General features: G+C 42.8%; 41 protein-coding genes. 22 read left to right on the plus strand and 19 right to left on the minus strand.

From position 1 onward, the window contains the following. The first annotated feature begins 141 nt into the window (after positions 1-141). The 11 genes from tenA (at position 142) to yfaE (ending at position 9,607) form a co-directional block, all read left to right on the plus strand. Positions 142-789: a thiaminase II gene (gene tenA / locus B4K26_RS11350; RefSeq protein ID WP_296245608.1), complete on the plus strand. Its 648-nt coding sequence runs from the start codon at positions 142-144 to the stop codon at positions 787-789. A gap of 81 nt (positions 790-870) precedes the next feature. After that, on the plus strand, positions 871-1,569 hold the full coding sequence (locus B4K26_RS11355; protein ID WP_296245610.1) for a class I SAM-dependent DNA methyltransferase: 699 nt from the start codon (positions 871-873) through the stop codon (positions 1,567-1,569). 99 nt (positions 1,570-1,668) lie between these two features. Then, complete coding sequence (locus B4K26_RS11360) at positions 1,669-2,079, plus strand: YbeD family protein (RefSeq protein WP_296245612.1); 411 nt, start codon at positions 1,669-1,671, stop codon at positions 2,077-2,079. A 541-nt stretch (positions 2,080-2,620) separates the two neighbouring features. Further along, positions 2,621-4,897, plus strand: coding sequence for a class 1a ribonucleoside-diphosphate reductase subunit alpha (gene nrdA, locus B4K26_RS11365; RefSeq protein WP_296245614.1), 2,277 nt, complete (start codon positions 2,621-2,623; stop codon positions 4,895-4,897). A gap of 90 nt (positions 4,898-4,987) precedes the next feature. Continuing rightward, complete coding sequence (locus B4K26_RS11370; RefSeq protein WP_296245615.1) at positions 4,988-6,388, plus strand: SIR2 family protein; 1,401 nt, start codon at positions 4,988-4,990, stop codon at positions 6,386-6,388. Next, complete coding sequence (locus tag B4K26_RS11375) at positions 6,388-6,876, plus strand: TIR domain-containing protein (protein ID WP_296245616.1); 489 nt, start codon at positions 6,388-6,390, stop codon at positions 6,874-6,876. Before B4K26_RS11370 ends, B4K26_RS11375 begins: the two co-directional genes overlap by 1 nt. A 184-nt stretch (positions 6,877-7,060) precedes the next feature. Continuing rightward, positions 7,061-7,312, plus strand: coding sequence for a type II toxin-antitoxin system Phd/YefM family antitoxin (locus B4K26_RS11380; RefSeq protein ID WP_296245617.1), 252 nt, complete (start codon positions 7,061-7,063; stop codon positions 7,310-7,312). Then, the gene (locus B4K26_RS11385; protein ID WP_296245618.1) at positions 7,302-7,589 is read left to right on the plus strand and encodes a type II toxin-antitoxin system RelE family toxin; all 288 of its coding nucleotides are present in this window, start codon (positions 7,302-7,304) and stop codon (positions 7,587-7,589) included. Before B4K26_RS11380 ends, B4K26_RS11385 begins: the two co-directional genes overlap by 11 nt. 35 nt (positions 7,590-7,624) lie before the next feature. Beyond that, entirely contained in the window at positions 7,625-7,978 is a 354-nt protein-coding gene (locus B4K26_RS11390; protein WP_296245619.1) for a hypothetical protein, read from the plus strand. A 75-nt stretch (positions 7,979-8,053) separates the two neighbouring features. Beyond that, positions 8,054-9,187 carry a class Ia ribonucleoside-diphosphate reductase subunit beta gene (nrdB, locus tag B4K26_RS11395; protein ID WP_296245620.1) on the plus strand — a complete coding sequence of 378 codons (1,134 nt, stop codon included), beginning with the start codon at positions 8,054-8,056 and terminating at the stop codon, positions 9,185-9,187. 153 nt (positions 9,188-9,340) lie between these two features. Then, positions 9,341-9,607, plus strand: coding sequence for a class I ribonucleotide reductase maintenance protein YfaE (yfaE, locus tag B4K26_RS11400; RefSeq protein ID WP_296245621.1), 267 nt, complete (start codon positions 9,341-9,343; stop codon positions 9,605-9,607). Between the two features lie 149 nt (positions 9,608-9,756). On the opposite strand, the gene B4K26_RS11405 is transcribed toward yfaE, so the two are convergent. Next, positions 9,757-11,085 (minus strand): S1C family serine protease, encoded by a 1,329-nt coding sequence (locus B4K26_RS11405; RefSeq protein ID WP_296245622.1) that lies wholly within the window; start codon positions 11,083-11,085, stop codon positions 9,757-9,759. Positions 11,086-11,492: 407 nt separating this feature from the next. Here B4K26_RS11405 and B4K26_RS11410 point away from each other — a divergent pair, with 407 nt between their 5' ends. Both B4K26_RS11410 and B4K26_RS11415 read left to right on the plus strand, forming a co-directional pair. After that, positions 11,493-12,350, plus strand: a complete 858-nt coding sequence (locus tag B4K26_RS11410; RefSeq protein ID WP_296245623.1) for a Nif3-like dinuclear metal center hexameric protein — start codon at positions 11,493-11,495, stop codon at positions 12,348-12,350. Between the two features lie 1,056 nt (positions 12,351-13,406). Further along, positions 13,407-14,615, plus strand: a complete 1,209-nt coding sequence (locus B4K26_RS11415; RefSeq protein WP_296245624.1) for a transglycosylase SLT domain-containing protein — start codon at positions 13,407-13,409, stop codon at positions 14,613-14,615. Positions 14,616-14,759: 144 nt separating this feature from the next. Here the strand turns inward: B4K26_RS11415 and B4K26_RS11420 are convergent, their stop codons facing one another. The 3 genes from B4K26_RS11420 to B4K26_RS11430 form a co-directional block, all read right to left on the minus strand. Next, on the minus strand, positions 14,760-17,819 hold the full coding sequence (locus B4K26_RS11420) for a LysM peptidoglycan-binding domain-containing protein (RefSeq protein ID WP_296245625.1): 3,060 nt from the start codon (positions 17,817-17,819) through the stop codon (positions 14,760-14,762). 277 nt (positions 17,820-18,096) lie between these two features. Next, on the minus strand, positions 18,097-18,591 hold the full coding sequence (locus tag B4K26_RS11425; protein WP_296245626.1) for a hypothetical protein: 495 nt from the start codon (positions 18,589-18,591) through the stop codon (positions 18,097-18,099). A gap of 284 nt (positions 18,592-18,875) precedes the next feature. After that, entirely contained in the window at positions 18,876-20,036 is a 1,161-nt protein-coding gene (locus B4K26_RS11430; RefSeq protein WP_409521369.1) for a CNNM domain-containing protein, read from the minus strand. A 635-nt stretch (positions 20,037-20,671) separates the two neighbouring features. Here B4K26_RS11430 and yajC point away from each other — a divergent pair. The 6 genes from yajC (at position 20,672) to B4K26_RS11460 (ending at position 27,466) form a co-directional block, all read left to right on the plus strand. Then, positions 20,672-21,001 (plus strand): preprotein translocase subunit YajC, encoded by a 330-nt coding sequence (gene yajC, locus B4K26_RS11435; protein ID WP_296245628.1) that lies wholly within the window; start codon positions 20,672-20,674, stop codon positions 20,999-21,001. A 352-nt stretch (positions 21,002-21,353) separates the two neighbouring features. Further along, positions 21,354-23,231: a protein translocase subunit SecD gene (gene secD / locus B4K26_RS11440; RefSeq protein WP_296245629.1), complete on the plus strand. Its 1,878-nt coding sequence runs from the start codon at positions 21,354-21,356 to the stop codon at positions 23,229-23,231. 9 nt (positions 23,232-23,240) lie between these two features. Continuing rightward, the gene (gene secF, locus B4K26_RS11445; protein ID WP_296245630.1) at positions 23,241-24,494 is read left to right on the plus strand and encodes a protein translocase subunit SecF; all 1,254 of its coding nucleotides are present in this window, start codon (positions 23,241-23,243) and stop codon (positions 24,492-24,494) included. 203 nt (positions 24,495-24,697) lie between these two features. After that, positions 24,698-26,116 carry an MATE family efflux transporter gene (locus B4K26_RS11450; RefSeq protein WP_296245631.1) on the plus strand — a complete coding sequence of 473 codons (1,419 nt, stop codon included), beginning with the start codon at positions 24,698-24,700 and terminating at the stop codon, positions 26,114-26,116. A 257-nt stretch (positions 26,117-26,373) separates the two neighbouring features. Further along, entirely contained in the window at positions 26,374-27,102 is a 729-nt protein-coding gene (locus B4K26_RS11455; protein WP_296245632.1) for an AzlC family ABC transporter permease, read from the plus strand. Next, complete coding sequence (locus tag B4K26_RS11460; RefSeq protein ID WP_296245633.1) at positions 27,095-27,466, plus strand: AzlD domain-containing protein; 372 nt, start codon at positions 27,095-27,097, stop codon at positions 27,464-27,466. Before B4K26_RS11455 ends, B4K26_RS11460 begins: the two co-directional genes overlap by 8 nt. Before the next feature lie 127 nt (positions 27,467-27,593). Here B4K26_RS11460 and purF read toward each other — a convergent pair whose 3' ends face one another. The 11 genes from purF to B4K26_RS11515 all read right to left on the minus strand — a co-directional run bounded on the left by purF (position 27,594) and on the right by B4K26_RS11515 (position 38,386). Further along, positions 27,594-29,129, minus strand: coding sequence for an amidophosphoribosyltransferase (gene purF / locus B4K26_RS11465; protein WP_296245634.1), 1,536 nt, complete (start codon positions 29,127-29,129; stop codon positions 27,594-27,596). Positions 29,130-29,355: 226 nt separating this feature from the next. Continuing rightward, the gene (locus B4K26_RS11470) at positions 29,356-29,853 is read right to left on the minus strand and encodes a CvpA family protein (RefSeq protein ID WP_296245635.1); all 498 of its coding nucleotides are present in this window, start codon (positions 29,851-29,853) and stop codon (positions 29,356-29,358) included. A 70-nt stretch (positions 29,854-29,923) separates the two neighbouring features. After that, positions 29,924-30,958: a quinone-dependent dihydroorotate dehydrogenase gene (locus B4K26_RS11475; RefSeq protein WP_296245636.1), complete on the minus strand. Its 1,035-nt coding sequence runs from the start codon at positions 30,956-30,958 to the stop codon at positions 29,924-29,926. 237 nt (positions 30,959-31,195) lie between these two features. After that, on the minus strand, positions 31,196-31,621 hold the full coding sequence (locus B4K26_RS11480) for a DUF4870 family protein (RefSeq protein WP_296245637.1): 426 nt from the start codon (positions 31,619-31,621) through the stop codon (positions 31,196-31,198). 120 nt (positions 31,622-31,741) lie between these two features. Continuing rightward, positions 31,742-32,305, minus strand: a complete 564-nt coding sequence (gene gspM, locus B4K26_RS11485; RefSeq protein ID WP_296245639.1) for a type II secretion system protein GspM — start codon at positions 32,303-32,305, stop codon at positions 31,742-31,744. Positions 32,306-32,307: 2 nt separating this feature from the next. Continuing rightward, positions 32,308-33,600: a type II secretion system protein GspL gene (gspL, locus tag B4K26_RS11490; protein ID WP_296245640.1), complete on the minus strand. Its 1,293-nt coding sequence runs from the start codon at positions 33,598-33,600 to the stop codon at positions 32,308-32,310. A gap of 157 nt (positions 33,601-33,757) precedes the next feature. Beyond that, complete coding sequence (locus B4K26_RS11495; protein ID WP_296245641.1) at positions 33,758-34,216, minus strand: SixA phosphatase family protein; 459 nt, start codon at positions 34,214-34,216, stop codon at positions 33,758-33,760. A gap of 91 nt (positions 34,217-34,307) precedes the next feature. Continuing rightward, on the minus strand, positions 34,308-35,600 hold the full coding sequence (locus B4K26_RS11500) for an NAD(P)H-dependent glycerol-3-phosphate dehydrogenase (protein ID WP_296245642.1): 1,293 nt from the start codon (positions 35,598-35,600) through the stop codon (positions 34,308-34,310). 212 nt (positions 35,601-35,812) lie between these two features. Then, entirely contained in the window at positions 35,813-36,496 is a 684-nt protein-coding gene (locus tag B4K26_RS11505; protein ID WP_409521370.1) for a nitroreductase family protein, read from the minus strand. Positions 36,497-36,568: 72 nt separating this feature from the next. Beyond that, positions 36,569-37,675 (minus strand): cell division protein ZapE, encoded by a 1,107-nt coding sequence (gene zapE, locus B4K26_RS11510; protein ID WP_296245644.1) that lies wholly within the window; start codon positions 37,673-37,675, stop codon positions 36,569-36,571. 57 nt (positions 37,676-37,732) lie between these two features. After that, a complete protein-coding gene (locus B4K26_RS11515) occupies positions 37,733-38,386 on the minus strand; it encodes an alpha/beta hydrolase (protein WP_296245645.1) in 654 nt (217 codons plus the stop codon). Between the two features lie 183 nt (positions 38,387-38,569). Between B4K26_RS11515 and B4K26_RS11520 the strand changes: the two genes are divergently transcribed. The 3 genes from B4K26_RS11520 (at position 38,570) to xseB (ending at position 41,117) form a co-directional block, all read left to right on the plus strand. Further along, positions 38,570-38,938: a hypothetical protein gene (locus B4K26_RS11520; RefSeq protein ID WP_296245646.1), complete on the plus strand. Its 369-nt coding sequence runs from the start codon at positions 38,570-38,572 to the stop codon at positions 38,936-38,938. 210 nt (positions 38,939-39,148) lie between these two features. Beyond that, the gene (xseA, locus tag B4K26_RS11525) at positions 39,149-40,675 is read left to right on the plus strand and encodes an exodeoxyribonuclease VII large subunit (protein ID WP_296245647.1); all 1,527 of its coding nucleotides are present in this window, start codon (positions 39,149-39,151) and stop codon (positions 40,673-40,675) included. A gap of 196 nt (positions 40,676-40,871) precedes the next feature. After that, the gene (gene xseB / locus B4K26_RS11530) at positions 40,872-41,117 is read left to right on the plus strand and encodes an exodeoxyribonuclease VII small subunit (protein WP_296245648.1); all 246 of its coding nucleotides are present in this window, start codon (positions 40,872-40,874) and stop codon (positions 41,115-41,117) included. 23 nt (positions 41,118-41,140) lie between these two features. Here the strand turns inward: xseB and pncB are convergent, their stop codons facing one another. The 4 genes from pncB to B4K26_RS11550 form a co-directional block, all read right to left on the minus strand. Next, positions 41,141-42,367, minus strand: a complete 1,227-nt coding sequence (gene pncB / locus B4K26_RS11535; protein WP_296245649.1) for a nicotinate phosphoribosyltransferase — start codon at positions 42,365-42,367, stop codon at positions 41,141-41,143. A 243-nt stretch (positions 42,368-42,610) separates the two neighbouring features. Further along, on the minus strand, positions 42,611-44,461 hold the full coding sequence (gene msrAB / locus B4K26_RS11540; RefSeq protein WP_296245650.1) for a bifunctional peptide-methionine (S)-S-oxide reductase MsrA/peptide-methionine (R)-S-oxide reductase MsrB: 1,851 nt from the start codon (positions 44,459-44,461) through the stop codon (positions 42,611-42,613). 435 nt (positions 44,462-44,896) lie between these two features. Then, the gene (locus tag B4K26_RS11545) at positions 44,897-45,808 is read right to left on the minus strand and encodes an ATP-binding cassette domain-containing protein (RefSeq protein WP_296245651.1); all 912 of its coding nucleotides are present in this window, start codon (positions 45,806-45,808) and stop codon (positions 44,897-44,899) included. A 33-nt stretch (positions 45,809-45,841) separates the two neighbouring features. Then, positions 45,842-47,800 carry a glycine betaine ABC transporter substrate-binding protein gene (locus B4K26_RS11550; protein ID WP_296245652.1) on the minus strand — a complete coding sequence of 653 codons (1,959 nt, stop codon included), beginning with the start codon at positions 47,798-47,800 and terminating at the stop codon, positions 45,842-45,844. Positions 47,801-48,106 lie beyond the last annotated feature (306 nt).

A 48,106-nucleotide genomic window follows, 5' to 3' on the forward strand; every position in this document is an offset into this window, starting at 1 on the left:
TAATTGTTGGGATTGGTATAAGTCACAATTATCTCGTATTTTGCCAATATATTTCACTTAGATTGGCAAATTTTTTGTGCCCGCTCACTTTTTGTTTCCCTCTATTTGCTTGCTCACATTTTATAAAAGTAAGTGAAAACTATGGATTACCAAACACTACGCAATAACTGTCCGACTTGGGATGCTTATATTGGACATGATTTTGTCAATCAACTGGCAGCAGGAACGCTCGCCCCTGATAGCTTTCGTCATTATCTAACCCAAGATTATCTGTATCTGCTTCATTATACCCGCGTGATGGCGCTGAGCGTCTACAAAAGCGAGACGTTGGCACAAATGCGCGTTGGTCAAGCGGGTATCAATGCCATGCTTGATTTGGAAATTGGCATGTATTTAGACTTTTGTCAGCAGTGGGGAATCGCGCTTGAGGAAGTCGAAAACACACCTGAATCGCCAGCCACCATTGCCTACAGCCGTTATATCTTAGATGCGGCGATGTCAGGGTCTCTTGCTGAGCTCTATGCAGCGATTGCGCCTTGTCTGATGGGCTATGGTGAAATTGGTAAACGTATTAAAGAACAAGGCTTTGTCGCGGGCAATCCTTATCAACCATGGATAGATGTCTTTGCCAGTGATGAATTCCAAACCATTACTGCACAAAATGAAGCGCATATTAATAAGCTGCTGGCAGACGCTAGCGCTACTCAAGCAGACAAATTTCAACGCTTATTTAACACCGCATCTCGAATGGAAATCAATTTTTGGCAAATGGCCTTAGATTTGTCCTAATCGATCAATCAATTTATCTTTCAAGCAACTTATTCACATACCTATAAACGCCTAACTATAAGCGCCTAAAAGGAGAACATCATGGCAGCATTCGACGAACACGCTAGCGCTTACGACAGCTGGTTTTTTGACAATCAAAACCTGCTCACCAGCGAGCTAAAACTGGTCGCCCATTTTTTGGATAAAGACAGCGAGATTCTGTCTATTGGCTGCGGTAGCGGGCTGTTCGAGTCCTTACTAGCAAAAGATTATGACATTCATATCAAACATGGCATTGAGCCGTCAAAAGACATGGCCGCAGTCGCTGAAAAGCGCGGCATGCAAGTCGATATCAGTCCTGCTGAAACCTGCGAAATTGAACCCAATAAATTTGACATTATTATGTTCAATGGCAGTGTCAGCTATATCAGCGATTTAGATACCTGTATCAAAAAAGCCTTTAATGCCCTAAAATCTGGCGGAAAGCTTATCTTAATCGATGTGCCAAAAGAAAGCGGTTTTGCCAGCTTATATAACCTCGCCAGCTCGCTAAACACCTGGAAGCATACTTTACTTGATCACATCTCACCTGCTGACCCCTATCCCATTGAGTTGGTCAAATCAGCCAACTGGCGCACCTCTGATGAAAAAATCGCTTTAATGCGAGTCAATGGTTTTGTCGATTTTGAATTTGCACAAACCTTGCTGACCCATCCTATGTTTGCCAATGACAACGTCCAAGACGTCATCGAAGGTTATGACCGCGGCGACTATGTGGCAATTTGCGGTTATAAAAAGTAGTTAGCCGTATTGATATGGTAATAAACTCTTGAATAAACAGTTTGCTACCACTATAAATAGTAAATACAAAAACTATTTTTATAAAAGCGAGACAACCATATGAGTGATGATCCAAAAGATAGCAACAATAATAAAGACCAAAACAACCAGGATAACCAAAACAATCAGGCCCCTAAAAAGGCGCTAAATATTGGTGAATTGGTGAACAATAGCGATAACATCAAAGGCAAAAAAACCGATGTTCAAAACCCTGAGCTTTGGGAATTTCCCATGAACTACCCGATGAGCATCATTGGTCATGAAGGCGAGCATGAGAGCCTACTCAATGAAGTTAAGCTCATTCTTGGAAGTCAATTTCCAGAGTTCGATTTGGCCTCAGTAGATGTCAAGCCGTCTAAAACAGGTCGCTTTCATTCGGTTCGTGTCAATTTATACCTGACCGACGTTGAACAAGTGAATAAGCTTTATGAAGCGCTTGATAACGCAAAAACGGTTCGAATGGTCGTCTAACTCTACTTTTAAACATTTAAATTTTAGACATTTAAAAAAGCCAGCGCGTTTTTCGTCCAAATCGTCACTCATATGGGTGGCGATTTTTTGTGGTCTGCGGTACAATCTGCACGCGAAATAGTATCGCCATTTAGACCATTCGCAGGCGTTAAATAACCCAATATTAAAAACAATATGAGTGCCATTTTTTACAAAATTTTTATTATTTCTTGGATTGGCGTCTAACCCTTATCCCATCGTCCTTTGCTCATATTTAATCATGCTGCAACCTCTGAGCAACATAGTTTGCTACTAAAATCAATATAGCATTTTGAAAATTTTCCCGCTATATTGTGTTCACTTACTAATAAATACGCTATATGTTGTGCTCAGTGATTTAAGTCATCACTATGGGTATTGGCAGGTTATTGCCTAAAAAATACTGTCTCAACAAAACCTTATAGCGTCATAAAGAATGTTTGCCCCTCATGTGATGCGTATTGCCGCCTCACTATAAGCAACATTATAAATAACTACCAAGCCATCAACTTACGAGGTCAGCATGACACATATCGATAAAATCCAAGTCACCAAACGTGATGGACGTTTAGAGCCGATTGATTTAGATAAGATCCACAAGGTGATTGAGTGGGCAGCTCACGGTTTAGATAATGTGTCGGTATCGCAAGTTGAGCTAAAGTCGCACATTCAGTTTTATGAAGGCATCAAAACCCGTGATATCCACGAAACCATCATCAAATCTGCCGCTGACCTAATCTCAGAAACCACACCTGACTACCAATATTTGGCCGCGCGATTGGCGATCTTCCATTTACGTAAGATTGCTTATAATAAATTCACCCCGCCGCATCTGTATGATCATGTCAAAACGCTAACTGATGCCGGTAAATATGACGAGCATATTCTAAAAGACTATAGCCGTAGCGAGTTTGATGAACTAGAAGAATACCTCGACCACTGGCGCGATATGAATTTGGCTTATGCTGCTGTTGAGCAAATGGCGGGTAAATACCTCGTGCAAGACCGCGTGACCAAGACCGTTTACGAGAGTCCGCAGTTCTTATATATGCTCGTTGGCATGTGTTTGTTTGCCAATTATGACAAGGGCGAGCGCTTAAGCTATGTCAAACGCTTTTATGATGCAACCTCACAATTTAAAATCTCGCTACCAACGCCTATCATGTCAGGTGTTCGAACGCCGTCACGCCAGTTTAGCTCGTGCGTCCTAATCGAATGTGGTGATAGCCTAGACTCTATCAACGCCACCACCAGTGCCATCGTACGTTATGTGTCGCAGCGCGCTGGCATCGGCATCAACGCGGGACGAATTCGCGCCCTTGGTAGCCCTATCCGTGGCGGCGAAGCGCAGCATACGGGCTGTATTCCATTCTACAAACTGTTCCAAACGGCGGTGAAATGCTGCTCACAAGGCGGCGTACGCGGCGGTGCAGCGACGTTATTTTACCCATTATGGCATTTAGAAGTTGAGTCATTATTGGTACTGAAAAACAACCGCGGCGTTGAAGACAACCGTGTCCGTCATATGGACTATGGCGTCCAGTTAAATAAAACCATGTATACCCGTTTGATTAAAGGTCAAGATATTTCGCTGTTTTCACCGTCTGATGTTCCAGGCTTGTATGATGCCTTCTTTGAAGATCAAGACACCTTTGAAGAACTATATACCAAGTATGAAAACGACCCTAATATCCGTAGCCGTCAAATTCCAGCGACAGAATTGTTTAGCTTGATGATGCAAGAGCGCGCCAGCACCGGTCGTATCTATATCCAAAACGTCGACCATTGCAACACCCATAGTCCGTTTGACGCGACAGTTGCACCGATTCGCCAGTCAAACCTCTGTATGGAAATCGCCCTGCCAACCAAGCCACTTGATAATATCAATGACGAAACTGGCGAGATTGCTCTTTGTACGCTATCAGCAGTCAACTTAGGCAAAGTTGAAAACGTTAGCGATATCGAAGAGCCAGCCGAACTAATCGTCCGCGCGCTTGATGCCCTGCTCGATTATCAAGACTATCCAGTAAAAGCGGCTGAAAACGGCAGCATGCGTCGCCGTACCTTAGGCGTTGGTGTGATTAACTATGCCTATTATTTAGCGAAGAATGGCGTCCGCTATTCAGACGGCAGCGCGCATGGTCTAACCCATCAAACCTTTGAAGCGTTGCAATTTTATCTCTTGAAAGCGTCAAACAAATTGGCAAAAGAGCAAGGCGCGTGCCCTGCTTTTAATGAGACTACCTACTCGCAAGGTATCTTGCCGATTGATACCTATAAAAAAGACTTGGATCAAATCTGCCAAGAACCGTTACATCTCGATTGGGAAACGCTACGCACTGAAATCACTACTCACGGTCTGCGCAACTCTACTCTGACTGCCTTGATGCCGTCTGAGACTTCTAGTCAGATTGCCAACGCGACCAACGGTATCGAGCCACCACGCGGTCTTGTGTCTATCAAAGCGTCAAAAGATGGCATCTTAAAGCAAGTCGTGCCTGAGATTGCTACCCTAAAAGATCAGTACGAGCTACTTTGGCAAATGCCGAACAATGACGGTTACCTAAAGCTGGTCGCTATCATGCAGAAGTTCGTCGATCAAAGTATCTCTGCTAATACCAACTACGACCCCGTTCGTTATGAAGGTGGTCGTGTACCAATGAAGATATTGCTGAAAGATCTGCTAAACGCGTATAAGCTTGGCGTAAAAACTTTGTACTACCATAACACTCGTGATGGAGCGAACGATGCCCAAGCGGATATGGAAGATGATTGTGCTGGCGGTGCATGTAAGATTTAGATTGATGGATGGCGGGTTTGGCTTTTGAGTTGAACCCGCTGTTACTAATTCAATTTTCATCTCACGTACTACAAAAGGATTTGAAAGGCCATGATGAGAAAACAAACTTTAATTAAGAAATTAGTAGAAGAAATAGAAAATAACAATCTAGCTATTTTTGCAGGTGCTGGATTATCTGTTGGTGCTGGATTTGTTGACTGGAAAAACCTATTAAGAGATTTAGCAGATGAAATTGGTTTAGATGTCGATAAAGAATACGATTTAATTTCTCTAGCTCAGTACCATACTAACGAAAAAGGAGGTAATCGTTCTGAAATTAATAAACTTATCCTTAATGAATTCTCTCATAATAAAACCATAACAGAGAATCATGAAATACTTGCTAGATTACCGATAGATACTTATTGGACAACTAATTATGATTCATTGATTGAACAATCATTAAAAGAGTCTGGAAAAGTAGTAGATATAAAACACAACGTAAATCAACTACCTATTTCTATAAGAAATAGAGACGCTGTACTCTATAAAATGCACGGTGATTGCACAGATTCAACCAATGCAGTACTAATAAAAGATGACTATGAGAAGTATCATCTAAATAGAGGGGAGTTCTTCACAGCCCTTAGAGGTGACTTACTTACTAAAAGATTTCTGTTTTTAGGATTAAGCTTTTCTGATCCAAATATTGATTACATCTTAAGCCGTATTCGATCATCTTATAATGAAAATCAACCACAACATTATTGTATTTTAAAGAATACTAATAAACTAAAAAATGAGCAACAAGCAGATTTTGATTATAGAAAGCGAAAACAAGAGTTGTTTATTGGAGACCTTAAACGTGTAGGAATACAAACTGTACTAGTAGATGATTATCAGGAGATCACTGAAATACTATTAGAAGTCGAGAAATCACAAAAACAAAAAACTATTTTTATATCTGGTGCAGCTGAGGATTATGCTCCCTACTCTCAAAAAGAAGTAGAAAGTTTTGTTTCTTCTCTTACTCAGGATATTCTCAAGCTTGGCTACAAGGTAGTAACTGGTTTTGGACTTGGCATTGGTAGCTCTGTTATCTCTGGAGCAGTTAAGTACTTACTAGAAAATCGTTTGAAAATAGACGAAGATCATTTGGTTCTTCGACCTTTTCCTCAAAATGAAGAAGGCAAAGGTCTCTGGACGGCTTGGCGAGAAGACATGATAAGTTACGCTGGAATATCAATTTTTCTATTTGGTAATAAGCTTGATGAGAATGGTGAATTAGTTTTATCGAATGGGATACAGGAAGAGTTTGATATTTCAAATAAGAACGGTAATATTTTATTACCCGTTGGTGGAACTGGATATATTTCAGAAGTTTTGTGGAATCGCTTATCAAAAGAGAATGATGGATTTGCACAAGTAAACATTGATAGCTTAGCACCAGATATTAAAGATTTGAATCTCTTGAAAGAAAGCATATTGACCAAGCTAAAGGAAATAAAATAATGAAAAGGAAAGTCTTTTATAGCTTCCACTATGAGAACGATGTATTTCGTGTACAACAGATTCGAAATATGGGGATATTAGAAGGGAACCCTCCAACCTCACCTAATACATGGGAAGAGCTAAAACAGAAGGGTGATTCTGCTGTCGAAGAATGGATTGATGAGAATTTGAGAGGAAAAAGCTGTCTCATCGTATTGATAGGAGAAAAAACGGCTCTAAGTAAATGGGTTAGGTATGAAATCCAAAGAGCATGGGAAATGGGTAAAGGTGTTCTTGGTATATACGTTCATAATATAAAAGATCCTAAAACGGGTCTGGGTAAAAGGGGACTCAATCCATTTGAACAGTTTACACTTGAAAAAAATAGCAAACCATTATCAAGTGTAGTGACTTGCTATAATCCTAGTCCAAACAACGCTTATCAAAGTATTGCATATAACATTGAAGACTGGATTGAGAAAGCTATTGCTTCAAGACAGATTTCTTAAAATGTATTTTCACTTATTCACTAATTGTAGGGTGCGCCCAGCGAACCGATGGTATGGAAATTGTGTTTAAAGGTGCGCGAGTCGCACCCTACAAATTATGCGTAAATAGATTAACAAATAAGACCTAATTTTCGTGCTAATATTAGACCTATATTTAGAGCGTAATATTAGCGGAGAATGAATCATGCAACCAATATTTGCTACACAGACAGCCAGTATCTCAGAGTTAAAGACCAACCCTTCGGCACTGATTAAGCAGTCGGACGGTGAATCCATTGCTATTTTAAACCACAATAAACCTGTGGCTTACTTGGTTTCCACAGATATGTTTGAGCGCATGATGGAAGCGATGGACGATATGGCATTAAGCCAAATCGTTAGCGCACGGATGAATGACGGGCAAACACCTGTAAAGGTTACATTGGATGACTTATAGTCTTGAATTTCATCCTCTCGCGTTAAAAGAATGGAAAAAGCTATCGCCCCGTATTCAACAGCAGTTTAAGAAAAAGTTACAGCAGCGACTAGTAAATCCGCGTGTGCCTGCGTCAAAACTCTCAGGACATACGGACGCCTACAAAATCAAACTACGCACCATCGGCTATCGTTTGGTGTATACCGTCAAAGATGATGTGGTGGTGGTTTATGTATTGGCAGTAGGCAAAAGAGAAAATAATAAAGTATATGAGGCGCTTGCGACACGCCAGCCATAATTGAAACAAAGAATAAAAATGACGGAGGTCATAGCGTGCAATATACCGCAATCATCAAAGACGGTGGGTTGTTTATCCCTAACGTATTTTCCGACCTAAACGATGGTGGCTCGCATATCGTGCAAGTAACAGTCGATATCGACGAGGTTCGTCAGCAATTAAATAGCAGCGCCATGCTAAAGATGGATGCGCCAAGACCAGCAAAAAAACCCGTTAAAAAGCAGACGAAAAAAGACGTTCAGAAAGCCGCAGACGTAGAATTAAGTACGCTGCGTAAAAGCGCTATCGATGAGCTAGAAGGATTGGACGATAGTGAGCTTAGCGAGATTTTTAAAGCGTATATGAATGATGGTCAAGAACCAGCACAAATATCTTTAGAGAATTTATAACGCCATTTCGACAGTATTTTTAACACCGTATTTAAATGTTTGACTCACAACTGTATCACTTATAAAGGTGGAACTATGACTTACTCAATTTTTTCCCAAACGCCAAACAATGCGCTAACAGAGCCGATGTTTTTTGGTAATCCGGTCAACGTGGCGCGTTACGATCAGCAAAAGCACCCTGTCTTTGAGCAGTTGATTGAAAAGCAGCTGTCGTTCTTTTGGCGTCCAGAAGAAGTCGATGTCTCACGCGACCGTATGGATTATGGCAACCTGTCATCGCATGAGCAGCATATTTTTATTAGTAATCTGAAGTATCAGACCCTTCTCGACTCTATCCAAGGTCGTAGTCCAAACGTGGTGTTATTGCCGCTGGTGTCAATTCCTGAGCTTGAAACATGGATTGAGACTTGGACGTTTTCTGAGACCATTCATTCGCGCAGCTATACTCATATCATTCGTAATATCGTCAATGATCCCGGCATTGTTTTTGATGACATTATGCAAAATGAGCACATCTTAGAACGCGCCTCTGATATCGCCAAGTACTACGATGATTTGTACTACGACTCACAGCTTTATAATATGTATGGAGCAGGCACGCACACCGTCAATGGCAAAGAAGTGACTGTTAGCTTAAAATCACTGAAAAAGCAGCTATATTTGTGCTTGATGGCGGTTAACGTTCTAGAAGCCATTCGCTTTTATGTCTCATTTGCCTGCTCGTTTGCCTTTGCTGAGCGCAAGCTGATGGAAGGTAATGCCAAGATTATTAAATTAATCGCCCGTGATGAGGCACTGCATTTAACCGGTACGCAGCATATCCTAAATTTGATGCGTAATGGTCGTGACGATCCAGAAATGATAGAGATTGCCAATGAGTGCTATGCAGAAAGTATCGAAATCTTTACCAAAGCGGCGCAGCAAGAAAAAGAATGGGCGGGTTATCTGTTTAAAGACGGCTCGATGATTGGTCTCAATAAAGACATCCTTTGCCAATATATCGAATATATCACCAATTTACGAATGGAAGCGGTTGGCTTGCCAGTAGCGTTCCCGAACTCAAAATCAAACCCGATTCCATGGATTAATACTTGGTTGTCGTCTGATAACGTTCAAGTTGCGCCGCAAGAAACGGAAATCAGCTCGTACTTGGTCGGTCAAATTGATTCAGATTTATCAAATAGCGATTTTGACGACTTTGAGCTTTAAACCTTAAAACGTTTAACTTTAAGCACATGAATGTCATGGCTTAATCTTACTATTTTAAGGTTAGGCCACTATCGTTTTAGTAAGATTCTATGATTAAAAAGTACCATTAAAGGCACTTTACAGGCGATGGAAAAATTAAGATAAGGTTGAATTATGACTTGGGTAATGACAAGTAAGAAGCAATTCTACTTGCATGACGATGAAAGTCTGCTCGATGGATTGCTACGCACCGGACATGATATCAATTATCAATGCCGTGAAGGCTACTGTGGCAGTTGCCGAATCAAGCGCATCGCCAGCTCACACGTTATTGATTATCCGTTTGAGCCATTGGCCATGATTGAAGAAGATGAAATCTTGCCCTGCTGCTGTCGCGTGCAAGGCGTGATTTATATTAATCACGAATTGATAGAAAAATAGCTGCCAAATTAATAACGCTATTAATTTATCAGAAAACACGATAAAAAAAGCGCGCTATCTGTAAAATAGCGCGCTTTTTTATGGTTTCTTAAATGTCAAAACGGTATTTATTAACCGTTACTTTAAAAATCTTGGCATTATATTTGGTATTATAACGGCGCGCCGTCTCTTTCAAACAGCTGCAATAGCTCTTCGCGCATACGATCTCGCTCTTCTTCTGACATCATCGGCACGTCTGATCTTTCGTCTTGTAGATGGGGTTGTCCCAAACCGCCAAGCGTTTCATCGTGAATGACGACAGGACGCGCCATCGGCTCTTGCGCTGGACGTTCCTCTAAGAGTATCTTCACTTGTTTATTCTTACCACGACGTAAAATTTGCGCATTAAGGGTGGTATTAGGCGCTTTACGAGCCACGTATTGAATCAAGGTATTGGCATCCGTCATCTCAACCCCATCAATGGTAAGAATAATATCGCCAACCCGTAATCCACTCTTGGCAGCTGGGCTCTTAGGAACGACGTTAAATACCTCCACACCCGTTGAGGTCTCAAGCTGGGTTGGGTCACGTAATTGTGATTGAATTTCAATGCCTAACCAACCACGGCTGACCTTACCATCTTTAATGATGGCATTCATCACTTGCTCAACGATCGCAGTAGGAATAGCAAAACCAATTCCCATCGAGCCACCAGAGCGTGAGTAAATAGCCGTATTGATACCGACCAGCTCGCCGTAAGCGTCAACCAGTGCGCCACCTGAATTACCAGGATTGATCGCCGCATCGGTTTGGATAAAGTCTTCAAACTTATTGACCCCAAGCCCTGTACGTCCTGTCGCCGAGATAATCCCTTGCGTCACCGTTTGACCGACACCGAACGGATTACCAATCGCCAATGCCACATCCCCTACTTGAATAGGTTCTTCACGGAAACCGAGTGGCGTCAAACCTGCCATATCAACTTTAATCACCGCTAAGTCACTGTCTGGATCCGTTCCAATAAGCTTAGCACGGCTCTTGCGACCATCATTCAAGGCCACCGTAATCTCATCCGCCTTTTCGATGACATGGGCGTTGGTGACGATATAGCCATCTTCTGAAACAATGACGCCAGAACCTAAGTTGGTATTGCCATGCTCTTGTGACGGTCCACCATGAAACTCAAAAAACCGGCGCAATACAGGATCATCCATATAAGGATGCTCTGCCATCGTTTGTGTGGTATAGATATTGACCACCGACTGTGAGGCACGAGCAACGCCATTATGATAAGAAGAAATCGGTGCAGGAGTATCGGAAACAGGCGCTGACGCTTGCTGCTCAGCGGGCGTGGTTCTGGGCGGCTCCCACGCTTGCTTTGATGTCGACGTCATACTCGTGAACAACCAAATAAACGCTGCAATCACTATCAGCAACAAAACCCAAGGCAGCCACTTTAGTGAACCCGCCTTGTTATTGGTATTACGAGATGACGACATATAAAAACCTCTATATTTTTAAAAACAATTTTTGTAAAAACTTTTGTGAAAACAATAAATGATGAATACGCACACACAACTTTAACCAGTCTTATGACTAGTGCAAGATTAATCGATATAGGCGCAATCAATTATATAGATTCAGGTATGCAAATTATAACTGGCGACACAGGAAAGTAGTAACGTATTGTGTACCATTTCAGTTATGCGCTTTGTCTACTCTTTTACAGCCTCATGCTAAAATGACAATGATAAAGATTTTGATGATTTATAACCCACATAATTTATAAGTGAGCGTTTCGACTGCTTAATGTGAATACTGGTTAATATGAATACTAGAACTATCAAAGCATCGAAGCAATAAGAAACTGACCAGTGAAAGACTTCAATAATTATAAGGAAATACCATGACCGGACTCAATCCCTTAACCGAACCTTCAATTGACACCTTAAGCCATCTCTCAAGCAACCCGATTAGCGCTAAAGCCTTGACCGAATTTTGTGACGAGTATTTATCGGCAGCGGCGTTTAAAGACTATGCGCCGAATGGCTTACAAGTAGACGGCGGACAACCCATCCAACGCATCATCACTGGAGTCACCGCGTGTGAAGCGTTGATTGATGCCGCGATTGCTGATAATGCCGATGCTATTTTGGTTCATCATGGGTATTTTTGGAAAGGCGAACCTGCTCCACTTACTCGAATGAAGGGACGACGGGTGCGTAAGCTGATGCAACACGGTATTTCTCTGATTGGCTATCATCTACCACTCGATGCCCATCCTATTATCGGTAATAACGCCAAACTTGCTGAGTCACTTGATATGAATATCATTGGTGCACTTTATCCTAATGAGTCACATCCTGTCGGCAATATTGCCACCTGTCAGCCGCAAAGTGCTCAACGTCTTATTACCCAGATTACTGATGCGCTAGGACGGATACCATTACATATTTCCGCTACCTATAACGCCTCGATTAATCCCGAATCTCAGCAAGAGGACAGCAGACTTATAGAACGCGTCGGAATCTGTACAGGCGGCGCGCAAGATATGATTGAGCAAGCGGCGCTGATGGGCTGCGATGCTTATATCTCTGGTGAGATATCAGAGCGCACCACACACATTGCCCGCGAGCTTGGCATCGATTATTTTGCCTGCGGTCACCATGCGACAGAGCGCGGCGGTATTCAAGCATTAGGTGAACTCATTGCTCAGCAATTTGGCTTACCCGTGACTTTCGTCGATATTGACAATCCAGCCTAATAGTTAAGCCCAGTATGATGATTAAGTTGATTTACCGAATTTCCGACTAACTTTTTCTGTATTTTAAGGGTTAATTTTAATTTTTTAAGCCAAATACAGAAAATTTCTCTTAAGGGCAATTTTTGCTTGTAGGGATTTTTGTGAGTAAATTAGCTAAAACGCAAGCATTTTTACCGTTTATAGTGCTATTGTTAAGTTTTATCGCTAATTTATTAACCCTACTTGAATAATATAACAAACATCCGCATATTAGTTCCTGAAGAAAGAATGTCTTGTCATGAGACTTCCCATTTTATAGCCTCCGGTTATGGCGCTAAAATGAATGTTATGGTTTAAAGCTTTATTTTTCGATGAATTAATAAGGTTTTTTACGGTAAGTTTTTAAATACTATCTTTGCATTATTTAGTTTTAATTCTTGCTTACGAGATAGTATTTCCTATTTTTAGCGTCGCGATAAGACTAGAGCAAAACCTATCTCATAGTGATTTTTATTCGCTGTCAGATTTGGTGATTACTCTTCTCTATCGCTGAGCAATACATATTATTAGCCAGCTCCTCTACTACAAACGATTTAAAGAGTAGCTAGTGATTAATATAAACGTAGCAACGATTAAGTGCAGCTGTACGGCGCTTATGCTGCGTATTTGTCTTGATAATTTATTCATGACCTTACCTATGTTTACTATAGTTTTATAGCCAGTCTTTTAGTGACTAACTAGCCTATTAGCGATGAAGGAATCATCCGATTTATAGCCTTCGCGTTGTGGTGCGTCTTTTTTTTAGAATGATGTTTAAAATGCTTGTTTCCTATTCTAAAAAAGCGGCCTGTATTGGCTAAAAGACGGTTGCGCTAACGGTTATTCGCTTTATGTTAGCAGTGCTATATGTAAACAAGATGACATCAACCTTATGATATTTATAAGATCGATTTTATCTAAAATGTAATGACAGTTTATGCCACTTATATAGCAATATGTTCCACATAGATATATAAGCAGTATAAATTGATCAGGCATTTTTATGGTATGCAGGATGGCTAAAATTAGGAGACATCCATGCAGCGTATTACTTACCGTGTGAAAGTATCTGCGCAAGGGGCCAAACGCCGTATCTCATACCTACTGCGTCCATCTAAGCGCTTACTGCACACCAAAAGTAACTTCGTTCCAGCAGTTGCACCTATAAAAGTGACTCGTTTCGCCAAAACTAAGAAATTGGCACAAGTATCAAGCATTGCTCTGCTCTCTTTACCTGCTGAGAGTTTGACGACGATGAGCGCGCCAGTACCCGCCTATGCTCATGTTATGTTGGAAAACTCCTTAACGGTCGCTGCCGTACCAGGTGACAGCACTTACTTTGCAACCGACGGCTTTCAGCACGGTTTCGGCTACGATTTAGTTCGTAGCTATGCAGATGGGCTTGGCGTAAATATCAATCTAAAAGCGTATGCTAGTGAAGAGGCGGCGCTCAGAGCCTTAAAATTAGGCGATGCCGATATGGCATTAACGACTGCTAGTACCCAGCTGAAAAGCCAGTTAGATTTAGCCTCTGTCAATGTCAGCTGTGGTTATGATGCCAGCTTAACTAAAAATGGCTTACACCCTAAAGTCAGTTGGACATTTAATTCAGCCAATGACCCCTTATCACAAAAAGCCAGTTACTTTTTATGTGATAGTATGAAGCTTAAGCACACGCAAAAATTGGCAGCGTTTTATAATCAGAACTTGTTAAAAGATGCTTATAGCCAAGATCATTTTAAAAAGACTTTGACAGAAAAGCTGCCCGACTATCAATCATCGTTCCAAGAACAAGCGCGCAACTACAATCACGATTGGGAGCTGCTCGTTGCGATGGGCTATCAAGAATCGCATCTAAATGCCAACGCTGTGTCTCCAACTGGTGTGCGCGGGATTATGATGCTGACCAATAACACCGCTAAAGCCATGGGCGTTTCTGACCGCGTCGATCCTTATCAAAGTATCGGCGGAGGCGCTCGTTACTTGGAGCAAATGAAAGCAGATTTTGCTGACGTACCAAAGACTGATCGCATCTGGTTTGCCCTCGCCGCTTATAATATGGGCCCAAATGCCGTAAAAGCTATCCAGCGTAAATTGAGTGCCAATGGCATCGACGATAAAAGCTGGGCAAATATATATGCTTATTTGTCAGAAAACAGAGCATCAAATAGCCGTTATGGTCAGGCAATGCATTATGTTAGTAACATTAGAAGTTATCTTGAAACCATTAAAACGCAAACGGTTTAATAAGGTTTTTGATAAAAGCTTCTTAAGAAACGCTTATCGCTAAAAGCTCTTAAATAAAACTTATAGAATATTCTGTTAATAAAAAAGCTGCTCTTATATAAGAGCAGCTTTTTTGTTTATAGCCTTTATCTACCTATAACCAGATTAGCGATTAGGCACTGTGAGACGTTGACCACGTTGCAGCATAGCATCGACAGCGATATTGTTCATATCAGCAAGTTCTTTGGTTGATATACCATATTTACGTGCCAATCCAATTAAGCTATCTCCTGAACCAACGGTATAGCTGACGGTCGCTTTTGGCACTTTGATGGTTTGACCACGTTGTAACTGAGCGTTGGTTGCCAAATCATTAGTCGCCGCTAAATCTTCTACCGAGATGCCAAACTGACGCGCTAAGGCAATCAGACCATCGCCAGCTTTCACTTTATAGCTTTCGGTATTACCAAGTTTTTTACCGCTGCTGCTTGCCGTGCTGGCAGTACTGGCTGTTTCTGTACTTGTAGTGCTGCTCTTACTACTAGTGTTACCAGTAGCAGTACTGTTAGTCGTGCTAGCAGCACTGACCGTACCGTTTGCGGGAATGGTAATCGTCCGACCCAATATCAGGTTGGAATTGGTTTTCAAATTATTCGCGGCTGCCAAATCGCTCAATCCAATATTGTAGCGCTGCGCTACACCCGTTAACGTATCGCCTGATTTCACTTTATAACTGACCGCTTTGTCATTAAGCTGACGATCGACCAAATCTTTTGTAACAGGCACTTTGATTGTCTGACCACGCTGCAAGCGCGCTTTAGCATCAAAGTTAGGGTTAACAGCTGCCAACTCTTCAGGACTGATACCAACACTATTTGCAATCCCAATCAAAGTATCGCCTGATTTGACTTTATAATTGGTGGTTGCCACCGAGCTTGCAGTGCGGGTATTAGCGGTATTATTAGCGCTGCTGCTAGAGGTAGTACTTGCCACAGTAAAGTCTACATTAGCAGGCACTTTTAATGTTTGACCGACGTATAGGGAGTCTGTCGTACTCATATTATTTAGATTTGCTAATGTTGTGGTAGGTATATTAAATTGACGAGATAAGGCAATCAAACCATCACCTGGTTTGACTTTATAATTTTTGGTTGCCGTGTTTGATTTACTGGGTTTGGTAGATGGTGCGGCAGGCGTACTGACAGGTGCAGTCACTTTACCAGGGACAAGCCATAACTTTTGACCGCGTAGTAAATCTGCTCGGCTGCTCAAATTATTGTAGCTTGCTAGCTGAGTGACCGATAAACCAAAACGATTGGCTGTACCGATTAGTGTATCGCCACCTTGAACGATATAGCTTTCAGGCTGGCTTGCTGCAGTATTACTGGCGCTACTTAATGGTTCAATAGTTTTGGCATTATATAGATACAGGGTACTGCCAGCTAATAACTTGGCACTAGCGTCTATTTGGTTCCATTCAGCGATATCACGCCAGCTAACACCAGCACGACTGGCGATATTTGCTAAGGTATCGCCACGCTTTACGGTATAAGTGCTACGCTCGCCTGTAGGTTTTGGCTTATCGACTGATTTTTTCGGGAAACTGAGTTTTTTCTCTTTTCCAGTCGCCTCTAAAATAGACTGCTGCGTCTGAACTGCCGATAAGTTGATATTACCATCGGCATTGATGACATTAGTTTCAGGCGTGCTAATGCGAATTTGATTGGCAATATAATCACGCTCAGCCTTACTTAATGGCGGCTCTTGAATGATGGTATTGTTTTGAGTAATTTGCGCCGAAGTGGTCGGTAAGCTGTTACTACTTTTTAGCTCAGCATTAATTTTTTTGGTTTCAGCCGAGGTCAACGGCGGCTCAGTACGAATTGTATTATTACTGCTATAAACAGAGCTGCTGGTCGGCGAAGCCGTTGGCGGAATATAACTGGTGGTCTGCTGCGGCACGCTGGCGCTTGCTGCATAATCCGCAAGCGCGCTACCCGTAGTCGGTAGTGAGCCACTATTGGTATATGGCTTATTATTGTAGCTAGGCGTCGTAGGGCCTGAATAGCTAGGCGTCGTGCTGTTCGTATTATTAGAAGCAATCACGTTACTACTACCATTACCTCTTAACGAGCTAAGCTTGGCATCTGTCGTTAAGCTGACATCGTTCGGAATGATAATACGCTGCGGTCCTGATGCGTCGACGCGTGCTGATGTCAGCGCCGTATTTAGCCTTTCTAGCTCATCGTAGCTGACACCAGTGACCTGTGATACTTCCGCTAAGCTAACCCCATAATTGACCGGTACACTACGAAAATGCTGACGGTTAGCAATAGCAGGTAAATAGACGCCATATTGCTCAGGCTTAGCAACGATTTCGGCAACCGCCAAAAAGCGCGGAACATAGTTCATGGTTTCAGTTGGCAGCCTTAGCGACCAATAATCCGTTGGTAAACCACGCGCCTCGTTGGCATCAATGGCTTTTTGTACCCGACCAGGGCCGGCGTTATAAGCGGCTAATGCCAGCTCCCAACTGCCAAACTGGTTATGCAACGCGGTCAAAAAATCGTAAGCAGCACGCGTTGATTCAATCACGTCACGGCGACCATCATAGGTGCTACTTTGATTTAGACCATAGATACGCCCAGTACTTGGAATAAACTGCCATAAACCTGCGGCCGCGGCACTACTAGTACCGCTTGGATCGTAGGAGCTCTCAATCACCGGCAATAATGCAAGTTCGGTTGGAATATTACGACGCTCGGCTTCTCTCACCGTATGGTAAAGGTAGCGACTGGCACGGGCGGTCAAACGGTTTAGATAGTCTTGACGACTGGTAAACCAGCCTTTTTGCGCTTCAATACGCTGATTATAAATAGGCTGTCCACCATTCATCCGGTAGCCGGCGCGCAGGCGATTCCATAAGTCACCATATTGCTGAATGGCAAGTTTATTGCCTTCAACCATGGTCATATCAGTGGCTTCTAGTAAGTCAGCCAACTCGTCTAAGCTCTCGGCATCCAAGAACGCCGTTGAATAATCAGTACTGCTACTCGGTCGCGCGGCTTGATTGACAGGACGCTTGGTAACCACAGCCGAGCTGTTGGTCGCACCCGTCTTTTTCACCGCTGAGGTATTACTACAAGCACTGATAAGTAAAGTCGACACCGCAAGCGTCAGTGGTAAAGCGATAAATGAGCGAGAGTTTGATGACACAGTAGACATGATAGTGGCAGTTTCCTAACAACAATAGGTGATAAAAAAAGTTAATCGACAGTATAGTACGCAATATCAAACAAAGACCAGCCAAATATAAAAGATAATGAGCAGAATATCATCTGCCCTACCTTTTAATGGTCTGTTATTTTGATTATTAAACGATTTATTAAGTGGCATTCATAGGCGTATGGAACATTCATAAATGGTCAAATATCCTTACGCCATATTAGTTAATACACTCTTACGTCCTATTAATGCGCAGCTAATAACGTTTGGCTAAATGCTAATTAATAGCCACTTGTGAGACAGCGCGTAGAAGCACCGCATTACCTGTTGACAAGGCAAGTGTGACTCTTGATGTGGTGACAAATGAAACTTTTTGCCCGTCTTTTACCCAGCTTTCATTTGTCGTGACATTGGCTTTTGCTTGCTCGCCAGTAATCACAATATTATTCACATCGATATTGTAATGATAGTTTGACGTATCACGCCAACTTTTTTGTAGTAATCTGAGATAAGCATCCTTGTCAAGGCTGGTAGATTTGCCTTTTCTTGACATGGAAATCAGCGCATCATCAGACACTAGACGAGCAACCTGATTGATGTTTTGGCCATTGGCTGCTGATTTCATAGCAGCAGCATAGTTTTGCACTAAAGCTTCACTCATGGTTGCCGCTTGCGCGCTGATACTCATGGTGCTAGCAGTTGCCACCACTGCAGTCACGCTTGCGCTCTTGATCAATAGAGCTAGCAGCCCTTTTTCCCATAATCGTTTCATGACATTCCTTAGTGATAGTAATACTATTATCGTCGTGTGTCGTTAAAGCCAAGTAACATTATAGCCATAGAGTATGGTCATACATTGACTTAAAACCTAAATCTATGAGGCGCTTATAATTTTTTTGTGTTTGAGGCTATTTGTGTTTAAAGCTTAGGTTAACTAACGACACATTGTTATGTTAGTTTTAGCCTATCACTGAATTCTCACAGCCATGTGACACCCTGTGTAATTATTGCGAATGTTAGCGCAAAATAGCAGGTTGCCTTCTGTTGCTTACTTTTCTAATGCTTATGTTCATTATGGCTATCTTCATACTGTTCATCATCGCTCAGCTTCATTCCCAAGCGCTCGACGCGTCTGTCCATCATTTGCCTTGCCAATGCTTGCATGTCTTCAACACGATCTATCTCATCGACAATTTCAAGACCTAACAAGGTTTCAAACACATCTTCTAAGGTCACTAAACCTTTAACTTCGCCATATTCTCCAACGGTAATCGCAATATGAATACGGTTTTTTAACATCAGCTCTAACAAATCAAACAATTTCATCTTTGAAAATACAAAGGTAATATCGCGCTTAAACTGCGTCAACGGCTTGTGTACCGCATGATTTACTTTTGCCAATAGCACATCGGTTTTTAATACAAAACCGGTGATATTGTCCAAATCACTATCATAAATTGGCAATCGCGAAAAGGTAAGCTTTGGGCGATCAACCAACAGCTCAGCAACGGTTTTATTTTCTTCAAACGCTAGCATCACCGATCGCGGGGTCATAATATCTTCAACTTTAATCGCCCCAAATGCGAGCAAGTTACGAATGATACGTGACTCTAAAGGATCGATTTGTCCTGATTCTTCGCCGATGCTGGCGAGTGCCGCAAATTCGCGACGGCTAAACGCTTGCGGCTCTTTACCGCGAACCAGCAGTTTGGTTAATTTTTCTGATATCCAAATGAGGGGATAGAGCAACAAAACAATACCGCGGACAAAATAAGCAACCAATCCGCCCAATTGACGCCAATAGATAGTGCCTAGGGTTTTTGGCATGATTTCGGATAAAAACAAAATAGCCAAGGTCATGAACGCCGAAAACAGTCCAAACCAAGCGCTACCAAAGACAATCGTCGCCTGTGCACCCGCCCCAATCGAGCCTAAAGTATGCGCCACGGTATTTAAAGTTAAGATAGCCGCCAATGACTGATCGATATTATCAACCTTTAGGCGTTTCAGCATGTTAGACTTTTTGGGGTTCGTTTCCTGCAAATCAGCAATATATGACGGCGTCATACTAAGTAGTGCCGCCTCTGCAAGCGAACAGATAAACGAGATGCCAATGGCGACCAGTACAAATAAGATAAGTAGCAGCACACTGCTAGCAGTAGGGTTTGCCACCTCACCCGCTGCAAAGACCGCTTGAGGCAGCAAAGAGGTTAGCAATAAAATGAACGCGGAAAACGATTTGATATTAAATCGAATTAAAGACCGACTACTACCCCACATCGTCGGGGGAGGTTCAGCAGAGGCGTCTTTACGACAAGCGCGCGGACGGTATAAGCGAGGTACAGACATAAAAAAGGTGAACAAGTTGGGTAACCTAAAAAAGATAAAAGAGGAAGTCACAATATATCATGAGCCAGCGCTAGCAGATAGAAAATAATAGTCGATTAATGCTAGTTTTTAATTTTCTAGCGGCTAAAATCGTGCTCAATCAACTGTATTATACAGTCATTTAGCCTTCTATAATGGATTGATTATTATTAGTATGGATAGCACTATTCCATAATAAATCACCATTATTATCAAACCTTTAAAAAGAATGCTAATGTTAATTTTTAGCGTTTACAACATTCTGCAACCCATATATCCACTTAATATTTAACTATTTTTACCTGCTTAAGCCTCTCATCTCTGCCTTTATCTTAGCAAAGGAGCTGTCGGAACAACTGTCAGCGTTCGTATGCTAAGTTTTTAACAAAAACTCCCCGAGCCTATGATTAACAGTTACCAAGTATGAGATTTTTTGTTACTATGCGTGTAAATTTATTCTTATCTATGACTTACTGAGAGAAATTATGAGCTTATTTATTCAAGCGGCCCATGCTGCGCCAGAAACCGCCGGAGCTGCGTCACTATTTGGTCAAATCTTGCTGCCGGTTGCCTTTTTTGCCATTTTTTACTTTTTGGTGATTCGTCCACAGTCTAAACGCACTAAAGAGCACCGCGCTATGGTCAACTCTTTGAGCGTTGGTAGCGAAATTATCTTTGCTGGCGGTCTCATGGGCCGTATTAAAGCATTAGAAGGCGATTATGCAGTTGTTAGCTTAAACAACAACACGGACGTCAAGGTACAACGTGCGTCTGTTATTTCAGTATTGCCAGCTGGCACGATTGAAAGCGTTTAATTGTCGTGAATAGCTTAATAATTGATAAACATTTATTGTGAATAATGGATGCTAATTATCAACTATTAATTGTAATGACTGTAAAATGACCGTACATTATTTACGGTCATTTTTCGCTTTTCTGCTTTACGCTTAACCGTTTTTTGCTTTACTATCATCGCGGATGATTACAGTGGTATTGGGTTCAATATAATTGCTAAATAGTATTGTTAAGTACAACATTATTGAATGTAATATTATTAAATAAAAATAGTAACTTGCTATCTAGTTGCCTACCGTTGTTATCGCTAACTTCCCACCTGCTAACTTGTGGCCTGCGTCGCCAGTAGTTTATCAACTTAAAGAAGTGATTATGCAATATCCCGCTTGGAAATACTTACTCATCGCCGTCGTGCTTATCATTGCTGGCCTATACGCGGCTCCTAATCTCTATCCTGATGAACCTGCCGTTCAGATTACCAGTGCAGCAGCCGGAACGCAGCTGTCTGAGGGCATCTTGACTCAGTCTCAAAGCTTACTTGAAGAAGCAGGATTGAAGAGCCATGATGGCACCTTTGAAGGCAATAGTGCGCTGGTACGCCTCGACAATCCAGTCGATCAGCTAAAGGCTCAGGAAGTGCTGCGTCAAAACTTAGGCGAAGACTACGTGGTCGCGCTAAACTTGGCACAGACGACTCCAGAGTGGTTGCGTAATATTGGCGCCAAACCCATGAAGCTCGGGCTTGATTTGCGTGGCGGTGTACGATTTGTGCTAGAAGTGGATATGGATAAGGCGCTCGAACAGCGTCTGACCAGCGCCAGTCGTGATATGCGCCGTGACCTACGTGCTGAGCGTATCGCGATTAAAGGCATCAAAACCGAAAATCGTAGCGTTGTGCTGCATTTTGCTGACACTGATACGCGTAACCGCGCGCAAAACGTCCTGCAAGGTTCGATGGGTAATACTTTCACTTTACAATCTTCTATTGATAAACAAGGTCCGGCGCTGATTTTAGCTTATAACGATGCGACCTTAGATGAAATCAACAGCTACGCAGTTAACCAAAACTTGACGACTCTACGCAATCGTATTGCTGAGCTTGGGGTAACGGAAGCCTTGGTTCAATCACAAGGGGCTAGCCGCATCGTCGTTGAGCTACCGGGCGTTCAAGATACCGCGGAAGCAAAACGTGTCCTTGGTCGTACGGCCAACCTTGAGTTCCGTATGGTTGCCGAAAATAGTGAAAACTATATAGGCGGTATTCCTCCTGCTGGTACTGAAGCGTTCCCATTTGGTACTCTTGATGGTCCACCAGTATTGTTAGAACGCCAAGCAATTGTCACGGGTGATAAAGTCACTAATGCTCAGACAGGTATCGATGAAAACGGTTCTCCTGAAGTGAGTATCACCCTAGATAGTGCTGGTGGTAAGCTGATGCAAAACGCTACCCGAACTGCTGTTGGTAAACAAATGGCGGTGCTATTTATTGAAAATAAACAACGCATTACTTATAAAGAAGATCCAGCGACTGGCGAGACAGTCGAAGTACGTACGCCATATGCGGAAACCAAAGTGATTAACCGTGCCAACATCCAAGCAGTACTCGGATCATCATTCCGTATTACAGGACTTGATAGTAGTGCTGAAGCGGCTGAACTCGCCCTCTTATTACGTTCAGGGGCGCTAGCGGCACCGATGTATTTTGTTGAAGAGCGTACGATTGGTCCATCATTGGGTCAAGAAAACATTGAAAAGGGCTTGTTCTCTACCCAAGTTGGTTATCTATTAGTTTTCGCCTTTATGATTATTTTCTATCGACTATTTGGTGTGATTGCCAACATTGCTCTAGCGGTGAACGTGATTATTATCATCTCTGTTATGTCAATCTTAGGCTCGTCATTAACCTTACCGGGAATTGCGGGTATCGTCTTGACCATTGGTATGGCGGTCGATGCCAACGTGCTGATTTTTGAGCGTATTCGTGAAGAGCTAGCAAACGGGGTCCGACCAAAATCCGCTATTGTGGCAGGTTTTGACCGCGCTTATAGTAGTATTTTCGATGCCAACATCACAACCTTACTGGTCGCGTTTATCCTATTTGCGATTGGAACAGGTCCGATTAAAGGCTTTGCGATTACCCTCGCGATTGGTATTGTCAGTTCACTATTTACCGCTATTCTGGTAACGCGTGCGCTGATACAAATTGCTTACGGTAAGCGTAAATCTATCAAACGTCTGAGCATCGGTTAGGAGAAAACTATGGCTATCGATAATAACAATCCGCTAGAACAAGAAAATAACCCAGATCGAAATGGCTCAAACGGTGAAGCGAATAATCCCAGTACGCGCCGCCGTAAAAAACCGCGCCGTGACGGCAAAGGCAGTAATACGCAGGCCAACAATACAAAATCGGCTGGTCCAAAAACTCGCCGTGGTGGTAAGGGTAATCAAGCGTTGGCGACTCAAGCATCTAGTAACACAGCAGCGGTTGATCCTAATTTGATGTTAGGCGATTCTGCTGAAGATGCTGCGGCTTACGCAGAAGGTGGTATCAAGGCCATTGGGGATCAACGAATTATTCCCTTTATGAAGATAGAAAAGCCGATGGCAATCATATCGCTGCTTTTGGTGATTGGAAGTATTATCGCGATTGCGGTCAATGGCCTAAACCTAGGTCTTGATTTTACCGGTGGGGTGTCAGCAGATGTGCGTTATGAGCAGCCTGCGGAGCAAGCCGACGTCGTAAACGCGCTAGCTGATAATGGCTTTGACGATGCTGTCGTTCAATATCTAGGCACGCGTCAAGAACTCCTGATACGTTTGCCACCCCAGTCAGATAACGTCGACGGACTAAATACCAGCCTTAGTAAAGCATTGGCTCTACCTAATAATAACGTTGAAATCAGTAATGTTAATATTATTGGTAGCCAAGTAGGTAACGAAATCTACTTAAACTCGGTTATGGCGTTAGCATTAGCATTGGCTTGTATGCTTGGCTATGTCGCCCTGCGCTTTCAGTTTAAACTCGCGCTTGGTGCGGTACTGTCATTATTCCATGACGCTATCGTGACCATTGGTGTTTTTGCTTTGTTTGGTTTTCCATTTGATTTAACTGTCTTGGCTGCGATTTTGGCATTGATTGGTTATTCACTGAACGATACCATTGTCGTTTATGACCGTATCCGTGAAAACTTCCGCCGCGTTCGTGGTATTACTCCTGTTCAAACAATTGATTTGTCATTGACAGAGACGTTACGTCGTACCATTATGACCATCTCAACGGTACTACTGGTTGTACTCGCCATGTTATTCTTAGGCGGCGATGGTCTATACTGGTTCTCAGTAGCACTATTCATTGGCTTACTTGCGGGTACTTATTCTTCAACTTATATCGCAAGCTCGATTCCTCTAGCGATGGGACTATCACGTGATGACTTTATTGTTAAAGTAAAACCTGAGTTTGAAGAAGAAATCGTTACCTTTAATGATCCGAAAATGTTTGAGCAAGACTAGCGTTACTAACGCTTAGCCCAAAGCCAATAACCAGACTTTTTGGTTATTAAGCTAATAGCTTAATTATGATAAAAGCACCTAAACCCTAGGTGCTTTTATCGTCATACTACTTTTATTCGTAGCATACTATTCTTATTTATCTCTTAATTTCATTGATAAGTGGTCAGCAATCTTTTCTGCCTCGTTATATAAGCGACTATGTTATGTCATCTACCCTGCCGCCAAGTGCGATGCCGCCCATCGATACTCGCTATGCTCGCATCATAGCGATCGCTTTGCCCGTATTATTGGCCAACCTTGCGATGCCGCTACAAAGCGTCATTGATACAGCGATTGTCGGTAATATGAATGACACCGCTAAGCTTGCTGGGATGGGTTTGGCCATACAACTGCTGTCCTTAATACTGGTGAGCTTTAACTTTTTGCAATATGCGTCATCTGGACTATCCGCCCAAGCATTGGGTCAGCTGGCTAATAAAGATGACCCCAATAGTGCGTTAGCAAATACGTCCTATTCAGCGCAATCACCGCTTTTGTCGATTTTGCAACGGGCTTTATTATTGGCATTTATGATTGGCGCGATTCTGCTTATCGCAAAACCTTGGTTAATTGATTTTGGTTTGCAAGCGCTTTCCGCCAATCCTGCTAGTGGCAGCGCGGCAAAGACTTATTTAGATGTACGTTTTTGGGGCGTCATCGCTGAGCTGATGAACTTTGCATTTATTGGCTGGTTTGCGGGTCAAGGTAAAACCCGCTATATGCTCTATCAGCAAGGTTTTATTGCCATTCTTAATATTATTCTGACCTTGTTTTTTGTTTACGTGATGCAGATGGGCTTGGTTGGGGTGGCGCTAGGGACGACGATTGCGTTTTGGCTCGGCGTAGCGTTGGCATTGTGGTTAAGTCACCGACATTTGCAAGTGTCCTGGCGAGCATTACTGACTGCTGACAAACGACATTTTACTAAAGAAAAAATACTTAGGCTATTTTCATTAAATAAAGACATCTTTATTCGCACGCTAATTTTAACGTTAAGCTTTGCTTGGATTACCCGTCTTTCTGCGCAAAGTGGCGATGTGATACTGGCTGCCAATGCTATCTTGTTGCAAGTATTAAGCATTTCAGCCTTTGCCCTTGATGGCGTGGCAGTTTCCGCAGAAACTTTAAGCGGACAAGCAGCGGGGCGACGCGATTGGCCAGGATTTCGTACTATTATTAAACGCACAGGTGTTGTCAGCTACGGACTTGCCTTAATGCTAAGCGCCATATGGTGGCTTGCGATGCCGACTTATTTGCAATTTATGACCAATATTGAACCAGTCTTTGCGCTGGCGTATGACTACCATCTTTATGCCGTGCTACTACCCATTGTTGGCGTTGGCGCTTATTGGCTCGATGGAATATTTTTTGGTTTAACGGCAGGTAACGTCATTCGTAATGCCGCTCTGATATTAGCAGCCCTCTTTTTTCCACTGAGTTGGTTACTCTACCAACGATGGGATATGACGGGCATCTGGTTAAGCGTTTGGTGCTTGCTATTATTAAGGTTAATGATTCTCGGCGGGTTTTTATACCGCGCCCAGCAGACAGACCACTATGAAAAATTTCAGCCTAAAACCTAGGCTTTAAAACTATAGTCGATTCATTTTAGAAGCGCTACAGTGCTACTGATATAAATTTTCCTTGCTTGCTGCTATCGCAGAGGCTACGAAAAATTCATCCTAGTAGCACACGATTATTAACGTAGCGATTTTATTTCGAACTTACTATATTGGGCTAAGACAATGTTTGTGTTATTGGCTTTAAGAAGAAAATTGCATATAAATGATAAATGATAAATGATAAATGAAAACTAAAGCATGAAAAATTAGGATGTCACGTGAACACTCAATCAAATGAGATAAATCAGCATCAAGCTCAACGCTATCAGTGGGTGGAAGGTTTTAAAAAAAGCTTAGCAGTTGCCATGGGATATTTGCCAGCAGGAATTGCTTTTGGTGTGCTGGCCCAAGTAGCTGGTGTGCCAGTTTGGGCAACCATTATGCTGAGTATCGTTTTATACGCAGGTGCAGCGCAATACGCCTGTTTACCGATGCTAAGTGCTGGGTTACCAATTGGCAATATCGCAACCAATATTGCGGCGATTAATTTACGCCATGTTTTTTATGGTATGCCATTACTAAAATATCTGCCAAAAAATAAAATAGCCAAAACTTATTGTTTATTTGCCCTCACCGATGAGACCTTTTCGGTGATGACAAGTTTGCCAAATGAATCGCGGCAATCATTGATACTGCCTATTAGCTTGTTTAACCAAAGTTGGTGGGTTCTCGCAAGCGCTATTGGCGTGCTAATCGGTAGCGCGCTCAGTGATTTGGTACCGCATTTAGATTTTGCTTTGGTCTGTCTGTTTGCCATTTTGGCCTATGAGCAGTTTCAAAGCATCAAGCGTTATTTTCCGATTGGCATTGCTGTGGTTGCTTTGATTATTGCGTCGTTATTTACCAGCAGTTGGTTATTATTAATGGCGATTACGATTTGTATGCTGATGATTTTAGCCCGTGGTTTTTGGACAAATCCAATCACGGCGGGAGGCGGTCATGAATAGTAGTTATCTGATTATGGCAACGTTTGCAATGGCAGCAGTGACGTTTATTACTCGCGCCCTTCCCGCCTTAATACCAAAAAAGGTGCTGGATACGCCTTGGCTGCATCGGTTAAATGAAAGTCTGCCGCTGTCAGTAATGGTTTTATTAGTTTTAACCAGCCTTTCCTATCAAGGTTTATCAAAAAGCTTTGGTTTGAATGGAGGTCTAAACAGTGCTGAAGTACATTTATTTATAGCGCAAATTGGGGCGTTATTATTGGTGCTACTTATTTATCATCTGAGCCGTCAATTACTCGTCAGCATGATAGTTGGTATCGCTGCGATTAATGGTTTGTTATGGCTGTTTACTCATTTTTTAAGTTGATTGAACGTTAAAGGTTTATTGCGTTTATTTGTGCCAATAAAAAGGCTGGAATCATTAAGAATCCAGCCTTTTTACGTTTTAAAATGTGTTTAGTCTATAACACTAAACTCATCAAATATTCGGCCATTTAAAGCTCTTCTACGCCCATCATATCTACTGGAGTATCAGCAACGATTTGTACACCTTTTTTGCCAATTTTGGCCGTATCATTACGTTGCTCTTGCAGATGATCGAGATACGCTTCATTGATTTGCCCAGTGATATAGCAACCGTTGAATACGGCACAATCAAAGCCTTCAACCTTGCTATGTTTGGTGTCTTTTACGGCTTCAATCAAATCGTCCAAATCTTGAAAAATCAAGCGGTCAGCTCCAATAATCTCGCGCACTTCTTCGACGCTATGACCTGAGGCAATAAGCTCGCTACGCACAGGCATATCGATACCATAGACGTTTGGATATTTAACTGGCGGCGCAGCACTGGCAAAAAAGACCTTACGAGCGCCAGCATCACGCGCCATTTGGATAATTTCATGACACGTGGTCCCACGAACAATTGAGTCATCAACCAACAGTACGTTTTTACCTTTAAACTCAAGTGGCACCGCGCTTAATTTTTGACGGACCGATTTTTTACGTTGCTGCTGGCCTGGCATGATAAAGGTTCGACCGATATAACGGTTTTTCATAAACCCTTCACGGTATTTTACATTCATCTTTAATGCCAGCTCCATCGCTGAGGTGCGCGAAGTATCAGGAATAGGAATGACCACATCGATATCGTGATCCTCACCCCATTCTGCAAGGATTTTATCGGCCAGCTTTTCACCCATACGTAGGCGCGATTTATAAACCGAGATGTTATCCATAATAGAATCAGGGCGGGCAAAGTACACATACTCAAAGATACAAGGCGTGTATTCTTTTTGCTCAACGCACTGATGTGTATGCAATTGATGGTCTAAATCAATAAAAATAGCTTCGCCCGGTTTGACGTCGCGGACAATACTAAAGCCTGAACCAGTTAATGCCACTGACTCTGAAGCGACCATATATTCTGTACCGCCGTTGGCTGCCATGCGTTTACCAAAAATCAGCGGACGGATACCGTTTGGATCACGGAAAGCTAGCAAACCATGGCCAGTAACGAGGGCAACCACACCGTAAGCGCCTTCAATGCGGCTATAAACCGCTGTGACTGCTTCAAAGATATCAGCAGGCGTCGGATGGGTATTATCTATATTTTGCATTTCATGCGCAAGCACGTTTAGCAAGACTTCAGAATCTGAGTCAGTATTAAGGTGACGGCGATCTTCTTGATAAAGTGATTTTGCCAAACTCTCAGCGTTGGTTAAATTACCATTGTGGGCAAGTGTAATACCATAAGGCGAGTTGACGTAAAAAGGCTGAGCCTCAGCACTACTCGAGGTACCAGCGGTCGGATAACGAACATGACCGATACCAAATTTTCCCACCAGCTTTACCATGTGACGATTCATAAACACGTCACGTACCATGCCATTTTCTTTTCGTAAATAAAGACGCCCATCCTGTAAAGTCACAATACCGGCCGCATCTTGCCCTCGATGCTGCAACATGGTTAAGGCATCATAAAGAATTTGGTTGACCGGCTCATGAGCTGCGACCCCAACGACTCCACACATAGTTGTATCCTATTTTGTACTGCACATTGATAACACAATAACGACACAGTAGCTGACAGAGCTTTTGATGTGCTGCCTGCCATTTGCCGTAAAGCTGACGATTTTGCTAAGAATAACTTCTTACGGGTAATAGATAAGGCTGATTATCCGTAAGACAAGTTAATGATGATAAATAGAAGTGTATTTTACGAATATTAAAGACGCTTGAATAGCTTTTTGTGAACGTTTATGACTGATTAACTTGATCCCAAGCCAAGCCAAACATATCTGAAACCAGCGCTTTACCCATTGGCGCATACGGCAATAATTCAGGCGCAAGCACCGAGGTTTCCCATTGCGGCATTTGTACCAATAACGGCGCACTAACGCTAAGAATCACCAAGACCATTAAAACGTTTTTTGCCGCTCCAAGTACGCCGCCGGCCATTTTATCAAGCACACCAAGACGTAAGGTTTTGAGAACGCCTGAAAATACGAACGCAACTAAGTGCATAATAGCTAAAATAGCAATCACAATGACTAAAAAGGCCATCGCCATTTGCAAGACAGGATTTTGTACGATACCTGATAACTGCGGCGCTACTGAACCTGCCAAGCGCGTTGCAGCAATGAGCGCAATAAACCAACCAATCAAACCGACAGCTGTTTTAATCAAACCTACCTGAAAACCACGCCATAAGCCAATCAAAACAACAACAGCAATCACAATGTCTAAACCACTCATGTTTATCGCCTCATTTGCCTCTTATATTGGGTGTTTTTAGTAAATTTTAAAAGCATGAAGTCTTAAAGGCTTACCCTTCCATGGCATCATAATAGCCACCGATGGATTGAATACAAGACTGTACTAGCCCTGGGCCTTTATAAATAAGCCCTGAATAGAGCTGCACCAAATCTGCACCTGCTTCGATTTTTTTAACGGCTTTGGCACCACTATCAATACCGCCAACACCAATCAACGCTACCTTACCATCCAACTGATCGGAGAATTGTTGTAAAATTTGCGTACTAATGTGGCTGATCGGACGACCAGATAGACCGCCTGTTTGGTCACCATCGGGCAAATCTTCGACACCCACACGGCTCAACGTGGTATTAGTGGCAATCAAACCATCTATCTCAAAGTCCAGCAACTGCTGGGAAATATAATCGACTTGTAATGGGTCTAAATCGGGGGCGACTTTTAATACCAAAGGCACATAAAAACCATATTCGGTTGCCAGCTGATTGTGACGATTTTTAATGGTATCTAATAGTTGGGTTAACGCTTCACCACTTTGTAGGTCACGTAAATTTTTGGTATTCGGCGAGGAGATATTCACGGTAATATAAGACGCATGCGGATAGACACGCTCTAAGCAATAGACGTAATCATCAGCCGCATTTTCAACTGGCGTGACAGCATTTTTACCAATATTGATGCCGATATTGCCTTGGTATTTACAGCGCTTGACGTTTTCAATCAGGTAATCAACGCCTTCATTATTAAAGCCCATGCGGTTAATTATGGCATCGGCCTGCTTGATTCTAAATAGTCTCGGTCTGTCATTGCCAACTTGCGGCTTTGGCGTGACCGTGCCTACTTCGATAAAACCAAATCCCAACTCTGCTAGCGCATCGATATAATCGCCGTTTTTATCCAAGCCGGCGGCAAGCCCAACGGGATTGGCAAACTGTAGTCCCATACAGTCGGTTGGCTGCATTGATTGACCGTAGACTAAGCCCAACACACGTGCTTTATGAGCTTTATCTAATAAAGATAAAGTCATCTCATGCGCGTGCTCAGGGTCCATATTAAATAAAAAAGGGCGAAGTAAGGCATAAGACATAGTAATGACAGACCCTGCTTAAAAAGAAATGGAAATAACAAGAACGAAAGGCGCCAAGCGCTGCGATTATATCAGCTTAACTGAAATAAGACCAAAGTTTCATAGATTAATTCACGACATTAAATACGAATAAATCGTCGTTAATTCTGTAAATTGATGACACGCCCTCGTTAAAAAGCCAATATCAGAAAGCATTTTTATTCGTATTTATTGCTTATTGATGCCTATATTTTTAGGTTAAGGAACAGGGCGGCCATCGGTGAGCGCTATCCAACCGCGTACAATACGGTACAGATGCCAAATAAAAGTAAAACCCATGATAATAAAGCCTACGCTCGCCAATAATACTGATACGATGGCAATATTACCACTGTCGGCGAACATGCCCACACCAAAACCACCTAAAGCGAACGTGACGATAAGCACGCCAATAACAAACCAAACAATACTGTACCAAAACGTCTTTATTTGCCAATCAAAATGGGTAGCCAGCCAAATGCCATCAGCATCGCGGCGTTTGGCATAATTCATAAAAATAGGCACAATCCAAAGCAGGCCAGCTGTAAAATAGCTGAGTATATATAGCAGATAAGTGATGTGATTATAAGTCGTTAAAGAACGCCGCTTACTATCACTCATACCATCATTTATATTGTTTATCATACTGTTACTCTTTATATCAGGTGACTAATAGCTAATTCATCGTGACAGATAACTGGGTTTTCAATACGGCATACTTTAAAACATAAACCTTAATAAGCGTTAATGTAGCTAATAGGTACTTTAGGAACTCACTGTTGCCTGAACCTGAATTGCTTTGGTAACCGAATCTTGCTGCATTGATAGTTGGGTAAATTGCCAACCTTGCTGCTGAAGTTTTCCAAGCGCGCTACTTACAACTGCTTGGCTTGGATGTGTAAAGCTCAATTGCACTGCATCGCCAGCCGCAACAACCTGAGCATCTACAATGCCCGAATTATTTAACAGCGCACTGACGCTGCTTGCAGGCGGCATAGCTACTTCGCCATCTGTCGAATTAGCAGCATTTAACGCATTATTATCAATATTACCCGCTTGGGCTCGCAGCCAAAAATAATCAGCCACCTGTTCTTGATAGTTACTTTTACTCTTACTTGCTGCCTGATGGATACTATAGCCACCATAACCACCGACAAATAGCAGCAAAAACGCCGATAATAATAGCAAAGCTAATTGGTCGCGAGCAGACAATGCTTGCCAGCGTGTCGTGAGCAGACTTTGATAGCCGTTCAGTCGCGCTGATAAGGTATCACTTGGAGTGCTAGCAAGGTTACTGTTACGTTTGCCAAAGCGCTGTAGTCTTTTCATGGTTACCCTTTATTGCTGACGCTGCTGCTACTGTCTACGACGTCAACGGTCACTTGACCGCTAAACTGCCCTTGCTCATTGCCGTTCACTTGCTCTAACTTAGCATTCAAACCTTGAGCAACAAGCGTATTAGTAAACTTATCCAGACTACCGCGGTCAGGCGCAATCAATGTAAAACTAAGCGCTGCAGGCTGCATGACTAACGCTTGCGCTCGTAATGACGATTGTTTAATCAGAGGCGATATGCGCTCGAGTACCGCTATATGGGAAGAAGGTGCTTGACTATCACTGCGCAATTTTGGTTGCAATTGCACTTGCAATTTCGTCCGTGTACTAAGTGGCTCATTAGGGAACCAAGACTGATACTGAACGGCAATCTCGGTTTTGGTTGCTGCCGTCGCCGCGTCATACTGATACCATTGCACCGCATCAGTCGCCATCTGCAATACCAATGCTGACAGCGCTACCATCATTGCTACTCGCAAATATGGCGATAATTGCGAATCGGTTGACTTAATAAAGAAGTTCAGCGCATGACGCTCAGGATTCTCAAGTGGTTTAGGAGTAACGGCCAGCATGGTTAATAACAATTGATGCTCCGCAATCATTGCTACTGTTTGGGTAAAGGCGCAGGCGTCAGTTTCAGACTTGGTTAAATCAATACCTTCACCCTCTAACTCATTAGCAATACCAGAAGCGCGACTAGAATTACTAATAGCGTCATCAATGGCTGGCAAAAGCAATACTTCGCTCAAATGTGGAAAACGCTCAAAGATTAGCGGCAAGTAACTGACTGCCATTCCTTGATGTAAGGATTGGCGCAGTAGCATGGTGTGGTTATCTTGGTACAATATGATTTGCTGCCCTGCGCCCTCTTCTGGCGTTGGCAATAGTAAAAAATCAGGTAGTAATGCCACGATGTTCATGCCAGCGAGCTTAGCGCTTTGCTGCCACGATTCGATATCGCTTTGAGCCAACGCATATAAGTGGTGGCTCGTATGCTCAGCCACTTGCCGAATGGCTAACTGCTCAACAGGCGTGAGAGAAGTCTCTTCAAATAGATACTGTTTACCGCTTAAGCCCAATTGTTTAAGCTGAGCAGTATTAAGCTCAGATTCTATTCGTAAGAAGTGGCTTGAGGGAAAATATAGACAAACTGATTTTTGACTATTGGTTTTATAGCTACCATAAATGTCATGTAACTGTTGCCAGCCGTCAATCAATTGCCATTGATTGATATCTTCATGCCAGACCGCTAATGGACTGTGCTGCGTTCTTAACCAAACGTGTAACACCAAATGTGTCCTTAATTATCAAAAATTATCAAAGCTGTTGTTTAAGGTTGTCGTTTAAAGCTATCGTTTATTGACGCTTTTATTTATTAGTGCTGCGGTCTAGCAAAATTTAAATAATTTTATGAACGTCTCTATTATTGTTAGAATTTAATTGTTACTAATAAGGCTGATCTGGGACAAAGCGATCTGTCTCGGTTGCCATACCCGTCATCACAAAATCCATCTCAAATACGCGCGCTTCTGCCAAAGAGAACGGCTCAGGATAGTCACCCGTTAGTAGACCAGCAATATGAGCAACAATAGACATATGACAGACGACCACGAGACATTCTGATTCAATATCACCAATATCAATAAGCGCCTGACGAGCATCGTCAGAAGGCGTGAGATTATCTTGGATTTGTGACGGTACGTCAGGTGCACACGATTGTAAGGCAGCCAACGTCTGCTGCGCTCTTTTATAAGGACTGACGACAAAATAATCAGGTTGATAATGGGTGGAAATATATTCTGCCGTTTGCGTAGCTTGCTGCTGACCAAAATCAGTCAACTGACGCGCACTGTCTGGGCGCGTTTTATCTTCCGCTTGACCATGACGAACTAAGATAACTTTCATAATCTTAACCACCTTATTTATTACTTTTTACCTAACTATTTTGACACTGCCTTTATTTTAACCGTCAGACAGTGACATGTTGCTAAGCGTTTTATTTATTTTCGTTATCATCTTTTTTATTGTTAGCCTTGTTTGCGGTTTGCATTTGCGCCGTTAGTGAAGCGTTACTATGGTCATGGTCCATGACAAATTCAACGTCGCTACGGAAGCCTGCTTCCATGAGATGCAAGGCAACCCCTAACGCGGCTTTATCTTCATAAATAACTGCGTGCAGCGCATGGGTAATCGGCATATAGATGCCTTCTTTGGTGGCTTTTTCATGTACCTGCTGAATGGTATTCACCCCTTCAGCGGTTTGTCCCAGTTTTTTAACCGCTGCATCAATCGTCATCCCGCGACCGATCATATTTCCAATACGGTAGTTACGACTCAGCTCAGAGCTACAGGTAGCATATAAATCGCCGACGCCAGATAGCCCTAAAAAGGTCAGCGGATTGGCGCCAGCATGAACGCCAAAACGACTCATTTCTGCTAAACCGCGCGTCAATATCATGGCTTTGGTATTTTCGCCGACTTCATAAGCGGAAGCCATTCCCATGGCAATGGCATAGATATTTTTGAGCGCGCCGCCAAGCTCAACACCGCGAACATCATCACTGGCAAACACTCTAAAAAAAGCGCTGTGGAGTGCTGCTTGTACAGCATGCCGTAATGGTTCAGATTCACTGGCAATCACTGTAGCAGACGGCATGTTTTTCATAATTTCGATGGCAAGATTTGGCCCTGACATCACGCCGAAATTGACTTCCGGTAGCTCATCTTTAATAATGTCACTCATTAAAGCAAAGGTATCTTTCTCCATACCTTTGGTCAAAGAAACGATAGATTGTCCGCTAATAAAAGGCGCGATATTTTTAAGCGTTTCACGAAATGCGAGGCCAGGGACGGCAATGAAGACAATATCGGTATCTTTCACCGTAGCTTGTAAATCGTGACTGTACTTAAGGCGATCATCAAGCTTATAACCAGGTAGGTATTTTTTATTGGTCTGCGTCTTCGCCATGGCTTTGACAGTACGCTTATTACGAACCCAAAGTGTGGTGTCACAGCCATTGCGCGCAGCCAAGTTCGCCATCGCCGTACCAAAACTACCGCCTCCCAAAAATGCTAAGCGCAGCTTGGTTGGATTGTTATGAATCTCTGCCATATTTTTTGCCACTGCGGATTCAACCGCACTAGGATTTAATTTTTTACGCCCAAGCCCAGATTTGGTGGCACGCTCAATGATACCGGATAGTAAACTGTTTTGTTTTTCAGCCGCTTTATTGTCTGGTTGAGTATCATCCACATTTTTTTCTGTACTTTTATCATTAGCGCTGGTCATATTCTTTTATCCGTGTTGACTGATTTCATTATGAATAGAATTTGTGCTGAGTATACAGTGAGATTGACGGTATGTTTCAACAATTATTGATATAAAATCGCTATTTTAATTAAATAATGAGGGTCATTTTGATATTATTTTCTCTAACCAGCCACTCTACCGCAGCAACTGCCCTCTTATGATATCGCTATAACAGTAACTCTTTATTATTGTTATGACTCGAAACGCAGCAATGGTTCAATATCAATGGGCTTGCGCGTAGGCATATCGCAAGGACTGCTGCCAGTATAAACAAAAGCCGTGACATAATCATCAGCGCCAACACCAAAATATTCTTTGACGGCGGGCTCATTACACAGCAAGCCAGTGCGCCAAACGGTACTAAAACCTTGGGCTTTTAGGGCCAAAATAAGGTTTTGAACCGCGGCCCCAGCACTGAGTAGTTGTTCAAAAGGGGGCACTTTTTTATGTTCTTGCATTTGGGTAACAACCGTAATAATGACTGGCGCTCGCAGCGGCATATTATAGGTTTTTTTGCGTGATTTCTCGGAAAGCTCCTCGCCCTCTCGCGCGGCTTTGGCTTCAGCAGCAGCCAAAAAAGCTCGACTCAATTCATGACGCGCATTGCCTTGGGTGACAATAAAGCGCCACGGCCGCAGTTTTTTATGATCAGGAGCAGTAACGGCGCAATCGATAGCCGCTTTAATCTGATTTTCTGTTGGTGCTGGAATACTCAGATTGCCGATGCTACGTCTTGATTTAATCCAATTAATCAGTTGCTCATCTGTTACTTGAGAGTTTGTGACTAGTGAGCTTTCTGTATTGTTGTTCTTGTCATTACTGTTCTCACTACTATTCTCATTACTGTTGTTTAGCACATCATTCGTCTTGACCATATTATCTTCAGAGGTATTCATGGCATATCCTTATTTATAATTTTGTATGATTATTACTCCGCTAGCCATCAACTATGCAGCGTCCGCATCTTCGGTGCGATGATCCATTCTAATATAATCTTCTGACTGCATCTCAAGCAGACGTGAGCGCGTACGCTCAATCTCAAACGCCAATTTCTTTCCTTGATATAACTCAAGAATAGGCTGCTCCGCGCGAATCAGAAGCTTGACGCGACGATCATAAAATTCATCGACTAGATAAATAAAGCGTCGGGTAGGATCGCGCATTTCATCACCTAATGCGGGGACAGCATTGATTAACACGGTACTAAACTGCTTGGCAATTTCGATAAAGTCCGATGCCGAACGTGGCTCCATACATAAATGTCGAAAATCACAAAATAAAATATCTTCAGTACGGGCATTGATTCTGATTTCACGGCCATTAATAACAATAGGTTCTTTACTGATTTTTTGATTATTAGATAAGCTAGCAAAACGGTTGGCAAGCCAGTGGTGATTGGCTTTGGTCAGCGGTGATGCATATAACTCTGCTTGCTGCAATACACGTAGGCGATAGTCAATACCAGAGTCAATATTCATTACGGTGGTATGACGCTCAACTTCGGCAATGGCAGGCATAAAGCGGTCGCGGTGTAGGCCGTCTTTATACAAACCAGACGGCTCAATGTTTGACGTCGCCACCAATGTCACGCCGCGATTAAACAGCATAGTGAACAAATCCCCTAGAATCATCGCATCAGAGACATTGGAGACAAAAAACTCATCAAAACAGATAATCACTGCTTCTGCATAAATGATATCAGCAACTTTTTCTAACGGGTCGCTCTGACCTTGCAGATTGTTTAACTCTTGATGGACACGCTTCATAAAGTGGTGAAAGTGCTGGCGCATCTTACGTTCAATCGTTAAGGAATCGTAAAACATATCCATCATCCATGTTTTACCACGTCCTACTCCGCCCCACATATACAAACCTTTGGGGGCGATAGGCTTTGATTTTAGAAAGCTAAAAAAGCCTTTTTTTTGTGCCGCGCTACTATTGAGCTGATGATACAGCTCATCTAAATAGCTCATCGCCTGATATTGTTGCTCATCTCGAGTAAACTCATCAGTGCTAATGGCTTGCTCATAACGTTGCAAGGGAGATAAACTCATAATACGACTCATCATTAGACAAAATAAATATAAAAACAACTCACTTTATTAGCGATTTTAATTATCAAAAGTATATTCTTCTAACAACGCTTTAAGCTCTGATAAACGCCCGTGAAAAAAGTGACCTGCACCATCGACCACACTCACAGCAAGTGCTAAACGCTCAGCGAATGCTTGCATATTATTTGGGTCAATCACTTCATCGGCATTGCCATATATCTCAAAGGTTTTATCAACAGGTAAGGCGATGTCACTGCTGTCGTTTTTTTCGATTGAAGGCGCGATGAGAGCTACTTTTACTATCTCAAAATCACTAAGTCCCCAAATATGCGGCGATACCATAACTTGCTCAGCGACGCGCGCCGTCACATAACCACCAAACGAGAAACCACCTAACCACAGTTTACGTGCAGTGGTTTTTTCTGCAACCCATTGTAGCACGGTCATCGCATCAACCACCTCACCATTCGCATAATCGTGCTCACCCGTTGACTGACCAACGCCACGAAAGTTAAAACGCACCACATGCATGCCATTATCGCGTGCAAAACGATACATGGTCGTGACCACTTTATTGTTCATTGTCCCATCAAACAACGGATTAGGATGGCAAAGCAGCGCCACCATATCGGTATCTGGATCGTTAGGATTGTCATTTTGCCATAGCGCGTCAACTTCGAGCACACCAGCCGGAGCAGGAATCAATTGCATAAATTTACTTATCGGTTAAAAGTGAATACGTCAATTATCCTAGATATGGTTTATATTTCAAGTGATTTGCTGTGTACGAGCAACGTCGAACACAATAACCGCCTAGACACTCACCACAGCAATAAGTTAGATTCATTTAAGTCGTTAAGAACATATTTAACTTATAGGAAAAAGGACATGAATATGAAAATTTTTAATCAAACCGCCACCTTTACGGCGGCACTAGCTGCTGCGCTCGCTTTGAGTGCCTGCCAAAGTACGCCTTCCTCCCCTGTTATCCAACGTGCCAACTCCATTTATGAAACCACAGGCATCGCTGATAGCAAAGTGAAGGCACAGCAAAATGCGATAGACAGTGCGCAAAAGACGTGTGGAAGAAAACAAGTGATTATCGTTGATGATGAAGTAAAATATAACGGTATTTTAAATGAGCAAACTGGCCGTATGATTGGGCAAGCAGGTGCGGTGATCGGCACAATCTTCGGTACCGGCTCGCCAGATTTATCACGTAAAGATGATTATGAATATATGATTAGTTTTCGTTGCCAATAAAAAAACTATAATTTGATAAAGTCTTTAGCCAATTAGTTTGCGAGATAGTATGTTCATCGCGGCTTGTTGGCTTTACTTTTTGTGCGGGCACTTTTGGGGTAAACTACCCTATCTAAGGTTCAGCACTCTTGAATCAGTCTATCGTTAGTAGCCATTTAAGACTGCTATAAATGTCCCGTTCCTAAATCTTCTTACCTTTGGTCTATTATTATGCGCAAACCGAACCTATCACAGTCGAAACAAGCCAGTACTAATAAAGCCAAAGTGATAGCGCCTGCCAAAGATTTAGCGACCTTGGAGGCCGAGCTGGCAGAACAAGAAAACAACATTGAAGTCAATTTAGAAGATACGGTTTTGCGGCTAAGTGATTATTTATCCGCAGTCGATATGGTTATCAAACAAACCTTTAATCACCGTGTTTGGGTCAAGGCTGAGATTCGTAATTTATCCAGTAAAGGTGGGCATTATTATTTTGAGCTGGCAGAAAAAGATGATGAAGGTAAAGTCATTGCCAGCTGCCGTGGCAACCTTTGGCGCTTTAAAGCGGCGCGCGTTTTAGCAAAGTTTGAGCGTGCAACTGGTATGCCGCTTGACCGAGACTTGACGGTTTTGTTAAAAGTATCAGCAGGCTTTCATGCACAATATGGCTTTTCACTGACGATTGAAGACATTGACCCAAGTTATACGCTAGGTGACTTAGCGCGGCAATACGCAGAAATGGTTGACCGCTTAACTGGCGAAGGGTTATTAAATCTCAATCAGCAGCTGCCTGACCCATTTGATATCGAGCATGTGCTAGTCATTGCTCCTGAAAAGGCCGCTGGGCTCGGTGATTTTCAAGCCGATGCCGATCGCTTAGCGAGTACCGGCGCTTGTCACTTTTATTACCACAATGCCACGTTTCAGGGCAATCATGCACCTGCGGAAATTCGCCAAGCTATCGTCAGCGCCCAGCAGCAATTTTACGACACTTATCAACGTCTACCCGACTTATTGGTTATTATTCGTGGCGGCGGCGCTGTTGGTGATTTGGCGTATCTCAATGATTATGAACTGGCAGCTTTGGTCGCCGAACAGCCTATTCCGGTATGGGTTGGCATTGGTCATGAGCGTGACAAAGTGATTTTGGATGAAGTAGCGCATACCAGCTTTGATACGCCGTCAAAAGTTATTGCCGCTATCATGGCACATTTAGCACAATTGGTCACTCAAACGTTGCAATACCGAGCGCAAATCAAACACGCAGCCAAGCAGCAATTAAACGTCGCTGAGCAGCAAACGACACGCCAGTTAAGCCAAATTCAATCGCAAACCATTGGAAAACTAACCGCCCTGCAAAAAGACAGTGATTACGCCTGGCAGAGTATTCAGCAAAGCGCCCAGCGCCAAGTCAAGCAGGCCGCCAGGCAAACCAGCGAGCTGCGTAGCCAAATTCAAACTTCTGCTCATCAGCAGTTAGTCATTGCAGCAACTGACGGGCAAAATTATCAAAAAGCTATCATACAAAATGCGCAGCAGCAACTGATACAAGCGCGGCGTGATAGCGAGCATCTGCGTGATATCATCTTTTTACAGCGCCCGTCTCGCGTGCTTAAGCAAGGCTATACCATGCTGACTGACGCAAACGACAAACAGATATTAACCAGCAGTACCCAGCTTTATCCTGAGCAGACCATTCATATTGTTTTAAAAGACGGGAAAGCAAAAGCACAGATTATTGATGTGGAGACTACTTAGTTATAGTCTTTTTATTGTAAAAACACAGAGCTACTGGGATAAATTTTGCGCAGCATCGAACAGTGAAGGAGTAACACAGCAAGCAAGGAAAATCTGTACCAGCAGCAGACTATTGAAACCAAGATATCTAATAACTTTTTATCTACCTTTCTTTCTATATTTTTTTCTCAAACTGATGCCAATATTAGGAAATTTTATGACTACTCCAACTCGCAAACGTAAAAAAGCCGCCCCAAAAACTTTTAAGGCAGCGTACGATATTTTAAAAACCAATGCAGCCGATCTTCAGCAACAAGACGAGCCAGATATTGATAATCTGATGACGACTGTCGAAGAATCGATTGCCGCTTACCGCGTTTGCGAAACCCGAATCAATGCGGTACAGCAAGCGCTAGATGCCGCCTTCGCTGAAGAAGACAACACAGAAAATAGCGATATTTAAAACTCCTTTATTCTTAAAATCCTTTACTCTGGCTCATCAACCTCAAATACTTGGCGTAAATAGGCAAGATACGTATCATTATTGATCATGGTCTTGCCTGGACTGTCCGACAGTTTAGCAACGGGCTGACCATTACACTCGACCAGTTTTAGGACGATATTTATGGGAGTAATGCTCATATCATTGGTCAGATTGGTACCGATACCAAAGCTGGTTTTTATCTGGCCTTTAAAATACTGATGTAAATCCCAAGCTTTGTGCAGATTTAAGCCATCACTAAAGGTCAACACCTTGGTTCTTGGGTCTATTTTTAGCTTCTTATAGTGCGCAATAGCTTTATCGCCCCAGATATATGGGTCGCCGCTGTCATGACGCAGCCCATCAAACAGCTTGGCAAAATATAAATCAAAATCACGTAAAAACGCATCCATGCCAACGACGTCGGTCAGCGCAATTCCCAAATCACCGCGGTACTCATGTACCCATGCTTCAAGCGCCGCTTTTTGTGAATCACGCAATCGCACATCCAAAGCCTGAAAGGCCTGCATAAACTCATGCGCCATCGTACCAATCGGCGTCATACCGAGTTTTTTTGCCAGATAGACGTTTGAGGTGCCGCGCACGATTGTTGGTTCCGCGTTATGCAAAGTCTCAACCACGTGCGCCTGCCAAACTTTACTAAAGCGTCTACGAGTACCAAAATCAGCCACAACAAATGGCGGTGTATCATACTCATCTTTTGCTTGCTCTGCCGCATACTGATGCAGCAAAGCAACTTTTTCATCCAGTCTGCGCTGCCCTTCCTCGATCACGCTAGCACTCGATAAAGGACTAAAATATAGCTCATTTACAATTGATAGAACAAATACTTCAAAGAACATCGCTTGAATCATCGGACCTTCGATATCGATACATAAACGTCCTTTTTCATCGGTACTGACGGTAATAAAACGGCGCTTTAGTTTAAACAATTCTAGATAATCAACAAAATCTGAGCGCATAAAGCGCAAACCGCGCAAATACTCTAGCTCATCATCCAAAAAACGCAGCTCACATAAACTGTCCAGTTGTTTTTCTAATGCGTCTTTGATATCCGCTAATGGATAAAGGGTGTCTTTATTATTGCGGCAACGAAAGCGGTAAACACCATAGGTCTGCGGAAACTGATGCAGCATGGCTTGTAGCATGGTGAATTTATATAAATCGTTATCGAGTAAAGAGGTGATAATAGGGGTGAAAGTATCGGTCATGCGGTGGCCTTAAATAACGCAAAAATAAGAAAAACGTCACCTCATTCTCAAAGCGACATAATATAAGCTTAGTAAGTGTTAAAAAGCTAAGTATAACGAAGTTTGCGGCTAGTTGCAGAATTGACGTTGATTTGCAGCAAAATTACTACGCTTGCTAAAATAGATGATAAAACATCAGCCATAAAAAAGACGCTAAGCCTATACTTAACGTCTTGTCATAAGTTTAATTATTAATATCAATAATTAAGGCTTTGCTGGCTTAACCAATTTTACCAATGGCGCGTAACCTGACTGCGGCATCACACTTACTGGGATAAATTGTAGCGCCCCGCCATTGATACAATAGCGCAGGCCGCCGCGATCTTTTGGACCGTCTGGGAATACATGACCCAAATGCGAATCTGCTACTCGTGAACGAACCTCAGTACGGACCATGTTAAAGGCGGTATCGTCATGCTGAGTAATCACCTGCATGTCAATTGGCTTGGTAAAACTTGGCCAACCGCAGCCAGATTGGTATTTATCGGTTGATAAAAATAACGGCTCTCCACTCACAACATCGACATAAATCCCTGGCGCAAATAAATTATCATACTCATGACTGAACGCCCGCTCTGTAGCCGCTTCTTGCGTAATATTATATTGCGCTTTGGTCAAAGTATTTTTTAGGGCGCCTTTATCGAATCCAGCATAGCGTTTGGGGTCTAGTGCTTCAGCAACCGTGCTTACAGGGGCAAGCTTGCGACGTGTGCTGCCTTCAGGCTTATCATCGGCCAAGCTTAAATCGACATGACAATAGCCATTTGGATTTTTTGCCAAATAATCTTGATGATACATCTCAGCCAAATAGAAATTATCTAACGGCTTATTTTCGACGACAATTTTCTGCTTATATTGGCTTTGGATGCGTTTTAGGGCCGCATCGATGACCGCTTTATCTGCTTTATCGGTGTAATAAACGCCCGAACGGTACTGGACGCCGCGATCATTGCCTTGTTTGTTTAGGCTGGTCGGATCAATCACGCGAAAGTAGTATTTTAGAATCGTATCAAGATCGGTTTTATCAGCATCGTAAGTAACCTTAACCGTCTCAGCATGACCTGAACCACGAATTACTTGTTCGTAGCTTGGATTAGCCGTCTCACCATTAGCATAGCCTGACACAGCATCGACCACACCTTCGACGCGCTCCATATAAGCTTCAACGCCCCAGAAGCAGCCACCTGCCAAGTAGATCGATCGCGTATTAATCGCTTTGCCTTTATCATTATAATAAACGCCATCTTTCTGTTTGATGGTTTCAATCTTACTATTGTTATTCAATGCTTGCGCATTGGCGGGTTTTGCATTTCCCGCTTTCAGCTCCGCAAAGTCATTATTGGCATTTTCAGCAAGGGCATACGCCTGCTCTGCCGATATATTGCCTTTAACTAAGTGCACCAAGTTGCCGTTTTTATCAAGAATCGCCCAGCTTGGATATACTTGCACACCAAGCTTATTAATCAGCTCACCCGAAGCATCAGATAACACTGGTAATTTTGGATAATCAGCTTGCACGCCTGCATACCAAGTGCTGAATTCGCCCTCCGTTTTTTCATTTAAATGACCAGGGCTGGCAACCGTAACGACATTTAAATCCGCAAACTTAGGATCGGTACGCCACTCTTCTGTTTCCGCAAGCGTTCCTAAACACAACGGGCACCAACTTGCCCAAAACTTAATCAAAGTAGGCTTATTTGGATCAATGACGTCAGCACCCGTTTTGCCCAAGCCTGTTGTCAGCTGCGGCAATGCTTGCATTTGTCCAAGCATGTCAGATGGCAGCATATCGCGCGAGTTTTTCACGCCGCTGTTTTGGCTACTGGCGTTGGCGCTACTGCTGGCATTGTTCTTAGAGTTGTTTTCTGCACTGCTCATTTGCCCGCAAGCAACCAAGATTCCTGCACTTAATACCGTCGTTACCCCAAAAGCGCTGACGTTTTTTAACCAACGTGCTGCTGCTCGCGGTGACTGTGTCGCTAAATCATGAGTGTTGCTGCCCTTATCAGAGCCATTTGTATTGTAAGACTTATTATCTTGTTTATCAGGTAGCATGGAGGACCCTTTTTACAAAATCTTGCGAGCACCCGCTTAATGTTTAATAGTCATTAAGCGTATTCAAAAGCAATGAAGCAGAATGAATGTTAGTGAAAGCAAATAGATTGCGAGATATATGAAAATGAAGAGAACGACGACGGCATTAGACTATCTTAATAGTATACATCGCTAGTGGAGTTTACTTTAATAAAAAATAAGAGGTTGCTACACTTTTTTAACAACACCGTAAGAGTAGTGATATACAGGATTGAGTACGAAGAAATTGATGTGAACAATTATTAATGGGCGATTATATTTATATGAGGATAAAATAATGAAAAATCAATATTACTAACACAATCAATTGCTTAACCAATAATTTGTTAGTTAATAACGGTTAGATTAAGAACATGGGTAAATTAAGAGCATGAGTAAACTAAGAATATAGGTAAATTAACTTTTAGCACCCATAAACTGTGCCACATAATTGTCAGCGGGATTGTGTCGCAGCTCACTTGCGCTACCAGTTTGTACCAGACGCCCACCATTTAAAATACTGATACGCTGACCAACCTTGACTGCCTCATCGATATCGTGGGTAATAAAGACAATGGTTTTATTGAGCCGTTCTTGAAGTTCAAGTAATTGATCTTGCAGCTGCGCACGAATAAGCGGATCGAGGGCGGAGAACGCCTCATCCATGAGTAAGATTGGGTTGTCAGTTGCCAACGCTCGTGCCAGCCCCACCCGCTGCTGCATACCGCCAGACAATTCATCAGGATAGCTGCGTTCTAGATTGGGAAGCCCAACTTCATTGAGCCAATGCCGTGCCACCTCGTGGCGCTCCTTAATGCTCATTTTACGCACGCGCAGACCATAGGCGACGTTTTGCAGCACCGTCATATGAGGTACCAAACCAAAGTGTTGGAAAACCATACTGACCGTTTGCTGACGATAGTGTTGTAAGCCTTTATCATCCAGCTCTAGGATATTAATAGCAGAAGATTTTTCGTTTTTGTTCTGTAATTGCTCCTCGCTTACGACCGCTGAATTAGAAACGGTTTCCGCTGTAGAGTCTTTAGCGTTAATAGCGGTATCGACCCAAATTTTTCCGCTAGTTGGGTCAATCAAGCGATTAATATGGCGTATCAATGTTGACTTACCAGAGCCTGACAAGCCCATAATACAATGCAGCTCACCCGCTTCAATCGCGAGATTGATATCATAAAGTCCCACCGAATAGCCAGTCTGCTCCTTTACCTTAATACTATCCATCCCTTCTGCCAATAACGCCAAGGCTGACTGCGCTTGCGAGCTATTGGCGTTATAAATCTTGCTGATATTTTCTAATTGAATATGATTCATGGTTGTTCTCATTTTTATTTTTATGATGAATAATTAACCAATTGGGCGTCTGCCCGCATCGATGGTTTTTTGCCGTGCTCGTTTGTCTTGGCCAAAGGCTTGCGTAATACGGTCAATGATGATGGCGACGATGACAATAGCAGTACCTGCTTGTAAACCTTGACCGATATTGAGCGTTTGAATCGATTGCAACACATCCTCACCAAGACCCGGCGCACCAATCATAGAAGCCAGCACCACCATAGAAAGCGACATCATCACCGCTTGATTAATGCCTGCCATGATGCTCGGCAGCGCTTGCGGCAGTTTAATCCAGATAAGTAACTGCAAATGGGTGCTACCAAATGAGCGCCCTGCTTCGACCATTTCGTGATTGACTTGCGTAATCCCAAGTGTGGTCAAGCGAATCAGCGGCGGCAAAGCATAAATAATGGTGGCAAATAGCGCGGGCACTTTACCAATTCCAAATAACATCAATACTGGTATTAAATAGACAAAGCTTGGCATGGTTTGCATGACATCCAGAATCGGCGTAATGATCTTGCGCAGCAGCTTACTGCCTGACATAGCAATACCAATCGGAATACCAATCACAACCGTGACCAACACTGACACCATAAGCAACGCCAAAGTATCAATCAACGCGTCCCACAGTCCAAACGCACCAATTAAAAACAACCCTACGCCGCATGCCAGCGCAAACCATATTTTGCGTACGCCAAACCAAGCTAAAACGGTTACGAGCGCAATAATCAGCCATGGCGGGATAAATGTCAAAAAGCGTTCAATGGGCAACAATAGATAGGTCAAAGCGGCGCTACTAACACTGCGAAAAATGTCACCATAGTTTCTAACCACAGTCGCTAAAACGTTATTGAGCGACGTTTCAAGCGACCATGAAGGAAAGCTTGAGGACAAACCGAATATATTGGTGGCCTTGTTATTTTCTAACGTGTCTGACGCAACGTTGTTTGCTAAAGCACCGCCATTGAGACTGATACCAAGCGAAGCTGCCATATTGTCCGCCGCTTCCGCTGACATCCAAGTTTGCCAAACGTCAGGGTTATTACGCAAAAACGCCAGCGCTTGCTCATCACCGCTACGTTTGCTTTCACTCATCTCTAAAATAGCGCCATTGAGCTGATCAGGGGTAAATTTAACTTTTTTAAAAAAATCGGTTAGCTGGGGGTTAGTCTCAATAAAGGGCGTTGATACTGCAATACTCAAAGGAGAGACAGGAAAGCCTGAGATGCAATCAGAAGTACCATCAGCTATTAGTAAATCTTGCCAACAGGCATCATCGTGCGCAGGGAACTCTAATGGCGCAAAGTCATATTTTGCCATGAGGCCAGTTGGTTGCCAGTAATAAAACAATAGGGGTTTGTGCTGTTCAAATGCAGAGGAGATTTCAGCGTCGAGCGCAGCACCCGTACCAGGATGCACAATGTTAAAAATACTGTCTAAACCTGTATTTTTTAGCAAACGGGTATTAAAAATCTCACACGCCCACCCTGATGGACAATTCATAAAACGTGACTTTCGCGGATCTTCAGGATCTTTAAACAGCTCAGCATATTTGGGCAAATCTTGATAACGGCGTAGACCTGGATTCTCATCTAAGACATACTTAGGTACATACCAACCTTGGGTCGCGCCGCCCTCAAGCGTATCGCCGATGACCGCCACTTTCTCATCATTGATGGCTTTCTCTAGAATTGGCGAGCGTCCTATCCACTGCTCACCGATGACTTGGATATCATCTTGTAGCAGCGCATTTTCGAGCGCAGGACCTGCGCCTGGCACCTCGGTCACTTGGCAGCCATAGCCGTGCTCAGTGATATATTTCAATACTCCCGTGGTAAATTGCCCACTCTCCCACGTGAGCGCGCCAAATTTTATCGGCGCATCACAATTTGGCCCAGCAGCGGACACGGGTGAAGACAGTATTAGCGAGCTTATTAATAGTAAGCTAAAAGCAATCCATTGGCGCACGGCAGATCCTATTTATCGTTATTATTATTAATAATTATCTCTAGGTTTAGTAGAGCTTATTTGTACACCCAAAGTCTGTTATTTATTATTAATTTCTTTACTTATAACCCATCTAATAGTCACCACAATCTCGTTTAGGCGGTCTACAAAGTGTAGCGACTTATAGATAAGATGACAAATGCTCATTTATCCTAAAAAACGGTTTTTAACTCCTTATTTTGAATGCTTTGTTTTGAAGAGGAAGGATTAACTTTTGGATAAAAAAATAGCACCGACCCGAGTAGATGCTATTTTTATAACGTTGCT

The organism is Psychrobacter sp. UBA6766 (genome assembly GCF_002453355.1).
Taxonomy (GTDB): domain Bacteria; phylum Pseudomonadota; class Gammaproteobacteria; order Pseudomonadales; family Moraxellaceae; genus Psychrobacter.

What these genes read in the sequence shown, in the direction of transcription:
- nrdB (WP_296245620.1), top strand. Translation starts at nt 8,054, where the DNA reads ATGACTTACTCAATTTTTTCCCAAACGCCAAACAATGCGCTAACAGAG.
- B4K26_RS11480 (WP_296245637.1), bottom strand. Translation starts at nt 31,621, where the DNA reads ATGATAAACAATATAAATGATGGTATGAGTGATAGTAAGCGGCGTTCT.
- B4K26_RS11425 (WP_296245626.1), bottom strand. Translation starts at nt 18,591, where the DNA reads ATGAAACGATTATGGGAAAAAGGGCTGCTAGCTCTATTGATCAAGAGC.
- gspM (WP_296245639.1), bottom strand. Translation starts at nt 32,305, where the DNA reads ATGAAAAGACTACAGCGCTTTGGCAAACGTAACAGTAACCTTGCTAGC.
- B4K26_RS11545 (WP_296245651.1), bottom strand. Translation starts at nt 45,808, where the DNA reads ATGAATCATATTCAATTAGAAAATATCAGCAAGATTTATAACGCCAAT.
- B4K26_RS11505 (WP_409521370.1), bottom strand. Translation starts at nt 36,496, where the DNA reads ATGGTCAAGACGAATGATGTGCTAAACAACAGTAATGAGAATAGTAGT.
- B4K26_RS11460 (WP_296245633.1), top strand. Translation starts at nt 27,095, where the DNA reads ATGAATAGTAGTTATCTGATTATGGCAACGTTTGCAATGGCAGCAGTG.
- B4K26_RS11470 (WP_296245635.1), bottom strand. Translation starts at nt 29,853, where the DNA reads ATGAGTGGTTTAGACATTGTGATTGCTGTTGTTGTTTTGATTGGCTTA.
- B4K26_RS11415 (WP_296245624.1), top strand. Translation starts at nt 13,407, where the DNA reads ATGCAGCGTATTACTTACCGTGTGAAAGTATCTGCGCAAGGGGCCAAA.
- B4K26_RS11515 (WP_296245645.1), bottom strand. Translation starts at nt 38,386, where the DNA reads ATGCAATTGATTCCTGCTCCGGCTGGTGTGCTCGAAGTTGACGCGCTA.
- msrAB (WP_296245650.1), bottom strand. Translation starts at nt 44,461, where the DNA reads ATGCTACCTGATAAACAAGATAATAAGTCTTACAATACAAATGGCTCT.
- B4K26_RS11405 (WP_296245622.1), bottom strand. Translation starts at nt 11,085, where the DNA reads ATGTCGTCATCTCGTAATACCAATAACAAGGCGGGTTCACTAAAGTGG.
- B4K26_RS11385 (WP_296245618.1), top strand. Translation starts at nt 7,302, where the DNA reads ATGACTTATAGTCTTGAATTTCATCCTCTCGCGTTAAAAGAATGGAAA.
- yfaE (WP_296245621.1), top strand. Translation starts at nt 9,341, where the DNA reads ATGACTTGGGTAATGACAAGTAAGAAGCAATTCTACTTGCATGACGAT.
- B4K26_RS11360 (WP_296245612.1), top strand. Translation starts at nt 1,669, where the DNA reads ATGAGTGATGATCCAAAAGATAGCAACAATAATAAAGACCAAAACAAC.
- nrdA (WP_296245614.1), top strand. Translation starts at nt 2,621, where the DNA reads ATGACACATATCGATAAAATCCAAGTCACCAAACGTGATGGACGTTTA.
- yajC (WP_296245628.1), top strand. Translation starts at nt 20,672, where the DNA reads ATGAGCTTATTTATTCAAGCGGCCCATGCTGCGCCAGAAACCGCCGGA.
- B4K26_RS11410 (WP_296245623.1), top strand. Translation starts at nt 11,493, where the DNA reads ATGACCGGACTCAATCCCTTAACCGAACCTTCAATTGACACCTTAAGC.
- zapE (WP_296245644.1), bottom strand. Translation starts at nt 37,675, where the DNA reads ATGAGTTTATCTCCCTTGCAACGTTATGAGCAAGCCATTAGCACTGAT.
- B4K26_RS11380 (WP_296245617.1), top strand. Translation starts at nt 7,061, where the DNA reads ATGCAACCAATATTTGCTACACAGACAGCCAGTATCTCAGAGTTAAAG.
- xseB (WP_296245648.1), top strand. Translation starts at nt 40,872, where the DNA reads ATGACTACTCCAACTCGCAAACGTAAAAAAGCCGCCCCAAAAACTTTT.
- B4K26_RS11375 (WP_296245616.1), top strand. Translation starts at nt 6,388, where the DNA reads ATGAAAAGGAAAGTCTTTTATAGCTTCCACTATGAGAACGATGTATTT.
- B4K26_RS11475 (WP_296245636.1), bottom strand. Translation starts at nt 30,958, where the DNA reads ATGTCTTATGCCTTACTTCGCCCTTTTTTATTTAATATGGACCCTGAG.
- secD (WP_296245629.1), top strand. Translation starts at nt 21,354, where the DNA reads ATGCAATATCCCGCTTGGAAATACTTACTCATCGCCGTCGTGCTTATC.
- pncB (WP_296245649.1), bottom strand. Translation starts at nt 42,367, where the DNA reads ATGACCGATACTTTCACCCCTATTATCACCTCTTTACTCGATAACGAT.
- xseA (WP_296245647.1), top strand. Translation starts at nt 39,149, where the DNA reads ATGCGCAAACCGAACCTATCACAGTCGAAACAAGCCAGTACTAATAAA.
- B4K26_RS11370 (WP_296245615.1), top strand. Translation starts at nt 4,988, where the DNA reads ATGATGAGAAAACAAACTTTAATTAAGAAATTAGTAGAAGAAATAGAA.
- purF (WP_296245634.1), bottom strand. Translation starts at nt 29,129, where the DNA reads ATGTGTGGAGTCGTTGGGGTCGCAGCTCATGAGCCGGTCAACCAAATT.
- B4K26_RS11520 (WP_296245646.1), top strand. Translation starts at nt 38,570, where the DNA reads ATGAAAATTTTTAATCAAACCGCCACCTTTACGGCGGCACTAGCTGCT.
- B4K26_RS11500 (WP_296245642.1), bottom strand. Translation starts at nt 35,600, where the DNA reads ATGACCAGCGCTAATGATAAAAGTACAGAAAAAAATGTGGATGATACT.
- tenA (WP_296245608.1), top strand. Translation starts at nt 142, where the DNA reads ATGGATTACCAAACACTACGCAATAACTGTCCGACTTGGGATGCTTAT.
- B4K26_RS11495 (WP_296245641.1), bottom strand. Translation starts at nt 34,216, where the DNA reads ATGAAAGTTATCTTAGTTCGTCATGGTCAAGCGGAAGATAAAACGCGC.
- secF (WP_296245630.1), top strand. Translation starts at nt 23,241, where the DNA reads ATGGCTATCGATAATAACAATCCGCTAGAACAAGAAAATAACCCAGAT.
- B4K26_RS11420 (WP_296245625.1), bottom strand. Translation starts at nt 17,819, where the DNA reads ATGTCTACTGTGTCATCAAACTCTCGCTCATTTATCGCTTTACCACTG.
- B4K26_RS11355 (WP_296245610.1), top strand. Translation starts at nt 871, where the DNA reads ATGGCAGCATTCGACGAACACGCTAGCGCTTACGACAGCTGGTTTTTT.
- B4K26_RS11450 (WP_296245631.1), top strand. Translation starts at nt 24,698, where the DNA reads ATGTCATCTACCCTGCCGCCAAGTGCGATGCCGCCCATCGATACTCGC.